The following is a 56,108-nucleotide window of genomic DNA, read 5'->3' on the forward strand; positions in this document are numbered from 1 at the left end:
GGCATCCGAATAGCACGATAGTATGCAGATACCCCCATTTTATACGCAACTTATGCGCCCTCTCACTCCGCCGCCACCCCGGCCTGCGAGAACATATCCCCCTCAGCCGCATCCTCGTTCGCCACCGGCCCGACCTTCACCTTCTGGCGCTTGTCGAACGAGTCCCACACGTCGTTCCATTGGCCGCGCGTCGCGCCCTTTGAATATTCGGTGGCGCGCGTCTCGAAGAAGTTGGCGTGCTCGACGCCGTTGAGCAGCGGGGCGAGCCACGGTAACGGGTGTTCGTCGATCATGTAGATCGGTTTCAGCTGAAGCTGGTTCAGCCGCCAGTCGGCGATGAAGCGGATGTACTTCTTGATCTCCTTGGGCGTCATGCCGGGGACCGGGCCCTGCTCGAACGCCAGGTCGATGAACGCATCCTCCAGCCGCACCGTCGTCTGGCACATGTCCATGATGTCGTCCTTCACCGCCTTGGTCAGGCAGTCGCGCTCCTTGGTGAAGGCGTGGAACAGGCGGATGATGCCTTCGCAATGCAAGCTTTCGTCGCGGACCGACCAGCTGACGATCTGGCCCATGCCCTTCATCTTGTTGAAGCGCGGGAAGTTCATCAGCATGGCGAAGGAGGCGAAGAGCTGAAGCCCTTCCGTAAACCCGCCGAACATCGCCAGCGTCTTGGCGATGTCCTGATCATTGTCGACGCCGAATTTCTGCAGATAGTCATGCTTGTCGCGCATCTCCTGATATTCCAGGAACATGCCATATTCGCTTTCGGGCATGCCGATCGTGTCGAGCAGATGGCTGTAGGCGGCGATATGGACCGTCTCCATGTTGGAGAAGGCGGCGAGCATCATCTTGATCTCGGTCGGCTTGAACACGCGGCCGTATTTCTCGTGGTAGCAATCCTGCACCTCGATATCCGCCTGGGTGAAGAAGCGGAAAATCTGGGTCAGCAGGTTGCGTTCGTGATCGGTGAGCTTTTGCGCCCAGTCACGGCAATCCTCACCCAGCGGCACTTCCTCCGGCATCCAGTGGATCTGCTGCTGCCGCTTCCAGAACTCATAGGCCCAGGGATATTCAAAGGGCTTGTAGGTCTTGCGGGCTTCGAGAAGGGACATGCGAACTTCCTTGGTTTAACCGAATAGAATCCAGAGGGTGCCGAGCATGCCGATGATACCGGCGATGCTGAGAGCGGAAAGATTGCGGGCGCGGTTGGCGTCGAACCGGGCGCGTGCGGTGCGATACCCCGCCGGATCGCCGTGATGCTGCTTCGCGAGCATGCGGTCTGCCTCCCCTTCCGGGTCGATGGCGGTCAGCAAGTCGCGAACGAAATCCCACGCGGTCCAAACCAACGCAGCTGCGGCAAGCGCCAAAAGCAGAATGAAGAGCGGCGCGCTCATACCCCACCCGCCATCTGCGCCACCAGTGCGAAGCCGGTGAGGAACAGGCCGAGCGCGAGCAGCATCATGCCGGCGATGCGCAGCGGGTAAGCCGCCTCCACGCTGCGCGGACGGCGCAGCAGCAGGGCGAGGCCGCCTGCGCCGCTGACGATGCCGAGACCGGCCTGGATGGCGAGCGCCCTGTTCATGACATAAGGCTCGTCATTCGCGGACCTTCACGACCTTCTCGCGCACGATCACCTTCTTGCCGCGCCACGATCCGACGCCGAACACGACGATGCCGAGGAAGAAGCCGAAGTCGTACCAGCCGCCATTATTGGGCACGGCATAGACCGCGACCTCCGGCATGAAGAGCGAGAACACCCAGGCGACCGGGAAGATGAAGCCGTGCCACAGGCCGAACAGGAAGCCGGGTGCGGCGGGGGTGACGGCAGTGCCGACTTGCGTGGCGCAGGCGGCGAGGGTGGCGAGTGCAAGGATGGCAAGGGTTGAACGCAGCTTCATCGGGCGACTCCTGCATCGAAAAGGTGGGGCGAACGTTGTGCCACCGAAACCTGCCAAGGAGAATGACGATGGCCGATACCAGTAACATCCGCGAGCATATGGAAGTCATCGGCGCCGACGGCGTGCATGTCGGCACCGTCGACGGGATCGAGGGCGACCGCATCAAGCTGACCAAGGCCGATTCGGGCCAGGGCAGCCATGAAGGGCATCACCATTATATCTCGACCGGCCTGATCGCTGGCGTCGAGGGCGACCAAGTCCGACTGAGCGCCAATGCCGACGTCGCGGTGACGTTCGAAGAGGAAGAATCCGAGGGTTGAGGCCCTACCCCCTCTTCCGATGGAAGAGGGGGTAAGCCCGCCGGCGGTCACCGCATCGAGGCGAGCTAGCCCCGCCACCTCACTGACACGCCAGACATTCGTCATAATCCGTGCTCTCGCCCAGATCGAATTTCGGCGCGTCGATCGTGTTGTCCGCCTCGACCCCGCCCGCGAAGCCGGCGCGCTGGACCGACTTCGAGCGCAGGTAATAGAGCGACTTGATGCCCAGTTCCCATGCGCGGAAATGGAGCATCAGCAAGTCCCATTTCTCGACATCGGCCGGGATGAACAGGTTCAGCGACTGCGCCTGGTCGATATAGGGCGCGCGGTCGCCGGCGAGTTCGAGCAGCCAGCGCTGGTCGATCTCGAAGCTGGTCTTGTAGCAATCCTTTTCCTCAGCCGAGAGGAAGTCGAGATGCTGGACGCTGCCGCCCATTTCCAGGATCGAGTTCCACACATTGTCGCTGTTCTTCGACTTTTCGATCAGCAGCTTTTCCAGATACGGATTGCGGATCGAGAAGCTGCCCGACAGCGTCTTGTGCGTGTAGATATTGGCCGGGATCGGCTCGATGCACGCGCTGGTGCCGCCACAAATGATGCTGATCGACGCGGTCGGCGCGATCGCCATCTTGCAGCTGAACCGCTCCATCACGCCCATGTCGGCGGCGTCGGGGCATGCGCCACGCTCGTTGGCGAGGTGCATCGACGCTTCGTCGACCTGCGCCTTGATGTGCTTGAACATCCGCAGGTTCCAGGTCTTGGCCATCGCCCCCTCGAACGGCAGGCCGCGCGCCTGCAGGAACGAGTGGAAGCCCATTACGCCCAGGCCGACGCTGCGCTCGCGCATCGCCGAATAGGCGGCCTTTTCCATGCCCGGCTCGGCACGCTCGATAAAGTCCTGAAGGACATTGTCGAGGAAGCGCATGATATCCTCGATGAACCCCTTCTCATCCTTCCACTCGTCCCAGGTTTCCAGGTTGAGCGAGGACAGGCAGCAGACGGCGGTGCGTTCGTTGCCCAGGTGATCCTTGCCGGTCGGCAGCGTGATCTCGCTGCACAGGTTCGAGGTCGAGACCTTCAGGCCCAGATCGCGGTGATGCTTGGGCATGGTCGAGTTCACGTGATCGCTGAACACGATATAGGGCTCACCGGTGGCGAGGCGGGTTTCGACCAGCTTCTGGAACAGACTGCGGGCATCGACGCGCGCACGCTCCGACCCGTCCTTGGGCGAGAGCAGCGGCCATTCGGCGCCGTCGCGCACGGCCTCCATGAACGCATCAGGGATCAGCACGCCGTGGTGGAGGTTCAGCGCCTTGCGGTTGAAGTCGCCCGAGGGTTTGCGGATTTCGAGGAATTCCTCGATCTCCGGGTGCGAGATATCGAGATAGCAGGCCGCCGAACCACGGCGCAGCGAACCCTGCGAGATCGCCAGCGTCAGCGAATCCATCACGCGGACGAACGGGATGATGCCGCTGGTCTTGCCGTTCAGGCCGACCGGCTCGCCGATGCCGCGGACGTTGCCCCAATAGGTGCCGATGCCGCCGCCGCGCGAGGCGAGCCAGACATTCTCGTTCCAAGTGTCGACGATTCCGTTGAGGCTATCCGGCACCGAATTGAGGAAGCACGAAATCGGCAGGCCGCGACCGGTGCCGCCGTTGGAGAGCACGGGCGTGGCAGGCATGAACCACAGCCGCGAGATATAATCGTAGATGCGCTGGGCGTGCGCGGCGTCATCGGCATAGGCACTGGCGACGCGGACGAAGAGATCCTGGAAATTTTCGCCGGGGAGCAGATAGCGGTCCTTCAGCGTGTCCTTGCCGAATTCGGTCAGCAAAGCGTCGCGCGAGTGATCGACCTCGACCGCATATAAATGCGGATTCACCGTCTTCGTATCCAGCTTGCCTTTCTTCGCCTTTGCGGGCGCTGGCTTGGGTTCGGCGATTGCTTCGGCGGTATCGGTCACGGTTTCACTCACACTCGGTTCCTGCTGTTCCCTGAAGTCCATCGTCGCTCGCCCCTAACTCGTCCACATCACGACTCGGAGGCGCAACACGATCGTAGCATCGCGCGCAGCCGGGCGTGAGAACAAAAAGTGTCCATTCGCCCTGTCCAAGCACAAGCGGAGCCACTCCGCGATATAAGACCGCGGCGGGCGTTCCACCAGTGCTTGGGTTTGTCCCCCTGTGTGACCACTAGAGATTGTGTCAGATCGCTTGCGGGCGCAAGACGGTAAATGAAAGTTTGATGACTCGGTTCGTCGCTATTTTGAGTCGGTTCATGGCACGATCCGAACGGCTTATCGCACGCGACGCGTGGACCTTCCTGTGCTTTTTGAAACGCAAGGGAACGGATGCGAAACATATGAAAAATCTTCGTCCACCGATCCATCCACAGGAAATCGACGAATGGAGCGGCGGCAGGCGTGGCGCATCGGCATTGCCGGATCGGCCTGCCCCTTCCGCGCCACGATTCGCCCCGCGCCATGGTCTGTGGGCATATGCGATACCGCTGCCCGACGGCACCATGCCGTCGTGCCAGCCGTTATGTTGTCGATAACGTCCCCGACCCGTGCGGTCAGGGAGGGCGGGAGCGGCTCTGCGTGGACAGCATTCGCGGAAAGCCGCTTCCGCCCTTTTTTCAACACCAGCCGATACGACGACCGCCTTCGTAACGGCGGGCCAGACCCTCGGCGACCAGCGTGTCGCCGACGCCGCGACCATTGACCGAGACCCGGCGCAGCAGTCGCCCGTAACGGTCGGTATCGCGGTCGATCGGGTGCAGCGTCACCCCGCCCGAATTGAGCAAGGCATGGAGGCGCGCGGTTGCCGCCTCGCCCAGCGCCGCTTCCCGGGCACAGCGCGCGGGATGGGTTTCGGGGGTGTCGATATCGGCGATGCGGATCTTTGCACCACCCATGCGGAAGGTGTCGCCATCGACCACGCAGTTGCTACCGCCGCCGCTTTCGCAGCGAGCGAATGTCCGAACGACTGGGGCGGACACCGCCGCAGGCACGGACGCCGACGGCGTCGCAGCATCGCCATCTGCGGGCAGCAACGTCCAGGCAAGGCCGGCGGTAATCCCCGCCAGCAACATCGCGCTCAGCTCGTTGCGACCGAACCGCCAGCGCGAATGGCTGCGGCGGCGAAAGGCGGTGCGCCGCCCGTCCCACTCGCGCCACAGCCGCCGGCTGCGGTGCAGGTCCATCGGATGCTTCATCGCCTCGCCTCCATCGAGGCGGATGCTATCGGGAGAAGGTCACCAAATCCTTGTCAGGCGCGCCCGCTTCGGCGGTGAGTCCCGCCATTTCGGAGCGACCGGCGATGCCTCCGTTTTGGATCGAACTGCGCGCCAAAGCGGCGCGACCTGTGGCTAACATGCGCGGTGAGCGAGCGGGAAAGCAATCAGGGTCCGGTCGTCTATGTCTGCGAAAGCTGCGTGACGCCGGGCGTCACGCGTGAGGCATGGGCGGCGTGGGACGCGGCGACGCAGGCATGGGTGCTGAGCGAGTTGTTCGACTACGCCTTTTGCCATCGCTGCCACCGGCGCACGCGACTGGAGACACGCGCGTCTGGCGAGTAGCAGCGGATCGAGCGGGACCGGCCCGAGCGATCAGCCCTGCGGGGGCGATGCGGCCTGTGCGCCCGTCCCGCCGCCCGCAATCGCAGCGCGGGCGAGTTTGACCATCGCCTCGCCGATATACGCACGAAGTCCGTCGCGATTGAGCCGGAAAACCTGGCCCTTGGGCAGGCAGATTGCGAGTGTGCCCTTCAGACGATCAACAGCGAGATTCTCGCTCTTGCTGTATGGTTTGGCCATGAGCAGCGCATGCGCCTCTTGTGGCGCGCGGCGTGCAACGCAATCGCCGAGGAAGCGGCGCGGGCGATAGTCGGCAGGCAGGGTGGCGGTATCACGGTCGAATTCGGTGGTCAGCGACAACGGCTCCAGTGCGGCGATCGCGGCGGGCGGACCGCCCTTGCCGAATTCGCGCCGATACAGCGCGGGATAGAGCGCGCCGCGAAGCGAAGCCCAACTGATGCTCAACGACATCGTGCCGACAAAGCGACGACCGATGCAATCTTGCCCGAACACCGCTATGCCCGCTTGCGACTTCGCGCCATCGTCGGGGAACTCGCGCAGGAACCGCGTGACGGCGGCGGCGTTCGATCTGTCCGCAACGATGCAATCGGCATATTCGGCGAGTTCGGTCGTCGCTGCGCGGCTCGACACTTTCTGCATGTCCCGCTCGCGTTCGCCGAACGCACCGACTTGTGCGGACGCTAGCAGCATGACGATCGTGAAACTCACCCAAAGCCCCTTCCCTGTTCCGTGGACGATATCCAATCGTCATGGAAAGGTCATGACCTTTTATGAGCCTAACCCGCGTTGGTCACGCCCAGCTGCCACAGCACGAACGCATTCTCCTCCGCCGCTTCCTTCAGGCTTTCCCAGCGGCCCGATTTGCCGCCATGCCCGGCACCCATGTTGGTCTTTAGCACCAGCACATGATCGTCAGTCTTGGTTGCGCGCAGTTTCGCGGCCCATTTGGCGGGCTCCCAATAGGTGACGCGAGGGTCGTTGAGGCCGCCGGAGATGAACATTGGCGGATAGTTCTGTGCGGTGACATTGTCGTAAGGCGAATAGCCGCGGATCAGGTCGAACGCGGCCTTGTCCTCGATCGGGTTGCCCCATTCGGGCCACTCGCCGGGGGTGAGCGGCAGGCTGTCGTCGAGCATCGTGTTGAGGACGTCGACAAACGGCACGTCGGCGACGACCACGCCCCACAGATCGGGGTCGGAGTTGATGACCGCGCCCATCAGCTCGCCGCCTGCGCTGCGTCCGGCGATGGCGATTCCGCCCTTGTGCGTGAAGCCACGATCGATCAGCCCCTTCGCCACATCGACGAAATCGTTGAAGGTGTTGGCGCGCTTTTCCAGCTTGCCGTCATGATACCATTGCTGGCCCAGATCGTCGCCGCCGCGAATATGCGCGATGGCGAAGGCGACGCCGCGATCGAGGAACGACATGCGCGCGGTCGAGAAGCCGGGCGGGATCGCATAGCCATAAGCGCCATAGGCATAGAGATAGAGCTTGCCGGTGCCGTCGCGCGGAAAGTCCTTGGGATAGACGATCGAGCACGGGATTTCGGTGCCATCGCGCGCGGCGATCTTCAGGCGTTCGGTGGCGTATTTGTCAGGCTCATAGCCCGAGGGGATCGTCTGGACCTTGCGTACCTCAAGCTCGCCCGATGCGACGTGATAGTCATAGACGGTGCCCGGGGTGACCATCGATTCATAGCCGATGCGCAGCACGTCCATCGCATATTCGGGATTGTCACCGAGGCTGGCGACATAGCTGGCTTCGGGGAAGGCGATGCGCTTGCCGAGACCGCCGACATATTGATGCAGCTCGATCTGGTCGAGGCCGTCCTCGCGGCCCTCCACAATGAAGAAATCGGCGAAGGTGGTGACGCCGGTCATGTAGAAATGATCGGACGGGGCGATACGCTCGACCCATTCACCGGGGTTGTCGATGCTGGCGGTGACCAGCCGCCAGTTGGTGTGGGTGTCGTTGGTGTGGATGTAGAGCGTGCCGTCATGCTCCTCGACATCGTACTCGCGCCCGGTTTGCCGCGGGGCGATCAGGATCGGTTCGGCGAGCGGGTTGTCGGTGGGGAGCAGGCGGATTTCGCTGGTGACGTGGTCGCCGGTCGAGATGATCAGCCATTTGCGCGAATGGGTCTCGCCGACGCCGACGCGATAGCCCTCGTCATCCTCGTGGAACAGCTCCACGTCGGATTCGACCGGCTCGCCAAGCTTGTGCCAGCGGGCGTTGTCGGTGCGCCATTGCTCGTTGGCGACGCCGTAAAGAAAGCCTTTCGAGTCCGAGGTCCAGACGAGGTCGGACAGGACGCCCGGGATGATGTCGGGCAGAAGCTCGCCAGTGGTGAGGTCCTTGATGCGGACTTCGAACCGTTCGGAGCCATTGTCGTCGATGGCATAGGCGAGCAGGCGGTCGTCGGGGCTGATCGAAAGGCCCCCAAGGACGAAATATTCCTTTCCCTCGGCCAGCTTGGGTTCGTCGAGGATCAGTTCGTCGGCACCGCCAGCGACCGGCTTGCGCCACCAGCGGCGATATTCGCCGCCGGTCTCGTGATCGGTCCAGTAAAGATACGCGCCATCCTTTTGCGGCACGGTGGCGTCGTCTTCCTTGATCCGCCCGCGCATCTCCGCGAACAACGTGTCGGCAAGCGGCCTCAGCGGGGCCATCACGCCTTCATAATATTCATTTTCCTCAGCCAGATAGGCGAGGACGTCCGGGTCGGTGACGCTCGGATAATTCGGGTCGCGCAGCCAGTTCCACGGATCGGTGATCGTGACGCCGTGGCGGTCATAGCTGTGGGGACGGGTGGCAGCGACGGGGGGCTTCTGGTCTGTCATGGATGCGCCTTACGGGCGGGCGGGCGCTACCGCAACGATGCCGGAGCCGCTATGGGCATCGCCATGACCACCGATCCATTCGCCCTGTTCGACAGCTGGTACGCCGAAGCGCGCGTCAGCGAGCTCACTGATTCCAATGCGATGGCGCTGGCGACGGTGGATGCGTCGGGGCAACCGTCGGTGCGGATGGTGTTGCTGAAAGGGCATGGGCCGGACGGGTTCGTATTCTACACCAACCGTGAGGGGCGCAAAGCGGGCGAGCTGGCGGCGGTGCCCAAGGCGGCGTTGCTGTTCCACTGGAAATCATTGCGCCGGCAGATCCGGATCGAGGGTGCGGTGACTTACGCCAGCGATGCCGAGTCCGATGCCTATTTCGCCAGCCGCAGCCGCGATTCGCAGCTGGGGGCATGGGCCAGCGATCAGTCGCGGCCGCTGGACAGCCGCGCAACCTTCGAGGCGCGCTATGAGGCGATGCGCGCCCGGTTCGAGGGCGGCGACGTGCCGCGCCCGCCGCACTGGGGCGGCTATCGCGTGACGCCGCAGACAATCGAATTCTGGCAGGACCGCGCGCACCGGCTGCATGAGCGGCGGGTGTTCACGCGGGCCTCCGACGGCGGCTGGGACGAAGGGATGCTGTACCCGTGAACGCAGCGACCGCCCGGCTGACGCGCAACGCGGCGCTGGCCAGCGTGTCGGCGGCACTGCTGCTGGGCGGGCTGAAGGGCTATGCCGCCTGGGCGACGGGATCGGTGGCGATGCTGGGGTCGCTGGCGGACAGCGCGCTCGACCTGATCGCGTCGCTGGTGACGCTGGCCGGCGTTCATATCGCGGCGCAACCGGCGGACGAGAAACACCGGTTCGGTCATGGCAAGGCCGAGTCGCTGGCGGCCTTGTTTCAGGTGGCACTGATTACCGTGTCCGCGCTGGTCATTCTGATCCGCGCGATCCAGCGGATGGGCGAAGGGGCGGAAACCGCCAATGCCGAATATGGCATCGCCGTATCGGTCATTGCGATTGCCGTAACGCTCGCGCTGACGGCCTATCAGGCGCATGTCGTGCGCCTGACGCGGTCGGTGGCGATCGGGGCGGATCGGGTGCATTATATGTCCGACCTGCTGCTCAATTTGGCGGTGATCGCGGCGCTGGTGCTCGACCAGTGGCTGGGGCTGTCGGGGGCCGATCCGGTATTCGGCATCGCCATCGCGGCGTGGCTGTTGTTCGGGGCGTTCCGCGCCTCGTCGCACGCGATCGACCAGCTGATGGACAAGGAATGGCCGCAGGAGAAGCGCCGCCGCTTCGTGCAGGTGGCGAGCGCGCATCCCCAACTGAAGAACCTTCATGATCTGCGCACGCGCACCAGCGGCAATCGCGATTTCGTGCAATTCCATATGTGGATGGACCCGAAGCTGACCGTGCTGGAGGCGCATGACATCGTCGAATCGATCGAGCATGCGCTGGCCGCCGAATTCCCCGACACCGAAATCCTGATCCATATCGACCCCGAGGGGCGGGTGGATGATCCCGGCAACGATCTGGTGGAAGCTGACGAGATCGCACGTTTGAAGGAACACTGATGGACCTGCCGTTCGCCCAGATCGACGCATTCGCCGACCGGCCGTTCACCGGCAACCAGGCGGCGGTAATCCCGCTCGACGCGTGGCTGGACGATGCGGTGCTGCAAGCGATTGCGGAAGAGAACAACGTCGCCGAGACGGCGTTTATCGTGCCGGATGCGGGTGGCGAGGCAGATTACGAGCTGCGCTGGTTCACGCCGGCGGTGGAGGTCGCTTTGTGCGGGCACGCGACGCTGGCGAGCGGGCATTTCGTGCTGGGCCGCGATTCGTCGCTGGAGCGGGTGCGGTTTCGCACGCGCAAAGCCGGGGTGCTTGAGGTCGCGCGAGAGGGTGACGGCTATGCGATGGCCCTGCCCGCTTATCCGCCGTCGCCCGCCGACGTGCCGGGGTTGCTGGCGGCGCTGGGCGTCGCACGCGGCGAGGTGCTTCGGCACGCCAATGGCTATGACCTGGTCGTGCTCGACACCGCAGCGGACGTGCTGGCGCTGAAGCCCGATTTCCGGGCGCTGGCGGCGCTCGGCGATACGCTCAATATTGTCAGCGCACCGGGCCAGGATACCGACGTGGTCAGCCGCGTATTCGCGCCCGCCGCCGGGATCGACGAGGACCCGGTGACCGGATCGGCGCACTCCGTACTCACGCCGTACTGGGCCGCACGGCTGGGTCGCGACCGTTTCTCGGCGTTTCAAGCGAGCAAACGCGGCGGGCATGTCGATTGCCAGGCCGCAGGCGACCGCGTGATCCTGCGCGGCCAGTGCGTCACGGTGATCGAAGGCGTGTTCACCCTGTGAACCACCCGCTCGACCGGCCGATCTGGAATGCGCTGAACAGGCGGCAGGCGGGGTTCGCGGTCGGCGATGCGCGCGCGATGCGGTTCCGGCCCGACGTCAATATCCTCGCCGCCGCAGCCGACGGCACTCCGGAAAACCTTGCTGCGCTTACCGCACTTGTGCCGCCCGGCGGCGCGATCGCCACGATCGATCGCGATCCGTTGCCGATCCCGCCCGGCCTGTCGGTCCGCCGCCAGACGATTATCCTGCAAATGGTCGCCGCCGCGCCAGTCGAGTCCCCGCGTCACCCGGAGATCATCCCGCTGAACGATGACGACGCCCCTGAAATGCTCGCCCTTGCGACGTTGACCGAGCCCGGTCCGTTCCTGAGCGCCACGCATCGCCTGGGCGGGTTCGTCGGTATCCGCCGCGACGGTCGCCTGATCGCGATGGCCGGGGAGCGCAACAAGCTTCCGGGGTTGACCGAGGTCAGCGCCGTCTGCACGCATCCCGATTACCGGGGCCAGGGGCTCGCCGCCATCGCCATGCGCGCGGTGATCGACGGGATCGTGGCGCGTGGCGAGACCCCGTTTCTGCACAGCTATCCCGACAATCACAGCGCCATAGCGGTTTACCGGAAACTGGGGTTCGAGGTCCGCGCGGCGATGACCGTGACGTTCCTCGAGCGTCAGGCGTAAGCGATTTCCGCCCGCTCGGTCTCGCGGATCCAGCCGCCGCCCAGCACCCGTTCGCCCGCATAGAAGACCGCCGCCTGACCCGGTGCGACGCCATATTCGGGCGTGTCGAACACCACGCGGCCGTCCTCAAGCCGCGCGGGAACCGGCTTGGCCATCGAGCGGACTTTTGCGGTGACGGGGCCTGAATAGCTGCCGCCGAGCCAGTTCAGCCCGTCGATCGTCGCGGCGCGCACCGCCAGTGCCGTCTTTGGGCCGACCACCACCGCGCGCGTCGCCGGGTCGAGGCGGATGACATAGAGGGGCTCCGGGCTGCCGCCGATCTCCAGCCCGCGCCGCTGCCCCACGGTGAAGTGGATCAGGCCGCGATGCTCGCCCAGCTTGCGACCGCTTTCATCGACGATGTCGCCTGCCGTATCCGCCTCGGGCCGCAGCTTTTTGACCAGCCCGGCATAATCACGGTCGGGGACGAAGCAGATGTCCTGGCTGTCGGGCTTCATCGCCACGCCCAGCCCGATCTCCGCCGCAATCTCGCGCACGCGGGCCTTGGGCAGACCGCCCAAGGGGAAGCGGAGGTAATCGAGCTGGGCGGCCGTCGTAGCGAACAGGAAATAGCTCTGGTCGCGCGCCGGATCGGCCCCGCGATGCAGTTCCGGCCCCTCCGGCCCTTCCACGCGCTGCACATAATGGCCAGTGGCAAGGCAATCGGCCCCCAGATCGCGGGCCAGCGCGAACAGATCGGTGAATTTTGGCCCCATATTGCACTTCACGCACGGAATCGGGGTGCGGCCCGCCAGATATTCGTCGGCGAAATCGTCGATCACGGTCGTTTTGAAGCTGCTCGCGTGATCGAACACATAATGCGCGATGCCGAGGCGATCGCAGACGGCGCGCGCGTCGCGGATGTCGCGGCCCGCGCAACAGCTGCCTGCGCGACCCACTGCTTCGCCATGATCGTAGAGCTGAAGCGTGACGCCGATCGTCTCCGCCCCGGTCTGCGCGGCGAGCGCGGCCACGACCGACGAATCGACGCCACCCGACATGGCGACGACGATGCGCCGCGCGTTGAGCGGTCCGCTCAGCTGAAAATCACTTCCGGTCATCGTGCCCGCACATAGGGAGGGCCGGACCACGATGCAAAAGCCAGAGGCATTTACCGACCCTTCAGCCTTCTTCGCTACCCATAACGGATGAATTCGACTCAAGGTGAGTGGCGTAAGTGGACCTGAGCTTCAAATTCGACCGCGATCTTCTGGAAAGGGATTGGGCGGTCACCGCAATACCGACCGAGCTGGCGGTGCTGATGGTCGGCGTCGCCGCGCGTCAGGCGGCGAGCTTCACTGCACAACTGCAATCCGACCTGTCGCGTGTGGAAGCGGTCGGCGGGTTGCTGTCGCCCACGCACGGTGCGTTCAACAATGCCGTGGAAGCGGCGCTAACCCGCTGGCAACAGCTATGAAGGCGCTGTTTACCGTGCCGCTTAGCCTAAGCTCAAGTCGCGCTGATTATGGTCGTTACAGAACAATGACGGGGGCCCCCCGCCCTGATCGAGGTAGGCATGATTGAAAACCAGAAGATCCGACCAGCCAAAGTTATCGGGCCGCTCGGCGAACCGCTGACGATTGACTCGCTGCCGCCCCCCGAAACGACGCGTTGGGTCGTGCGGCGCAAGGCGGAAGTGGTTGCAGCCGTCAATGGCGGGCTGCTGTCGGTCGACGAAGTCTGCGACCGCTATAATTTGACGGTCGAGGAATTCGCCGGGTGGCAGCGCGCGATCGACCGGTCGGGCATGCCGGGTCTGCGCGTGACGCGCATCCAGCATTATCGCTCGCTCTACGAGCGCCAGCATAAATATTGAGGGACGCTACTAGCTAGGCATTCGGCCACGGCGGTCAGCCGACAAACAGACTCCGCCCCTCGAAACGCGGGCGGAACCATTTTCGGCCTTCACGAGTATTCGCCACACAAGGCCCGACATTCGGGCGAACAGGCGGAGACTAAAAATGCTGGGAATCATCATCTGGCTCGTGATCGGTGGCGTTGTCGGCTGGCTTGCCAGCCTGGTGATGCGGACCGACGGACAGCAGGGCATTCTGCTCAACATCGTCGTCGGCATCGTCGGCGCGTTCATCGGCAGCCTGATCTTCAGCCGCGGGTCGATCAACGACGGCGTGACCGTCACCAGCTTCGTCGTGTCGCTGCTGGGCGCGATCATCCTGCTGGCGATCGTCAACCTCGTGCGTCGCGGTTCGGTGCGTTAATCCGCACGCCCGACGACTGAAAACAGACGGGCCGCCCCCATTGGGAGCGGCCCGTTTTGTTTATTTGAGCAAGAAGCGCACGCGCAGATTGACGCTGATCTGCTGTTCGCCGGGGACGACCTGCGTCGAATCCTTGGCTTCGGCGCGGGCCATCATCTGTGGCATCGGCCCCGGCGCGCCGCCGTCGATCGATTCGCTGATCGACACCATCTGACCGACCTGCATGCCCACAGCCTTTGCATAAAGCTCGGCCCGTGCGCGGGCGCGCTTGACCGCGTCGAGTCGCGCTTCGTCCTGCGCCGCTTCCATCTTGTCGATCGACAGGTTCGGCCCGTCGATTTGATTCGCCCCCTGCTTCACCAGTGCGTCGAGGATCGTGCCGCTCTTCGCAATGTCGCGGAAGCGTATCGAGATGCTGTTCGACGCCTGATAGCCGGTGATGACCGGCGGCTGATTCTCGGCATAGCGATATTGCGGGCTGAGCGAGATTGTCGCGGTCTGCATGTCGCGCGGGGCGATGCCCGCCGCCTTTACCGCTGCCAGCACGCGCGCCATCTGCGTGGCATTGGCGGCCAGCGCGCCGGCGGCGGTTGGCGCCGACGTTACGACACCGGCGCGAATCATGGCGATGTCGGGAACGCGATTGGCCTGCCCCTCCGCAATCACGTCGAGCAGGGTTCCCTCGACCGCCACCGGGGCAGCGACCTGCGCCGCAGCTGCCATCGGGAGCGCAGCGGCGATCGCCGCGATGCTGAGAAGTCGAATCATGCGGAAGTCCCTTTCAAACGAAATGTCCCGCCGCACCTGGGGCACGGCGGGACAACCGGGGCTGAACGGCCCGAAAAAACTCAGCTTGCGCGGCGCGACATCACCACGCGATACAGCGCCAGCAGCACGATTGCGCCGACGGTGGCGGCGATATAGCTGCTGAGCGTGGTCGAGAGATTGACGCCGAGCGACGGCGCGATGAAACCGGCGAGCAATGCGCCCGCAATCCCGATCAAGATGGTGACGATGATGCCGCCCGGATCCTTGCCGGGCATGATGAGCTTGCCAAGGACGCCTGCGACAAGGCCGATAAGGATCCAACCGAGAATACCTTCGGGCATGCTTTCCCTCCTGATTACGGCCCCCCGTTGCAGGAACCGGGCGGCAGACTGCATCAGGATTAACGTTTTGCGAACCCCGAAACGACTCTGCGCCGCAGCTGGTCTTTAGGGGGAGCGGGCCGGTGCCGCTTCCACGCCTTGCAAAGGACGCTTTCGCTTGCGGAACAAGACGAAAACAGGCATTGCGCGGCGCGGTTTAATTAGGCCTCTTGAGGCCGGTGACTTATTCATCTAATACAGCGTTACGGGGATGGCCCGCGACGGTTCTTTCGGAACCGCAGTGAAGGGGTCGCGCATGAATTATGAGGCAGGGATGTTGGGCAGGGACGAGCAGCTGGCACTGACCGGCGAAGACGAAGTTCGGTCGAAGCGGCGCTGGTGGATCGTCGGCGGCGTGCTCGCCGCAGTGCTGATCGCCGTTGCGGCATGGTTCGCCTTTGCATCGGGCAAGGATGACGGTGCCAAGACCGCCGCTGCGGGCAAGGGCGCGGAGGCCGGCGGTCGTCAGCTGCCGACCGTGACCGTCGCCGTCCCCGGTCGCCAGACGATCGAACGCGTCATCACCGGCACCGGTTCGCTGGCTGCACGCCGAGAAATGCCGGTCGGCGTCGCCGGCGAAGGCGGCATGGTCACCCGCGTGCTGGTCGAACCCGGCAGCTGGGTCGGCGCGGGCCAAGTGCTCGCCACGGTCGATCGCTCGGTCCAGTCGCAGACCGCCCAGTCGCTGTCGGCACAGGTTCGTGTGGCACAGGCCGATCTGGGCATCGCCCAGTCCGAGCTCGATCGTGCGCAGCAGCTCGTCGCGCGCGGCTTCATTTCAAAGGCCGATATCGACCGCAAGACCGCGACCCGCGATTCCGCCGCCGCCCGCGTCCGCGTGGCGCAGGCCCAGCTGGGCGAGACCAGCGCGCGCAACCGCCGCCTCGACATTCGCTCGCCCGCGGCCGGCCTCGTGCTGACCCGCGCGGTCGAGCCGGGGCAGATCGTCAGCTCCGGCTCGGGCACGCTCTTCCGCGTGGCGCAGGGCGGGCAGATGGAGCTGCGCACGCAGCTGAGCGAAGCCGATCTTCAGCGGCTTGCAGCCGGTGCCCGTGCACAGGTGACGCCGGTCGGCACCACCGAAGTGTTCACCGGCGAGGTGTGGCAGGTCTCGCCCGTCATCGACCCGCAATCGCGCCAGGGCATCGCGCGCGTCGCGCTCGCCTATAACAAGGCGCTGCGGCCCGGCGGTTTCGCCAGCGCGCGCATCGTCGCGGGCGGACAGGTCGCGCCGCAATTGCCGCAATCGGCGATCCAGAGCGACGCAAAGGGCAATTTCGTCTATATCCTGAATGCCAAGGACGAGGCGGAGCGCCGCGCGATCACAACCGGCGACGTTTCCGACTCAGGTGTGGCGATCATCAGCGGCCTGAACGGCACCGAACGTGTTGTGCTGACGGCTGGTGCGTTCCTGAATCCGGGCCAGAAGGTCGTTCCGAACCTGACGACCCTGAAGCGGTAAGATCGAGGACTTAAGTCATGGGTTTCCGCAATATCTCGGCCTGGTCGATCCGAAATCCGGTTCCGCCCATCGTGCTGTTCATCGCGCTGACGATCGCTGGCATTTTCAGCTTCGTGCAGATGGACGTGAACAACGATCCGGACATCGATTTCCCGATCGCGATCGTCGTCATCAATCAGCCGGGTGCGGCCCCGACCGAGCTGGAGACGCAGATCACCCAGCGCGTCGAATCCGCCGTGCGCGCGTTGCAGGGCATCGACCAGATCGAATCGAGCGTGACCGAGGGCAGTTCGCAGACCGTCATTCAGCTGGCGATCGGCACCCCGATCGACCGCGCGGTGCAGGATGTGCGCGAAGCGGTGAACCAGATACGCGGCGACCTGCCCGACGGCATTCTGGAACCGCAGGTCTTTCGCGCCAACACCACCGACAACGACATTGCCAGCTTCACCGCCATCGCCACCGACATGACGGTCGAAGAGCTGAGCTGGTATGTCGACAACGCCGTCGCCAAGGAATTGCTGTCGGTTCCCGGCCTGACCGCGGTCGATCGCATCGGTGGCGTCAACCGCGAAATCCGCGTGATTCTTGATCCGGCAAAGGTCCAGTCCTATGGCCTGACCGCGAGCCAGGTAAACCAGCAGCTGCGTCAGGTGAATTTGAACGCCGCCGGTGGCCGCGCCGAAATTTCCGGGACCGAACAGTCGGTGCGCGTGCTGGGCAATGCCACCAACGCCTATGCGCTGAGCCAGACGCAGATTTCGATCGGCAGCGGGCGTACCGTGCGACTCGGCGATATCGCACAGGTCAAGGATCTCTATGCCGAACAGCGCAGCTCCGCCGAATGGAACGGCGCGCAGGTACTTGCCTTCGACATCAAGCGCGGCAAGGGCGCATCGGACGTCGCCGTGTTCGAAGAGGCCGAGCAGAAGCTGAAAACGCTCAACGAACGCAACCCGAAGGTGCGGTTCGAGGTTCTGTTCAACAACACCCAATACGCCAAAGCGCAATATCATTCGGCGATCGAGGCGCTGCTTGAGGGCGCTGCACTCGCGGTGGTCGTGGTGTTCCTGTTCCTGCGCGACTGGCGCGCGACGCTGATCTCGGCGCTCGCTATCCCGCTATCGGCGATCCCGACCTTCTTCTTCATGGAATTGCTGGGCTTCAACCTCAACCAGATGACGCTGCTCGCGCTCAGCCTGGTGGCGGGCGTGCTTGTCGACGATGCGATCGTGGAGATCGAGAATATCGTCCGGCACATGCGCATGGGCAAGACCGCCTATCAGGCATCAATCGACGCCGCGGACGAGATCGGCGTCGCGGTGGTCGCCACCACCATGTCGATCGTCGCGGTGTTCCTGCCAGTCGGCATGATGCCCGGCATTTCCGGACAGTTCTTCAAGAATTTCGGCCTGACCGTCGTCGCCGCCGTGCTGATGAGCCTGGCCGTCGCGCGACTGCTGACACCGATGCTCGCCGCCTATTTCCTAAAGGCAAAGGGCCACGCCACCCATGGTGAGGGGTGGATGATGGATCAGTATATGAAGATCCTGAAATGGACGCTGCGCCATCGCTGGTCGGCGATCGTCGGCGGGGCCGTGGCGCTGGGCATGACTGTGTGGTGCTTCACCGTACTGCCAATGACGTTCCAGCCCAATCAGGATCAGGATGCCGTCACCGCTTCTATCGAGATGGTGCCCGGCACCACGCTGGAGCAAACGAAAGTCGTCGTCGATCGCGTCCGCGACCTGCTCGCAAAGCAGGACGGCGTCGATAATGTCTATTCGCGCGCCTTTGTCGGCAATGGCCGCGTCACCGCGATGCTCGCCGAGGAGCGCAGCTTCAAGAGCGACGAGTTCGAACGCCGCCTGACGCCGACACTGGCGAAGATTCCCGACGCCCGCGTGTCGTTCCGCAACCAGCAGGGTTGGGGCGGCACCGGTCGCGCGCTGACGATCACGCTGGGCGGCGAAGACCCCGTGCTGTTGCAGCAAACGGCACAGAAGATCGTCGAGGAGATGGAGGGGCTGAAAACCGTGGTCGCACCGCGCGTATCCGGCGATCTTCAGCGGCCCGAAATCGTCATCCGGCCGCGCATGGACCTCGCTGCCAATCTGGGCGTCACGACTCAGGCGCTGTCGAGCGCGATTCGTATCGCCACCCTCGGCGACATCGATCAGAACAGCGCGCGCTTCTCGCTGTCCGATCGTCAGATCCCGATCCGCGTCGCGCTGGACGAGGATGCCCGTGCGAAGCTGTCGACGATCCAGAATTTGCCGGTGACGACGTCGGCAGGCGGATCGGTGCCGCTGAGCCTGGTTGCCGAAATCGGCTTTGGCGCAGGGCCAACCCGCATCGACCGCATCAACAAACAACGCCGAATCATGATCGGTGCCGATTTGTCGCCCGGTATCGTCAGCGGCGACGCGATGAAGCAGATCAAGGCGTTGCCGACGATGAAGAACCTGCCGCTGGGCGTCGGCGAACTCGTCGTCGGACAGGCCAAGTGGCAGGGCGAGATGATCACCAACTTCATCATCGCGGTGATCGCCGGCATCTTCCTGGTGTTCGCGGTGCTGGTGCTGCTCTATCGCCGGTTCGTGTCGCCGCTGGTCAACATGGGATCGCTGCTGCTCGCGCCGCTGGGCGGACTGCTGGCGCTGATGATCGCCGGGCAACCGATCTCGATGCCGGTGTTCATCGGGCTGCTGATGCTGCTCGGCATCGTCGCCAAGAACTCGATCCTGCTGATCGACTTTGCCATCGAGGAGATGGAAAAGGGCGTCGACAAGTTCACCGCGATCATGGACGCAGGGCACAAGCGCGCGCAGCCGATCGTGATGACCACGGTGGCGATGGTCGCGGGCATGGTGCCGACCGCATTGTCGCTGTCGGGCGACAGCTCGTGGCGTGCGCCGATGGGCATCACCGTGATCGGCGGCCTGATCCTGTCGACGATCCTGACGCTGTTGATCGTCCCCGCCAGCTTCAGTCTGGCGATCGGGGTGGAGAAGTGGATGGGGCCGCGCCTGCGCCGCCGTCTGCTGACCTACACCCCCGGTGACGAGGATCGGCCGCTGGCCCCTGCGATCGATCATCAGCCGGGCGGCCGTATCGGCCACCAGCGGCGTGACGACGACGGCACGCAGCCGGCGGAATGAACCGCACAGAATGAACCAAGTCGGGACATGCGGATTGTTACGGATATGAATCCGTCAATCCGTATGCGTCCCGGCCGAATCGCCGGCTTTCGTGAACCCGTCCCGCCCGGCCTGCGCCGGATGCGCTTCATCGCCACCGGATTGCTGGTGGCAATGGCGTTCGTCTATTTCGCCGCGCGCAATTACGAACCGGCCTACCCGGCGGTCGGCTTTATCCGTGCCTTTGCCGAGGCCGCGATGATCGGCGGGCTGGCCGACTGGTTCGCGGTCACCGCGCTGTTCCGTCACCCGCTGGGCCTTCCCATCCCCCACACCGCGATCATCCCGCGCAACAAGGATCGCATCGCCACCGCACTCGCCAGTTTCCTGCGCGACAATTTCCTGATCCCGCGCGTCGTCGCACAACGCATGCGCGGGGTGGATGTCGCGGGTGCTGCGGGCAAATGGCTGGCACAACCGCCCGAATCGTCGGGCCGCCTGCGTCGCGGGGCCTCGCGCATGGCCGCATCGTTGCTCGAATCGCTCGATCAGGAGCAATTGGGCGGCATGATAAAGGGGGCGGTCGCCAATCGCCTGCGCCAAACCGATATCGCACCGCTGATCGGACAAGCGCTGGGCGCTGCGATCGCCGAGGGTCGCCACGCGCCGCTGCTCGACGGGATGCTACGCTGGACCGCGAAGGTGATCGACCAGAACGAGCATCTGATCCGCAAGATGGTGCATGAGCGGGCGGGCAGCATCATGCGCTGGACCGGGTTGGACGAGACGCTGGCCAATTCGATCATCGACGGGCTGTACAAGCTGGTCGCCGACGTCGCCGAAGACCCCGCCCATCCGCTGCGCGGCAAGGTCGAGGAAGGGCTGGAGAAGCTCGCCTTCGACTTGCAATTCGACATCCCGACACGGTTGAAGGTCGAGGCGTTCAAGGCCGACATGCTCGACAACCCTGCGCTCGCCCGCTGGATCGAGGGGATGTGGGAATCGGGCCGCGCCGCGCTGCTGCGTGTCGCGCGCGATCCGGATGCGGCATTGACGGGCAAGCTGGGCGAGGCGCTGCGCCAATTGGGCGAGACGCTGCAGAATGATCCGCGCCTGAGCCACATGATAAACCGCTTCGTCCGCCGCGCCGCCGTCGGCACCGCCGCCGATTATGGCGACGGCATCGTGCGACTGGTGTCGGACACGGTGCGCGGCTGGGACGCACGCACGATCACCAGCCGCCTCGAAAATGCGGTGGGGCAGGATCTGCAATATATCCGTATTAACGGCACGCTGGTCGGTGGCCTCGCCGGGCTGACGATCCACACGCTGCATGTGGTGTTATAGCGATCTGCTCACGCAGCCTGGCCTAGCGGTCCGCGCGGTTGATCCCGTCATAAAGTTCGATCAACCGATCGACTTTCGCGACCACCTCGCGTTGCTCGGTCAGCCAGCGTTCCGTGGCATCGTGCGTCGCCACGCCGTCGCGACCGTCATGAAATGTCGCGCCCTTTTCGATCAGCCAGATCATGTCGCGGGCACGGGTGCGCTGAAGGCGCAGGTGCGTCATCCATTGTTCAACGATGTCAGACGGTATCGGGCGTTCCACGCAGCCTCCTGTTCTGAGAGGCTATATAGGAAGCCCTGGTGCGCCGCGCATCGGGTGCGGCTGCATCACCCGTTCGGGTGTGACATCGTCGATCCTAGTCTGTTGGAGGCCGACCCGTTCGCGCCGTGACGGCCGTGGCGACCAAGTCATAAGTGACGTTGGCAACGGTTCTGAGCATGTCGGGGATTACATCCACGGCAACCAGGATCGGAAGCAATTCGATCGGGGCGCCAAACGCAACGATGGTCGGCGCCGTTCCGGCATAGACGCTGATCGGACCCGGCAGGCTAAGGATCATCAAACTCGCCAGGACGGCTAGGGGTATCGCGAGCATGACTTGGGCCGGCGAGACACTGACGCCACCCATCCATGCCAACGTCAATGCCATAAACAGCGTGTTGCTGGGCGCGGTAATCTTGAAAACAGCGACCGCGATCGGGAGCGCGACTGAGGCATCGCGTTCCGCAATGCCCATCGCTCTTGCGCTCAGAAGCATCGCGGGCAGGCTGGCCAGCGACGACTGCGTGCCGGCGGCGACCGCCTGCGCCGGGGCGGCGGCGCGCGCAAAGCGCCAGATTGGAACCCCGCCGGCAACGCGAACGAGGATGTAGCCGATCACGATCAGGATGACCGAAAGCGTCAGCGAAGCCGCGAGATATTGGGCGAGCATCGCGATCACGGTCACTCCCGCCGTTGCGCCGACGTTGAAGGCCAGCGCGCCGATGCCGATCGCAGCGACACTCAGCACCAATTGCACGACCACGACCATGGCATCGGACAAGGCGCGAAGGGGCTGAAGCAGCGCGTGTGCCCGCCCATCCTCGACGCGGCCAAGGGCAAGCCCCAGCACGAGTGCGAAGACGACCAACGGCACGATCGCGCCCGCAGCGGCGGAGGCCACTACGTTCGTCGGAACCATCGCGCGAATGGCCTCCACCGTGTCCGGAACGACCGGGGATGCCGCCGAAGGAAACATCGTCCGCAATGCCGCGATGCTGTCTTGTGGGATGGTAAACAACCCGACGAGGAAAGGTGCGACGACGGCTGCGATCACTGCCGACATAACCAGCAACGAGATCAACACGATCGGGAGCCGCTGTCCCAGATGGGTCGCTTCGCCGCCCGACCCGGAACGCAGGTCGGCCACGCTGGTGACGATCAGCGCGAAGATAAGTGGCACGATCGTCATTCTCAGCGCATCGAGCCAAAGCCCGCCGATCAGCTCGGCTGTGATCAAGGCGGCGGGGACGGGCGGTAACAGCGTGCCACTCGCAAACCCGGCGATCACGGCCAGGATCATCCATCCCGGCGCGGGCATTCGTGTTAAAGCCGCACGTCCACGTTTTATCATTTGGCCCCCCAACCCGATATCCTGATACGGGGTGAGTGAGCTGGCAATCCCAAAACCACCGCGAGCCCGCCCTTCCCTACCCATCCCAGTCCAGCACCGTCCACCCGCGCACCGCCGCCAGCTTCCGCAGCGGTCCATGCGCGTTCACCGCATAGGCCTCGTCCGCCCATTCCAGCACCGGCGCGTCGGAGACATGGTCGCTGTAAAAGCGCACCTGCACATCGCCCCGCGCGATCCCTTCACGTGCCATCCACGCCTCGATCAGCCGCAATTTCGCCGGGCCATAGCAATTTTCGCCCTCCAGCCCGGCTAGGACATTGCCCGCCTCGTCCCGTCGCGCTTCGGTCGCAATGACGTGGCCGATGTGGAACCGCGCGGCGATGGCAGCCGCGTAATAGCCATGGCTCGCGGTCGCCAGCACCGGCTCCCACCCCGCCGCACGATCCGCCTCGATCCGCGCCACCGCATCGGCGAAGATATTGTCCGCCGCCACGCTGTCGGCGAATGCCGCCGCCACCTTCTCCAGATCGGCGGGCGGGATCGAGCGGCCGAGCATCAGCCGGTGCGTAATCTCCTTCAGCCGCGACCGGTCGATCGCCTTCGCCAGATACGCCACGCCCGCCAGTCCCGCGAGGGGAAGCAACGCCAGCCGCCACGGCGCGCGCGCTATCGCGGCATGGACCAGGAACGGCGTCCATGTCGCTTTGCGCGTGATCGTCTTGTCCATGTCGTAAATTGCCAGGCGGCGCATCGGAACCTTCTGCATGTGTCCGGGATTGGGTTGGATACAGAGCATCTGTAGCCACGGGCGCTTGCCGATCCACCCCGAATGAACGATGGATGGCCCCGATGAGCGCTCCAGCCGATTTTCAGCATGATTCCGCAGGCAACGGCACGTTGCGCTTCAGCGGCAATTTGTCGCTGCGCTCGATCGGCGATTTGCCGGAGCGGTTGGCGAAAGTCACTTCCCCGGTCGCGGCCGTCGATCTCAGCGGGATCGAGCGGATCGACACGGTCGGCGCGTGGCTGGTTCATCGGTTTGCGCGGGAAACGGGCGCGACCATCAGCGGCCTGAATGGCGATTCGGCGCAATTGTTCGAGCGCGTGGTCGAGGCCGATCATCCGGTCGAGAAGCCGCCCCGCCCGCCCGGCACCTTCACCCGCCTGCTCGGAGAAATCGGCGAAGCGGTGATCCAGACGTTCAGCACCCTCTATGGCCTGCTCGGCTTCATGGGCGCGACTGCGATGGCGTTCGGCGCCGTGATCGTGAATCCGCGCCGCTTCCGCTTCAACGCCACCGTCCACCGCTTCGAAGTCGTCGGCATCCAGTCGCTCGGCATCATCGGCCTCATGAGCTTCCTGATCGGCATCGTGATCGCGCAACAGGGTGCGGTGCAGCTGCGTCAGTTCGGTGCGGAGGTGTTCACGATCAACCTGGTCGGGCGCATCACGCTGCGTGAGCTTGGCGTGCTGATGACCGCGATCATGGTCGCGGGGCGCTCCGGCTCCGCCTTTGCCGCGCAGATCGGCACGATGAAGCTGACCGAGGAAATCGACGCGATGCGCACGATCGGCGTGTCGCCGATGGAGGCGCTGGTGCTGCCGCGCGTGCTGGCGGCGGTGCTGATGATGCCGTTGCTCGCATTCTACGCCTCGCTGGTTGCGATCATCGGCGGCGGGTTGTTGTGCTGGATCAGCCTCGACATCCCACCGATCACCTTCGTCCAGCGCATCCGCGAAGTGGTGCCGATCACCGATCTGTGGGTGGCGCTGGTCAAGGCACCGGTGTTCGGCGCGATCATCGCCATTGCCGGCTGTTTTCAGGGCATGCAGGTCGAGGCCGATGCGGAACAGGTCGGCATTCGCACCACCGCCGCCGTGGTTCAGGCAATCTTTTTGGTCATCGTGCTCGACGCCTTCTTCGCCGTCTTTTTCACCAATATCGGGTGGAATTGATGACCGCGCCCACCTTCGACGGCGATGCCGTGATCCGCGTGCGGGGGCTGCGCAACAGCTTTGGCGAGCAGACGGTGCACGAGGATCTCGACCTCGACGTGCGACCCGGCGAGATTCTGGGCGTGGTCGGCGGGTCCGGCACGGGCAAATCGGTGCTGATGCGCTCGATCATCGGGTTGCAGGTGCCGGACGAGGGTTCGGTCCATGTGTTCGGCGAGCCGATGCTGGGCGGCAGCGACGAAGAGCAGTTCGAGATTCGGCGGCGCTGGGGCGTGTTGTTTCAGGGCGGCGCGCTGTTCTCAACGCTGACCGTGGCCGAAAACGTACAGGTGCCGCTCAAGGAATTCTACCCGGGGCTCGACGCGACGCTGCTCGACGAAATTTCGGCGTACAAGGTCGTGATGACCGGGTTGCCATCCGAGGCGGGTCCGAAATACCCGTCGGAGCTGTCGGGCGGCATGAAGAAGCGCGCTGGCCTGGCGCGCAGCTTGGCGCTCGATCCGGAATTACTGTTCCTTGACGAGCCGACGGCGGGGCTCGATCCAATCGGCGCTGCGGCTTTCGACGAACTGACGCGTTCGTTGCAGCGAACGCTGGGCTTGACCGTGTTCCTGATTACGCACGATCTCGACTCGCTTTACGCGATCTGTGACCGTGTCGCGGTGCTGGCGGACAAGCGCGTGATCGCGGTCGGCACGATCGACGAACTTCTCGCACTGGATCATCCGTGGATTCAGGAATATTTCAATGGCCCGCGGGGCCGTGCCGCGATCGACAGCGCGGAACGGGCGGAAGTCAAAGGTGACAGGGACATGAGGCGCTAATGGAAACCCGGTCAAACCATGTGCTGGTCGGCGCGGTCGTGATGATCCTGCTGGCTGTCCTCGCTTTGTTTGTCGTCTGGCTCGCGCGGCTGAACACGACTTCGGAGAAGGAATATGACATTTTCTTCAAGCAAGCGGTGGACGGCATCAACAAGGGCTCGTCCGTCGCCTTTTCCGGCGTCCCCGCCGGGCAGGTGAAGGAAATCTCGCTGTTCAAACCTGACCCCAGCTTGGTGCGGGTGCGGATCGCGGTGAACAGCGATGTGCCGATCCTGCAAGGCACGACCGCGACGGTGCAGGGTGTCGGCTTTACCGGCGTCAGCCAGATCGCGCTGGACGGCGCGGTCAAGGGTGCCCCGCCGATCGTCTGCCCTGAAGTCAATCCGCGCAGTGTGTGCCCGCTGGGTGTGCCAGTGATCCCGACCAAACAGGGTGGCCTTGGCGCGTTGCTCAACTCCGCACCGCGCCTGCTCGAACGCCTGTCGACGCTGACCGAGCGCCTGACCGAATTGCTGTCGGACAAGAATCAGGCGTCGATCACGGGGATCCTTCAGAATACCGACCGGCTCACCGGCGAGCTGGCCAAGGGCGCGCCTGACCTGCGCGCCGCGATCGGCGAGCTGCGCAACACCGTAAAACAGGCGGGCTATGCCGCCGAGCAGATCGGCAATCTGGCCGGTTCGACCGACAAGGTCGTCAGCAATGAAGTCGCCCCGGCAATGCAGGATCTGCGCAAGGCAGTCGCCTCCGCCGATCGCAGCATGAAGGCGCTGGAGCGGACATTGGGCAAGGCCGATGTCGGGATCGACGAATTCTCGACCAAGACGATGCCCGAAGTCAGCCAGCTGATCCAGGACCTGCGCGAGATGGCACAGGCGCTGCAATCGGTCGCCGAAAAGGTTGATCGCGGCGGTGCCGGTGCACTGGTCGGCGGATCCAAGCTTCCCGATTACGACCCCAAGAAGAAGTGAGCCTCCACATGAAAAAGCTCGCCCTCCTCCCGCTCCTGTTTGCCGGCGCAATGCCGCTTGGCGGCTGCATCAGCTTTGGCGCGGAACCCCCGCCCTCGCTGCTGACGCTGACCGCCGACGCCGCGGTGCCGACCGGAGAAACGACAAATTCCGCGACAGCGCGCTCGATCACCATCGCGGTTCCGGTGGTGCCACAGGAACTGGCGGCGGCCCGCGTTCCCGTCCGTTCGAGCGGGACGACCATCGCGTATCTCAAGGATGCCGTATGGGTCGAGGCCCCCAATCGACTGTTTGCGCGGTTGCTGTCCGACACCATCTCCACCCGCACCGGACGCGTGGTGTTGAGCCTGCGCCAGTCGCTCTCCGATCCGGGTGCGCGGCTGGGGGGCGAACTGCGCCATTTCGGTATCGATGCGACGACGAACGAGGTTGTGGTAACCTATGACGCGACGCTGATACGGGACCGCGCTTCCTCATCGACCGCGCCGCGCGCTGCCGCGACCTTCGAGAAGCGCCGCTTCGAGGCTCGCGTTTCGATCGCCGAGGTGACTCCGACCGCGACCGGTATCGCACTAAACGCGGCAGCCAACCAAGTGGCGGGTCAGGTCGCGGACTGGGTCGGGCGTTAACGCTTCAGGGCGCTCGGCGCACAGGCGGCATGACGTTGCAGATATCCGCGCCGCCCGCGGGCAGATTGAAGAAGGGCGGCTCGCGGTTCTCGCGCGCCTTCACCCAGGCGGCAAAGCGGGCATTGTCGGCGGCGCGATACTGAAAACGCGGTCGCACGTTCGCTGGTAGCTCGCTCGCCAGCCGCACGCTGACGATCGGGACCAGCATGGTGCGATCCTTGTACAGCCCCAGCCCGCCTTCGGTCCCGCGCGGCAATGACGAGAGATGCTCGATTCCCTCCAGCACGCGGCCGACAATGGCGATATTGCGGTCGAGGTGGCGCGGGCCGTGCCCGATCACCGCATAGAGATCGCCGCCACTGCCCGTGCTGGGCGCGAGATCGCGCGCGACGCCGACCATGCCATAGCAATGCGGAATCCACGCGACCTTGCCATTGGTCGCCAGCGGCCAGCCATCGGCGCTGTGTCCGCTGCGCATCGAATAGGGATCGGTACGCGTCAGCCGCGTCACTGCATCGTAGCGCGGCCAGTCATATTCGGCGGGCGGTTGCGCGACGACGTTTGTGGGCAGCGCCTTCTTCTCGGTCGCATCGCCCCATTGCACGACATAATTGTCATGCACGCGATAGATCGTCTCGCCATCCCACCAGCGCGCGGTCGCCAGCTTGCGGATATTGGCGGCATGCACCGGTGCGTAGCGCGCGGCGAGCCGAATGAAGACGCGCCGATCGTCCGCCAACGTCATCACCAGCAGCTCGTCGTCGGGCACCGGTCGCCAGTCGCCCGGCAGCGGATCGGACGGTTTGGGCGATGGCGCCGCGGCGGGGGTTACGGCCTGAAGCGCGAGCGAAAGGAGTGTGGTCAGCATCCCCACAGGCTGACACGCATCGCCCCCACGCGCAACGCTTGCGAAGCCGCCCACAAGCCTCTAGGCAGCGCCATCCAGCGATAGCGGAGCGGTGGCCGAGTGGTCGAAGGCGCTCGCCTGGAAAGTGAGTATACGTCAAAAGCGTATCGTGGGTTCGAATCCCACCCGCTCCGCCACCTAGTCTGCAGATACGGGAACGCTTCAGTTTTCTGTGCGAAACAGGCCCGATTCTGCGGGATTCCGGACTGCTTCGGTACTGCAGAGAGCACTGTGCGAACTTGAAATGCCGATTTTCGCTGCATTTTCTCCGCACCGTTTCCAACTAGTACCGAATTGGTCGAATGTGCTTCATACGACGGTTTGGGATCCCTTTCCGGCATGAGGCACGTATTCGCACATGGTGCTCGATGCCTTCGCCGGATCTGGCACCACGCTTTGCGCGGCCGAAGCAACTGGCCGGCGCGGCCGGGCCATCGAACTCGATCCCAAATACGCTGATGTAACCTTGCGCCGCATTCAAGAGGCGACTGGCACAGAGGCGACGCTCGACGGAGTCCCTTTCCACGAAATCGCGCGGGACCGTTTGACCGGGAACACGGAGAGCCGCGATGTCTGACAACGACGAAAAGCGTCAAAAAAAGAAGTACGCGCCCGGCAACACGGGGGCGGATGGTGACTACATCGTGGGAAAGGGCAAACCACCTCAGCATGGCAAATTCAAGAAAGGCGACGAACGCAAGCGTGGCCGACGCCGTAAGGGTACTCAAAACCTCGCCACCGATTTTCGCGAGGAGATGCGAGATTCTGTAACGGTATCGGTGGGCGGCAAAACGCGCCGAGTTAGCAAGCAGCGTTCGCTCGTCATGCGGCTACTAGACAATGCCAGCCGTGGCCAAGTGGGCTCTCTCAAGCTCGCTCTGGAATATGGGGATCGGTTTGGCTCGGCCCAAGAAATGTCCGGTGAACTTCCGGCAGATGCCACCGCGCAACTTCCCAACCTCGACGATCTGAGCCGGACCGAGATGGAGACGCTTGGTAAGTTGCTCGGCAAAGCTGCTGGCGTTCCGTACAACCCGCCGCCGTCGCATCCCTTGAATTATATCAATAATCCGGATGACAATCGGAATTACTACTCCACTCTGACGTTAGACGGCCTGCACTACACGGTCTGCACTATTGCTCACGTTGAGGACAAGCTGACCAAAATCGACAACCGGGCATATTGGAGCGCGGCGTTGCCGCGCAAGCCCGGCTACAATCAACGCCAGGTATAGGGACCGTCATGAAAATCGATGGCATGAGCGCTATTGTAACGGGAGGTGCTTCGGGGCTTGGCGCCGCCACAGCGAGCATGTTGCGTGAGCAGGGAGCAAAGGTCGCCATTATCGACCAAGATGTCGAACGCGGGGAAGTCTTCGCCAGATCGATCGGCGCGCTGTTTCTCCAGGCGGATGTCAGCGACGAAGTGGAGACGAACCGGGCGTTCGATAAAATCGCCCGCGAAATTGGCATCGCACGCATCCTTGTCTGCTGCGCCGGCATTGCTCCCAACGTCGCGACATTACGGGAAGAACGGCCCCATCCGCTTGACGCATTCCGCCGCACCGTTGAGGTCAACCTGACGGGCACATTTATGTGCGCGTCGCGGTTCGCTCATCGGCTGCGCAAGTTGGCAGTGAGCGACGAGGACAAAGGTGTAATCATCCCGATCGCGTCGATCGCGGCGTTTGACGGTCAGCCTGGCCAAGTGGCTTATGCCGCTTCGAAGAGTGCTCTCGTCGGCATGACGCTTCCGTTAGCGCGCGATCTGGCCGTGGAGCACATACGGGTTGTGACAATCGCCCCAGGCATATTTGACACACCCATGCTCAGCACTGTGCCGACACTGTCGCGGGACCTGCTCGGTGACCAAGTTCCGCACCCCCACCGCCTCGGCAAACCTGAGGAGTTTGCGCATATGGTCGGGGCGGTAATCCGCAATCCTATGATAAACGGCGAAACCATCCGTCTGGACGGAGCACTTCGCCTTGGACCGCACTAGTTCCGGTTCAGCCCGAACTCGCGAGTGTGGAGGCGCTCCTTCCAGCTGGACTCGAGCGCCACCACCGCCTGCAGCTCGAGATCAGGCGAAGTGCGCTGCAGGATGCTGAATCTGAGATTCTCAGGCGCGGAGTTGCGCAACTCGCGGTTTCCGCCATGGCCAGTCTTCGCGTAATTGCGCCAGCGGCCGAGGATGTTGTCGCCGCCACAGGCGGAGCCGACATAGCCAACGGCACGTGCGGTATCATAAATAAAGTATATGCCACGCCACTGCGCGAGCACTGTGTGCGAAGCTGGCGGCAGCGCCTGCAGCTCGCTCCAACTGAGGACCAGATCCTGCCAGTCGGGCATTTCGCGCACGAACAGGCTGTGCGGGGCGATCGCATCAACCGCGAAGGTGCCCCGCCCTGCCCAGCGCCACCACAACTGATGGGGCTTAGGCCACGTCACCACCAGTCGACCGATCCAGCCAGAATAATGGTCAAGTCGCTCCAGTTCGAACGCCAGACAATCGGGCATATCTTCCGATCTGCCTGTCATGCCTAGTGCCATTAGCTCTGCGTTGCCGGGGAGATTCCGGTAACCCTTGAGGTTGCAATTATCCCATCCGTTGATGCGGTAAATGCCAGCGAATGTTCCCGCTGCCGGTGAATTGCCGACAAACGAAGCGATGTAGCGCGCCCGGGTCATCGCCTTTTCCAGCGGCTGCCATTGTACGCGCTGGTATGCGAGAAACAGGTCAGGCCGTTCGATCACGAGCCAGGGCAGCACCTTTCTCAGTTCCTTCTCAACCGGTGCGTGACGGACGACCAGAACTTCGTTGGGGTCGAGGCCGGCCAGCTCCAGCAGGGTCCGCAGGTCCAGCATGCGGCTTACAGATTAGCCTCGACCAACGACTTGAGCTTGTCCTTGGACAGGTATGGGCACTTCGCCATGTCTCGTTCGATCAGTTGGTTGGCGATCGCAGCCAACCCGTCACTGCCCGGCATCAGCAAGCTGGAGATATCCACGCGTCCATCCGCGTATAACACTGCCGCATATGGCTGTAGGCCGGCATATCCGCCTATGCCGTTGCGAGCGTTAAGCGAAAACATATAGGTCCAACGGACGGGCTTTCCGTCCTTCCATTTAATCTTCCGCGGCTCCGGGCACAGTGCGAAATCGCTGATCGTGCCGGGGTCTTTAAGATGTCGGCGCAGGCCCTGGAAGATCCGCGGCAGCGACGCGTCATGACCCACCTCAAGATGTTGGGTTAGGTCAGTAGATGACTCTTTGGCGTTTGCCGCCGACGCGCCACACACTATCAACACAGCAGCGAGCAGCTGAATTATCGAAGTCAGGCCGTTTAACACCGCACACCCTTTGCCCAGCGGTGCACGGATCTGCCTTGACTTCCTCGTCGCACCTATGTCCTCTCGGGGCGACGGCCTGAAGCCGGATGTTGGAAACCTGATCAACGAACAGGCGCATGCGCCTTTACCGTTGCCGGCTGGACATGCGCGCATGCCACCCGGCCTTCAGCTTGAGCTGTTGACCGAGCGTCGTTGATGGGGTTTCCACGCCCCGCCTCCGGGCTTTCACCGAAGGCAGGGGCAATTTGCTCGCTACGCGTCGCGACGCAAGTCTATTCGATTATGAACTGCGTTATGCCGGGGTTAGTCCGGAACCTGCGTTTTGGGCTTAGGTCAGCTTTGCGCCCTCCTTCCGGTCGTTCACCAAGCGCTGAGGATTTTCCGAAAGCTGCCCATCAAGTAGCATTCACTCTGTGGTGAAACGATCCGCACGGTTGCCGCGATTGACGGGATCGTTACGGCACCGACTAATCGAGATTACTCAAATACATAGCGAAGCTAGTACGGTACAGTTTAATTCGCTGGTATCCTTTTCCCGCTAGCTCGGCGGGATGGGCGGCAGTGACCAGAAGACGGGGATCGATTGGGCAAGCGTCGTTACGGCGGTCGCCGTGGCGGCCGCCGCGCTAGTCCTGGTCCGTTTGGGGCAGGCAGTAGTCATGACGGTCCTTGCAGCCGCGCTTATCCTCTCGTTGCTTTGGGTCGCACGACTGCGACGACTGATCCACTATCGCATTCCATCGGCTTTCGAGCCGGTGGCTGCTGAAGCCGACGGACGTAGCCGACGCACCTATGCAGCAGACGAACTTGCTACCAACACAACGCGCCCCCGGGTTGAGGTGCACCCCGTCAGCGGTCTGCCAGTGCGAGAGTCGCTGGTTGATCGCATCAGGTCTGACCGGCAAGGGCTGCTCGGCGTTCTGGCCTTTGACGATTTCGATCGACTTTCGGCCTTCGACCCGATGCTCGCCGATCGCGTCTTTGCCGCATGCAGTTCGCGGTTGCGTTCGATGACGCCGGCCGGACTTTTTCTATCGCATGTCGATCGAGGCTATATCGCCGCGTGGTTTGGCCCCGACATCGAGGATGCCGAGGCATGGGCGCAGCTTGATGCCGTCGCATATGCGCTGGGCGAAGCGATCATCGACGGCGAAACTCAGGTCGTGCCGCAAGTCGCATTTCGGCTGGCGGCCTTTGATACAGACCAGGCGTTGTCACCGTCGGCATTCATCACGCGGACCGTGGCGTCGTTTGCGGTACTGAGCGGACCGGCGGTCAAAGCAGCAACACCGATTGTCGATCAGGCCGAGATGGCACGCGACAGGTTCGAACTGGAACAAGACCTTCGCTTGGCAGTCGATCGCCGTGAGTTCCGTTTGGATTACCAGCCCTTGGTAGACGCATCGCAGGGATGTGTAAGCGGTGCCGAGGCGCTAATCCGCTGGGAGCACCCGACGCGAGGCCTGATCTCGCCATCGCGTTTTGTGCCGATGATCGAGGCGATGGGTCTCGCGCAGGAGATGGGAATGTGGGCGCTCAATACGGCCCTGCGTGATGTCTGTGGATGGTCATCGGCCGGGCTTGGCCGTTTGCGCGTCGCGGTCAACGTATCGAGCCTTCAACTGGCCAATGACGACTTGCCGCAGTTGATCCTTCGGACACTGCAAAGTCACGGCGTGAGCGCCAGCCAGCTTGAGATTGAGCTGACCGAGAGTGTCGCGACCAGTGACACGGCGCACTGTTTAGCCATTTTCCAGGTGTTGCGCGCCATGGGCATCAAACTGGCGGTCGATGATTTCGGGACTGGTTATTCCGGTTTCAGCGTGCTGCGCTCGCTGGCGTTCGACAAGATCAAGATCGACCGCGAATTCGTGACGGATGTCGACAGCCGCAGCGATAGCCAGGCAATCTGTCAAAGCATCATTGCGTTAGGCCGCGGACTAGGCATTCGGATTCTGGCCGAAGGGGTAGAGCGGTTCGCAGAATATGAATGGCTGCGTCGCCATGGGTGTCACCATTTCCAAGGCTATTATTTCGGTCGACCGATGCCGAACCAAGAATTTCTCGATTTTGCGCGCGACCGCAATGCGCTGACCGAGCGCCTGTCCACGCGCATCGACGCAACCAAGATCCTAGAGAGACTGACCGCATGAAAGCGAACCTGAAATTTTTCGGTATTGCCGCGCTGGCGCTGTCCGTGGCCGCCTGCTCGGGCGGTTCCTCGCGCATCGCGTCTGCACCGCCACCGCCACCGGCAACGCCGGTAGCGGAAATCGATCAGATCAACGAATTGCTTCTGCAGGGTAACGACGGTGCGGCACGAAAGCGTCTGAAAGCAGTGTTGAAGCGCGACCCGATGAACGCTGGCGCCTTGCTCCTGCGGGATTCGATCGAGCGCAATCCAACCGAACTGCTTGGCCCGCAGCATTACCCCTATAGCGTTCGGTCTGGTGATACGATCACCAGTCTTGCCCAGCGCGTCCTGGGCAATCGGCACAAAGCGATCCAGCTGGCACGCTATAATGATCTAAAGCCGCCTTACGCACTTGGGCCGGGGCAGATTCTGCGGATGCCGGGCTTAGCGCCGCGAGTTGAGCCGGTTCGTCGACCGATCACCGTCCCTGCGCGTTCGACGCCTGCAGCACCCACCGCCGATCCCAAACCGGCAGCCGCCAAGCCGACGGCGCGAACCAATCCTGCTGCCGCGCGGCAATTCCGCACGGCCGGTCTGGCCGCACTGAACCAGGGCAACGTCACGCGTGCGGTTGGCATGCTCCGCCGCGCCGCCGCGGCCGATCCGGCCAACCCGGCAATCGCACGCGACCTGGCCCGGGCGGAGCGCATTGCCGCAACCGTCCGTGCGAAAAAGTAAATCCTTGCGGCACAATCGGTTAACTCGTCTGAAGTATAGGGAAAGCGCGGCATGCGTGGTGTGAGGGTGCAGAGATGACGATGCTGGGGCGATATCGAATCGATTCGATGTTGGGCGAAGGCGCCATGGCCGAAGTCTATCGCGCCCATGATCCTGATATTGACCGCACCGTGGCGATCAAGGTCCTGAAATCCGAATTCGCCCGGGATGCCGAGATCAACGGCCGGTTCCTGCGCGAGGCGCGTGCCGCGGGGGCGCTGAACCACCCCCATATCGCGACGATTTACGACGTCGGCGAAACGGATGGCATCGCCTATATCGCGATGGAATTGATCGACGGCCAGCCGTTGGACGAGCTTCTGCAAACCGAAGGTCGTCTATCTTATGAACGGGTATTGGCGATCGGCCGACAGCTCGCCGGCGCGCTCGGTTACGCCCATAGCGCGGGCGTTGTGCATCGCGACGTGAAACCATCGAATATTCTCCTGTCCGCAGACGGCAAAACTGCGAAGCTTCTCGACTTTGGGGTAGCGCGGATTGGCGAGGTCGACGCCGCGACCGCGAATCAGCAAATGGCGCGCACCCAGGTTGGCCAATTGATTGGCACGCCCCGCTATATGAGCCCCGAACAGGCGCTCGGCCTGCCGGTCGATCATCGTTCCGACCTGTTTTCGCTGGGCGTCATCCTTTACGAAATGGTCACCGGCAAAGTCGCCTTTCCAGGCACGGCACTGGCGACGCTGGCGATCCAGATCGCGCAGGAAAAGGTTGAACCCATCGACCGGTCGGCGGCAGATTGCCCGCCAGGCTTTCGCTTCATCGTCGACAAGTTGCTAGCGAAGAAGCCCGAACAGCGCTTCGCCAGCGGCGCCGCGCTCGAGGCGGCGTTCGATCGCGAAATATCGGCGCGAAATGACGCACCCGCCGGTCGCCGGGGAGTTCCGCTGCGCATCAAGCTATCGGCGACACTCGCGATTGTGACCGCAATCAGCCTTTTCATCTGCGTCACGGTCGGTCTATCGCGTGAACGCTCGGCGTTGGAGCGCATGGCAATGATGTCCGGCAATTCAACGGCGACATTCATCACCAGCAACGCAGCCGTGCTGGCCGCCGACAATGCCGGTCTGCCCGTCGATCAGCAGGACTGGTCGGCGTTGCAGGCGTTCGCTGTAAGCGCCGGCCGCGATTCCGGGATTCGTGATCTGGTGATTGCAGATGCCGACGGGGTCATCCGCGCTGCGTCCGACCGCACACTCGTCGGTGCGCGCTACCGCCCGCCTACCGATGAAACGGTCATGCAAAGCGGGGCGATGCGCGCAAGTAGCATGCCGGACATGGGCCGGGGAGCGGGCATCCGCTTTGTCCAGCCTATTTCCTATGCCGGCGCGAACTTCGGCAAGGTCGATCTTGTGATGCGCCGCACCGCCCTGGATGGAGCGCTCAATGCCGCGCGCAATTCCATGCTGATTTTGTCAGCAGTCGTCATGCTGGTGGTGCTCCTGATCGGCTATCTCAGCGGTGCGATGGTTGCGCGCCCGCTCGCACGGCTGCGGCGTGCATTGGACGATGCCGCGGCCTCGGGCTTTCAACTGCGCATCTCGCATAATCGCCGCGACGAGATTGGCGCTGTGTTCGACGCATTCAATCGGGCCGCGGTTACGTTGGAAAATCGTCTGGCTGGACCGCATGACGATGCAAAAGCAATGTTAGCAACACGGATCGCGCGTTCGACGAAAATCGCAGCTTAGGAGCGGGAAATGTACATGCTTCAGCTCTTTGATCGCGCCAACGAAGTTCAGCCAATTGACGCGCGCCTGTTGCGTGAGGGGGTGCTGCGGATTGGGCGGGACAGTGCGGCGGACTGGTCAATCGTCGATCCGGACTTCGAAATCTCCAGGACTCATTGCGAACTCATCGTTGTTGGCGACGGCGTGAATGTGCGTGCCTTGGGCACGAACGGCGTATTTAACGAGGAAGGCGGAACGCGCTTTCCCGATGCCATCGACGTACCGGTGCCGCTCCCGGCAATTTTGAGGTTCGGACGATACCGGCTGCGGGTCAGCCACGCACCCCATGGAGACGTGCCATCAGACATGGCGCGCACGATGGTGCTCACGCCACCGCTCGGCACGTCGACAGAAGTGCCTGACAACTGGATCGATGCGAAACTTACCCAGCCGATGGGCGGCGGTTCGTTGCTTGAGGCGTTCTGCGATGGTGCCGGGCTCGATGCCTCGTTGCTGTCCAGCGAAGACCCGGCCGAAGTGCTCAGGCGCGCTGGCGCGGTGTATCGCCAGATGGTGCTTGGCATTGGCGATTTGATGGCCGAGCGTGATCGCGCGCGGGAGCGTTACAAACTCACTCGCACGACGATTGGCGGCGCGAACAACAACCCGTTCAAATGGGCGCCCACCCAGCGGCTCGCCGTCGACCTTCTGCTTGCCGGATCCGGCCGCTTCCTGTCGGGGCCTGCAGCATTGCAATCGTCGTTCCGCGACATCAAGCGCCACCTGATTGCAACCTTTGCAGGCTTGCACGGCAGCTTACGCGCTGCAGTAAACACGTTCGATCCCAAGTCGCTGGACGAAGCGGTGGGTTCACGCGCAACGCTGTTGAAGAGCCGTGCCGCAGTTCAGGCTGAAGATGTCGCCAAGCGCCATGCCCACCTCATCGAGCAACTGGATCACGGCGAGGGCGGGTCCTTGGATCACGCCTTTGTCACGGCTTATGATCGCGCTGAAATGACAATCGGCCGGGATGAGGTCCGTTGAGACTCCAATCGCGCCGAGACGTTTCGCTGAGGGACGCGGTGCGCGCGTATTCGGTTGCGCGCAGCCACGTTGGACTGGTTCGCAAAATCAATGAAGATCGGGTCTTTGATTGGCCTGATGGTGAGGTCTGGGCGGTTGTCGATGGAATGGGCGGGCACCGTGGTGGGGATCTCGCCGCGCAGTCGGCGGTTGATAGGTTGCGCAAGCTGACGGTATCGATCGAGCCAATCACACCAGCGGCAGTGACGACCGCTCTGGATCAGGCCAACATCGAAATTGCAGACCGCAACGCATCTTTGGGCGAGGAAGCCGGGGCGACGGCAGTCGTTCTGAGCCGTCACGGCGCCACTGCCACGATCGCCTGGGTAGGCGACAGTCGCTGCTACCGGATCCGAAACGGGGATATCGAATTGCTAACGCGTGATCACAGCGTTGTGCAAGAGCTAATCGACGCCGGATTGCTCACCAGTGAATCAGCCAGTCATCATCCACATTCGAACGTCATCACGCGCGCGCTTGGAGTTGAGCGACACTGTACGATCGATGTTCGGGAGGTCGAGCTGATCGATGGCGACATTTTCTTGCTATGCTCCGACGGACTCTCCCGGTCGCTGCGCGATACAGATTTGATCGAGGACGATCTTGAGGCATCGGCAGACAGGCTTCTCAAGAATGCGCTTTACCGAGATGGTGGCGATAACATCTCACTTATAGTGGTAAGGTTCTGCAATTGATCGCGTGATCAAGGGCGGTTGAAGAAATCGTACTAGGCTGTTGGATCAGCACTCTATTATAGCAGGACCTGAGTGTACGGCAGGTTTTTCAAGCTACGTACCACAACCCGCCTGTCGGCAAACGGCCCAGTTCCTGCCATCCGCCTTCGATGGCTAGGAATGACTGATTTTGGGCCGAATGCAGTCAGGCAGGTTCTAGACAATATGCTGCGGATAGCCGCCATTGCGTCCCATACGCGGGCCTGAGCCGGATACCGCCCAGAGTTGAGTTTGCGCAGTAGCTCTCCCCCGTTGATCAGACGAAGAGAAACAGTCTGAATGTCCAAACGCAGCGTGTGTTGATGTCAGCGTCGCTACCGCCATCGGGTCGCTGGGCCGGAGGAAGCAGCAAACAGCCGATGCTGTGCGGTGGAAGGCTGCGGTCGCGGCGGCTTGGCGTGGCCGGCAAGCGGCGACCAAAATCGCTGGGCAACGCATGTCGCCGATAATCGGCATGCCAGCCAATGCGATAGTGTCGCGGAACCACTCTCCACCGCCCGTCAGCGCGGAACAGCTCTCCTCCGCAACGCGCGCAATTGCTGAAATAATATCCCTCGTTCCAGATGATCCGAGTACCGGGACGATGACGCACAAGGCAGCGCGCGAACATACCCTTGCCCTTTAGCTCTGCAGCTTCATTGCGGCGTGCGCGAGTGCAACCAGGTTGACATCACTGGACTTCAGCGCCTCTTCCAAAGCCCAGATCTCGAACGTTTCGCCCGTGCCGACGAACAATGCGCGTTTGTCGATCATGGCGATGGCCCGAGCCCAGGATGGCAGTTTTACCGCTCCAAGCGGGCGATAAAATTCTTCGCAAAAGCCGAACAGGCGGCGCACCGGCAGCGGTGCAGCTGGCTTTATCCCGTCGGAAGGATTGAACCGGTGCGGATCGACCGACAAGGTAAGCTGCTGCCACCATGATGTACTCGATCCGATCAAACAGTTGCTGGTCGCATGCATGCCGAGAAACAGGCTCGTATCCTGCGAAGAGAAATTTCGTCGAACGAACCAGGGCAGTTTGACCAGGCCGCCTGACTTGACTGTTTCCAGTGCGTGACCGGCAAAGGGGACGGGGCCACCAAGCGGTTTCTCCCTGAGTATTCTCGATCCTGTGAAGCTGCCGTCGGTTGAGGCTAGGGGGTCTTCATCAAGGGCCAGGCGGCGCATCGGCAGGCCGGTGCCCGATTGGGTTTCGTTGGACGGGCGTGTGAGCGTTGCAAGCATTTTTGGATTTCCCATTCGATTCGGCAAACGAACAGGATTTCCCAAGAATCGTGGTTAATGCCCATATTGGAATACTACGATAGGGTAAGGCCCGGAGTATGGTATGCGGCGCTTGCAATGTGATTGCGTGCCTGGGTTGGCCGTGCGCTTCACATCGAGCACGGCAATAAGTCGGGCATTCAGAGGCCATCGACATGGGCGTGCTGAGGAAATCGGAAGTGCTCCCATTTTGTCCTGAAACGTCGCTCGGTCGATGTTGAAGGGCTGATCCTGCGGCCGCATCTTTGCATCCGGAGGATGTAACATGCGAATTGATCGATCCGAGCCTGAAGCCATCGTCGTTACTCGTGTTCCCTGCGCGTTAGCGACCCCGGCAAAGTTTCCTGAGGGATTCGCCGCGACAAATCCGATCCCAAATCAGGATACCGCCTCGGTGCGGTCAGACCGGCAGGCAGCGCCCGTAAATCTGGCGGACCAATGCCGATCGAGGATCGAAGGCCTCTCCCCGCGGCAACGCGACGTGCTTACGGGGTTGGTCGCTGGCCACAGCAATAAGCAGATCGCGCGAACGCTCGGGATCAGCCCCCGGACGATCGAAGTCTATCGCGCTGGCCTTATGGATCGGCTCAAAGCGCGCACTTTGGCACAGGTGCTGCAGACCGCCTTCCTGGCAGGAATAACGCTGGACACGGTTTCGCTCGGATTTGGCTGAACGCGCAGCGACCGCATTTCACGGTATCGGGTCCGCCTTCGTGGTTCTGGAACGGCAGACGCGCGGTGCGGTCGTCGAGCTGCCTCCGTCATCGCTCTAGGGAATTGGATGGAAACGGCGTATCGCAGTGACAATCGGACGCGTCAGCCGCCGCCGAGTTGAGGACTGGCCGTGCTCATCACGATCTTCGCCCCCGGCAATGTGCATCTGCTTGAAATCGCCGGGGTGCAGGACGCGCTGTTTGAGGCGAACTGCAAGGCGCAATCCGGGCGCCCCTATCAGGTTCAGTTGGTGACCGAGCATGGCACGCCCGTCCAAAGCGCCTCCGGCGTTACGTTCATTCCCGATGCGAGCGTCGCCGAAGCGACCGAGCCGTGCGATACCCTGATCGTCGTGGGGCCCTATGGCGAGCCCAAGCCTCCAAGCGAGCCGGTGACCCGGTGGCTTCAGGCCCAGGCCGGCCAGGCGCGGCGGTACGGATCGATCTGCACCGGCGCGTTCCTGCTGGCCCATGCGGGGCTGCTGTCGGGGCGCCGCGTGACCACGCACTGGCAATATGCCGATCACCTCGCCGCCACCTATCCCGATATCCAGGTCGAGCTGGACCGCATTTTCGTGCGCGACGGACCGGTATTCAGCTCGGCGGGCGTGGCGGCGGCGATCGACCTCGCCTTTTCGCTGATCGAGGAGGATCATGGGCGCGCCTTGGCTTTGTGGGTCGCGCGCCGACTGGTCGTCTTCCTGAAACGGCCCGGCGGCCAGTCGCAGTTCAGCGCTGCATTGACCGCGCAAACGGCGACCACCGGCCCGATCGACCGCATACGCCTGCACATTCTCGAAAACCCTCGCATCGCGCTTGGACTTGCTTCGCTTGCCAGCGTGGTCGGCGTCAGCCCGCGCCACCTGTCGCGCGTATTCCATGACGAACAGGCGAAAAGCCCAGCGGCCTATGTCGAACTGACCCGCATCGATATCGCGCGGCGACTGCTTGAGGACAGCGCCGCGCCGATCAAGGTGATCGCCTATACCGCAGGCTTCGGGTCGACCACGACCCTGAGGCGGGCGTTTGTGCGCAGGCTTAGCGTCACGCCACAGGAATATCGTGCGCGGTTTCAAACGACCGGCGCCCCGGATGCCCGTGACGACGAAAGTGACGCTGGATTGTCCTGAACCGCCGCAGCACCTCAGTTGAAGCCAGCTTCTCCGTGCCGCATCTGCGTGTCGGAGGTCAATTTCATGCCATCATCACCCGTCGCGAGCGCAACCGGCGCAATGTCGATGCATGCGGAAACTGACCTGATCGGTCCAGAACGCGGCGCCGGGCTCAACCGCATATGGCAGATGCTTGGGCGCCGCCAGTCGCGCCAGCCGGCAATACCTTCGCTCGCAGCATCGTTCGCGCTGAAGCATGGCAGCGATGGCATCCTCATCGCCGACATGCGCAGACGAGGAGCGCCCATCATATACGTGAACCGAGCGTTCGAGGCGATCACCGGCTATGCGGCGGCAGAAGCGGTAGGGAAGAATTGCCGCTATCTCCAGGGAAGCGACCGGCTTCAGCCCGAAATAGGCGAGATCCGAACCGCCTTGGCGGAAGGTCGCGATTGTTCGGTGACGCTGCGCAACTATCGCCGCGATGGCACCATGTTCCACAACGCGCTGCGCCTCTTCCCGCTGTGTGACGATCACGGCGACGTCACCCATTTCCTTGGGATGATGCGCGATGTGAGCCATGCGACCGGGATTGATCGCCTGACAGGGCTGCTCGACCGTTACGGTCTTCTCGACCGGCTTGCGGCGGTGGATGCCCCTGCGGGCACTGCGGTGCTGTTTCTCAAGCTCGACATCGTCCGTTTCCACGACGTCAACAACGGGTTCGGCTATGATGCGGGCGACGCGCTGCTTCGCGCGGCAGCGGCGCGTCTGGCGACGCTGCCGGCAATTGCCGTTTCGCGGGTTGGGACGAACAGCTTTGCGCTGGCGTTCGAACTCGATGATCCCGATCGTGCCGCCAGCATTGTCGATGATGTTCTGGAACTGCTTAAGCCACGTTTCATCCTGCCCGGGGCGTCCGTGGCGGTGCAGTTCGCCGCCGGCTTTGCACTGGGGTCGCCCCATGATGACCCGCTTCAACTCGCGCGGCAGGCGGGTGCGGCGCTCCAGCGATCAAAGAGGAAATCCGCACATGCGCCACAGGCCTTCGCGGCCTCAGACGAGCGCGATGCCCGCGACCGCATCCGGCTGGCGAGTGAACTTCAGATGGCTGTCACCAATCAGGAACTGTTGTTCCACTATCAGCCGCAAATAGACCTGGACACCGGTGATCTCGTCGGCGCGGAAGCGCTGTTGCGCTGGAATCACGGGGCGTTCGGGTTACAACCGCCGGACCGGTTCATCGGCATCGCTGAGGAAACCGGCGCGCTTCTGGAAATCGGCGCTTGGGGCCTGCGAACGATCACGGCGCAGGCTGCGCGGGTCAATCAAGCGCGTCGCAATCCAGTTCCCTTTTCGCTGAACGTATCGGTTCTGGAGTTTATGCAGCGCGACATGGTGGGGCTCGTTCGCCAAACGCTCGACGAAACGAACTGTCGGCCCGAGTGGCTGACTCTGGAGCTGACCGAGAACCTGATGGTTCCGGACCCGGATAATATCCGGCGCGCGTTCGAGGATCTGCGCCGTCTGGGGGTCGGCATCTCGATCGATGACTTTGGTACGGGCTATTCCAACCTTCGCTATCTGGAACGCTTCCCGCTCAGCGAGATCAAGGTCGATCGAAGTTTCGTGCATGACGTTGCCCACAGCGTGGCCAAACGCGTCATCGTGGAGAGCGTCATCAAACTCGGCGGCGCCCTCGATATCCGGGTCGTCGCCGAAGGAATCGAAACAGAGGCGGAGCGCGCGATCATGCGCGCGCTGGGCTGTTCAGTGGGCCAAGGCTATCTCTTCGCTCCGCCGCTCGACGAGTCCCAATTCGACAGGTTGCTCGACGAAGGGCTTATTCTGCGAGAGGCGTGGGATGCCCGTCGGCTGCTGACGATGCTCGATGGTGGACAGGTATAGGCGTTGCGCCGCGCCTGACGCGGAGGATACCATTGCAGTCAACGGTCGGTTTTGAACGCTATTCGCTGACCGAGACCAGCCTTGGCGCGCGCCGTGGCCACCGCCCGCCGCGCCGTCATCAGTTCCTTGACGAGGCGCTCGCGATCCTCGTCGGCGAGCGCGGGATTGCTGGTGCGCCACAGTCGTCCCCGCACCACGAAATAGCGGCCATCGGATGTCATGGGATACTTGCGATCATGATTGGCTCACGCCCGCCGTCCCCTGTCCGACAGACTGCGGAAGGTGACCGACCAGCGCGGCACGCTCATCGCCGCAACGCTATGCTCCCAATGATGCCGGGCTTCGCCAGAAAGATGGTAGATCGATCGCGGCGCCAGTTCGGTCTTGGCCCGTTCGAAGCCGGTCGCGGTGCGGCGACGCAGTCGAAGCGTGGCAGCATTGCCGAGCGAAATACCGACGACATGCTCGAACACCGGCCGATCCTTGTGCCATCCGATCCCGGCGCCCGGGTCGTAGCGGATGAGCAGCGCCTGGACGAGATCGTCGGGCCGAAGACCTGCGACCTGCGCGGCGCGCGCCTTCACGGTCAGCAGCCAGTCCGGGATCGGCTCGGCCGGTGCAAAGCTGCCGCTCTCGAAATCATAGCTCCAGCCGTAGCTGCGCGTGAGGCGCTTGCCGGTCCATTGCTGGAACTTGAAAGGGCTCAAGTTCTCCGCATTGATGTGCACGACGAGGTCCGCTTCGTCGGCGGCGGACAGGAAGTCGCCGCGAAGAGCAAGCCCTGGAACAATCGGGGCGTCGAACAGGTCGAGCATCGCTGTCATCACCGCATGCCTCGTCCGCCTTCCGTGCCACCGGTCCGGCGCAGCACGTTCCCGAGCGAGCGCCCCGCGAACGTACATGGCGCCAAGAGGCGATCGTAGCTGCGCCGACCGACCCGGCAGACGAGCACCTTTCCCATCGCCGCGCGCGCGAGTCTGCGCTTGGCATCTCGGCCACCGCGCTCGTGCAGTTCGGGCGCGTAAAAATCGATTAGGCGGATCTCGATCCAGCGATTTGGCCGGCCTGCCCGTGCTGCGCAAAGGCCATCGCCATCGTCAACATAGCGTACGACGCCGCTGAAGGTCGCACCCTTGCGCGGCAGCGCGCCTTCGCATCGATCTGGATTCGCGAGCGCTGGCGACGCCCAGGCGCAGGCGCGGAGAGTCGTCGCGATGGCGAAGGAAAATCGAAATGTCATTCGTGGTCTGTCAGCGCAACTGGCTGTCCTTGCTGCCGCGCCGGTTGATGCCGACAAAACTCGGTCGCTTGTCGCGAGCCGACTGACAAGCGACGCAGGTGCGAGCGCCCGGCAGCGCTGCGCGACGTGCCGGCGGAATAGGCTCGCCGCATTCCTCGCAGTCGTCGAGCCCCTCGCCCGAGGGCATGCGCGCCCGAGCGATGGCCAGCGCGTCTTTCACGCTGTCTTCGATCTGCTCCTGAACCGCGCCGTCGGGCGCCCAGCCATTGGCCATGCTCGTCTGTCACCGTCGATGCCGTTGCAATCATTAGGATATAGGGTCTTGGGATCGGCATTTCATCGGCGGGCGTGGTTGAACTCGCAGCCGCCACTGGTCCGGACCTGCCGAACGATACCGGTAACCACCGAAAAGCGGACTTCAGACCATTGACTGAATGAACGACAGGTTCCGGGATGGTCTGTTGATCGACCGAACGGCGGCTAGTGGGGCGCGTTGCCGACCGTCGGCTTTTCGGATTCTGCGATTGGCGCGAATGTCCGGAAGTGGGTGGTTAGCGGACTTTGTCGAGTTTGTTATTGCGACAGAGTAATTTGCCTCGGAGCTTCAAACCCGTTTGGATTTGATGAATCGTCAGCGAAGGGAACTGAGGCGGTTACGCGCCGTTAAGGCATCACTTCGAGCCACTACGGCTACGTGAAGATCAACGGTGAGATGCACTATCTCTGGCGGGCGGTTGGCCAGGAGGGCGAAGTGCTCGAGAGCTTCGTCACCAAAACCCGCGATAAGGCCGCTGCGCTGCGGTTCATGAAGAAGGCGCTCAAACGCCACGGGTCGCCTGAGACGATCACGACCGATGGTCTCGGCTCCTACCGTGCAGCGATGAAATTGCTGGGCAATGCCGAGAAGCAGGAGATCGGTCGTTGGGCAAACAACCGCGTCGAGAACAGCCATCTGCCCTTCCGACGACGTGAGCGAGCCATGCTGCGATTTCGACAAATGAAGTCGCTACAAAAGTTCGCTTCCGTTCACGCCAACGTCCACAATCACTTCAGCCTGGAGCGTCATCTCGTCGATCGCCAAACGTTCAAGGAACGCCGCTCAGCCGCGCTGGCTGAGTGGCAATCCCTCGCGAGGGCTCTGTCAGACCAACGTGGCACTAGCCGGGAGACGCTGCTAACCGTAGGTGATGAGCCGGAAGTCACGAGCGAAGCCGCCCTCCCCGTTCCGCTATTTCAACTCGTCGCCGGAGGTGATCCGCCTTGTGGTGATGATGTACGTGAGGTTTCCGCTGTCGCTGCGGAACGTCGAGGACCTGCTGTTCGAGCGCGGCATCGACATCTGTCACGAGACAGTACGGATGTGGTGGAACAGGTTCGGACCGATGTTCGGTGGCGACATCCGTCGGCAGCGTGTGTCCCGCATGCGAGGCTTCCGACACTGGCGATGGCACCTCGATGAGATGTACGTGAAGGCTCAACGGCGAGATGGTCTATCTCTGGCGCGCGGTCGATCAGGAAGGTGAGATTCTCGAGAGCTACATTACCAAGACGCGGGACAAGGGTGCGGCGATGCGCTTCATGAGGAAGACGCTGAAGCGCCATGGGTCGCCTGAGAAGATAACGACCGATGGCCTCCGCTCATACCTCGCAGCGATGAACGAGCTGGGCAACGGTGAGAAGCAGGAGGTCGGACGCTGGGCCAACAACCGGGTGGAGAACAGCCACCTGTCGTTCCGAAGACGCGAGCGAGCCATGCTCAGATTCCGGCGGATGAAGACGCTGCAGAAGTTCGCCAGCGTGCATGCCAATGTTCACAACCACTTCAACCTGGAGCGCCATCTCGTCGACCGACAGACCTACAAGGAACGCCGCTCAGCCGCCCTGGCTGAGTGGCAGTCGCTGGCGAATTAGCCCCCTGCCCTCATAGACCGAACTGCATCGTGTGGAGACCGGTTCGCATTTGACTGACAGCACCGCCACTCCCAGGTCCGATAGAATCCGGACAGATCCGAACACCTGAGCATTTCTGCCATATTCCGCTCGACCCTGTCCAATGACGTCTATTGATGTCTCGTCAAATCCGGGTTTGAATGTGGGAATGAATGAGGGAAAAGCGAAACGGGAGAACTCTCCGCGCTGAGGGTTGCGAAGGAATCGCGGAAAGGCCCGCGAATTGAGCATTGTCGCTTCTCGCGAAGCAACACCCGCAACGAAGTCCGGACGATGCAGCACCGCCTACTTCAACGATCGAGCGCTGCTTCACACCGGAAGCTGCTCGCCGAAAGCGTCGATCCGGTCCCGCGGTACACCGCCCGCTGCGGATAAGGGCAGAGCGGTCGCTGCATGTCGATCTTGCCCGCATCCTCGCTGCCGAATTTGGTCGCCACGATGCGATCGGGCACCTCGCCCTTGTCGGCCCACGCGATCAACGCGGAGAACAGGTCGTGCTGCGCGTCGTCGGAAGGCGGGCGTGGCGGAATGCCCAGCGTGGCGTTGAATGCATCCGGCCCTGTTCCGCCGCCACAATGCATCATCCCCGGGGCAAGGAACAGGCGCGCGCTGTCGGCAAGTTTGCCCGCGCCGCCCATCTGCGCGGCGTGACGGTCGAAAAAGGCTACCGACTGGCCAGGCGCGACGAGGGTGTCGGCCAGGCCGTGATAGACGATCAGCTTGCCGCCACGCGCGGCGAACGCCGCCAGACTACCGCGCGTCGCATCGTTGACGATGGGGTCCAGCCGCGCGTTGACCGTCGGCATGTCGCGGTCGAAGTCGAAGTTCTTCCAGTCCCAATTGGGGCCGAACACCCATTTGAACAGCGCACCGAAGGGCGGCTGGTCATTGATCGGCTTTTGCAGGAAGGACCAGCCGAATGTGTCAGGCATTTCGCTGCCTGGCAGCCAGCCATAATAGGTCGGCTTCCCGTCCCGGTCGGTGGGTCCGGAATAGAAGGCGCGCGCGGTCGAGACCTCACCCTCGGTCAAGCAAGCGTCCGATGCCGCGCCCTTGCATTGCAGGACCCGGGGGTCGAACTTGCAGCTCATGGGGTCCGAGATGAACCGGTCGCCCGCCAGCCCGTGCCCCTGCCGCCAGCAGCCGGCGATGGCGGCCTTGTTGAGCAGCTTCAGCTTCGCTTCCGAAAGGAGGCGACCGGGGGTGCTATTCGCGGACGCATAGTTCCACAGCACTGCGGCATGGCCCCAGGTCCGGTCGATTACCGGCGCGCCCACCAGAATGCCGTCATAGTCGCCCGGGTAATGGAGCGCTTCGATCAAGCCCATCTGGCCGCCGGTCGAACAGCCGGTGTAATAGGATCGCCGGGCGTCCTGCCCGTAAAACGCCGTGGTGATCGCCTTGCCCGTCATCGTCATGACATGAGTCGACAGCCGTCCCCAATCGCGCCACTTTCGCGGCTGTCCGATCAGCGCGTCGCCCTCAAGCGGCGTGGCGGGGGCGGTTCCTGCATCGGTCGTCACGGTCGCAAATCCGCGCCGCAGCCCTTCGACCATGCCCGAATAGCCAAGCGCGAACGTGCCTGCAAAACCGCCGCTGCCATTGCCGTGAAAAACGCCGGTCCAGCCCTGTGCCGGCAACCACAGCTCAACGCCGATGTCTGAACCGGGTTCGGATCGCACCCGGGCGACGACGCGGCAGAAGCTGCGATAGCCGGGGACATCGCCCGCGATCGTCGTCTCAGGCGACTTGGCGGGCACCAGCGCCGCGCTGGCGATCGTCGTGTCGCGCAGCTTTAGCCCCGCAAGCGCCGTGCAGCGTGCGGCGGCGTCGGCGGTGGGTTTGCGGGCCTGCGCCAGCGCCGCGCCCGGGACCGTCCAGATCGCGGTCGCCGCGAGCAGGGCGAGGCAGTGGTAGCGCTTCATGATCTTCTCCATCCTCATGTCAGCCACGCTCATGCCGCGCCAGTCGCCGAGGATCGCTTGATCAGCCGGGCGAGCCACAGAAACAGCAGAGCGGCGACGAGATACATCGGCGCCAGCGCGTAAAAGGCCATCTGCAGCGAATGACCGCCATAATCTGGGCGGAAGAAATCGCTGGCGACACCCACGAACGTCGGGCCGAGGCCGAGGCCGACAAGGTTCATGACCAGCAGCAGCAACGCGCCGGAAATCACCCGCGCGCCCGGAGCGACCTCGCCCTGCACGAACGTCACCGTCGCGGGGAGGAAGAAGGAATTGAGGAACAGTGGCACGAACAGGAGCGCAAGCGCGACCTCCCATCGGTCGGCTGCCGCAAAGCCGAGAAAAAAGGGCAGTGCCAGCACCAGCGACAGCGCCGGAATCGTCGCATAGGCCGCCTTGTTCCGGACGGCATAGCGATCGATCAGCTTGCCCGAGACAAAGATGCCCGTGCCCATGCCGAGTCCGACCGCCAAAGCATACCAGATCGCAACCTCGTCCAGCGTCATGCCCTTTTCGCGCATCAGGAACAGGGTCGCAAAGTTGGCCAACCCATAAGTGATGAAATTGGCGGCACCGCTGGCGAGCGCGGCGACCGCCAGCAACTTGTTACTGAAAAATCCGCTGATCGATTGGCCGAAGCTCGGTTCCGGACGGGTGCTGACGGCGGCTGGTGCGGGATCATAGCGGCCGCGGACCGGCTCGGGCACGAGGAAATAGACGAGGATCGCCGTGACGATACCGATCGCGCCCACGACATAGAACGGCACCCGCCAGTCATAGGCTGCCGCCAGCGATGCGCCAAAGGCCACGCCCAAAGCAGAACCGATCGGCGGGCCGAGGTTGAAGATGCCCATCGCGGTGCCCCGCCGTTCGCGCGGGAAGGTGTCGGAGATGATCGCGTAAGAAGGCGGCACCCCGCCCGCCTCGCCGATGCCGACTGCCATGCGGGCGGCGGCGAGCTGGCCGTAATTGCCCGCCATGCCGCAAGCGATGGTCGCACCGCTCCACAGGCCGCAGGCAAGCGACAGAATTTTGGTCCGGTTCGAGCGGTCCGCCAGCCAGCCGACCGGAATCGCAATGAAGCAATAAAACAATGCGAAGTAAAAGCCGGTGACATAGCCGAGCTGGCTGTCCGTGATCTGCAACCCGTCCTGAATCGGTTTCGCCAGAATGGAGACCAGCTGGCGATCAAGGAAGTTTAGCACATAGACAAAGCACAGCATGCCCAGCACGAAGCCGGAATGGCCGTGTCGGACGGTATCTGCACCCGCCTGGTGATGCGGCATGTGGTCGGTCGCCATCGGCTTCAATCCCTTCCTATCCGTTCCGTTTCGTTTCGATCCAGCCGGCGCGGCCCCTGCCACCGCCCAGCCCGGCGGCGACGCGCTGCTTCAGCAGCGCGGGCGGGCGGAACCGCTCGCCATAGGCATCGTGCAGGATATCCTGCACCTGCAGGCACAGATCGGATGTGACGATATCCATCATTGCGAACGGGCCAACCGGGTGGCCCAGGCCGAGGCGACACGCGGCATCGAGATCGGCCGGCGTCGCAACGCCCTCCTCGACCAGCTTGACCGCTTCGATCAGCAGGGCGTGCAGCATCCGGTTGACCGCGAAACCCGCCACGTCCTTGATCCTGACCGGCTGCTTGCCGATCGCGCTCAGTACGCTCGTCACTTCGTCCACCACCGCATCGTCGGTGGCAAAGCCGGGGATCACCTCGACCAGCTTCATGCGCGAGACCGGCGAGAAATAATGGGTGCCGAGGAAACGCGCGCGGCGATCGGGCGTCACAGCAGCGGCCAGCGTGGAAATGGGCAGGGTCGAGGTGTTCGACGCGATGATGCACATCGACTGGCACGCTTCGTCGAGCGCGCGCAGCACGGCGGTCTTTGCATCGAGCGATTCGTAGACCGCTTCGGTAACCAGCGCACAGTCGCTCATCGCGGCAATCGCGGAGACGGGTTGAATGCGGGTCAGCGCCGCCTCTGCTGCTTCGGTCGTGTAAAATTCCCGGGAGACACCCTTGTCAAGGATCCCGCGAAGCCGCTCGACCGCGCTGGCCAGCGCGTCCTCGCTGCGGTCGTGCAGCAAGACGTCATGACCGGCGAGCGCAAAGACCAGCGCGATCTCCGCCCCCATCAGCCCCGCGCCGACGACACCCGCCTTCACGACTCCTCCCCGGCGCGTCGAGCCGCTCGCGCCTCGGCCTCGCTCTGCCATTGCTGTGCCTGATCGATGTACCACGGCAATACTTCGGGCGTTGCGGTCGCATCCGCGCTGACCACCTTCGCAACGGGCCAACCGGCAAACAATCGCTTGATCGGCAATTCCTGTTTCTTTCCCGATAACGTTCGCGGAATATCGGGCGCGGCGATCAGCCGGTCAGGCACAAAACGCGGCGACAGGCTGGTGCGGATGGCCACTGCCACCGCTTTTTCCATCGCGGCATCAACGGACTGGCCCTCGGCCGGCACGACGAACATGATCAGTTGGCTGTCGCCGTTCCCGGTTTCGACGTCGATCATCATTGTGTCGGCAATCTGTGGCAGTTGTTCGACGGCGGCATAGATTTCGGCAGTCCCCATCCGCACGCCGTGGCGGTTGATCGTTGCGTCGCTGCGGCCGGAAATCGTGCAGCTGCCGTCCGCGCCAACAGTTAGCCAGTCGCCATGCCGCCAGACGCCCGCCCATTCGCCGAAATACGACTCTCGGTAACGGTTGCCATCGGCATCGCCCCAGAAATAAAGCGGCATGCTGGGAAAGGGCCGAGTACAAACCAGCTCGCCGACCTCGCCGATCACCGGGTTGCCCTGTTCGTCCCACGCTTCGATCGCGGCGCCCAGATGGCGACATTGCAGCCGTCCGGGCGTGTCGGGCAGCTCGGGGTTGCCGGCCAGGAAGGCGGCGGCGATCTCGGTCCCGCCGCTGACATTGCACCACCAGATGTCCGGTCGGCCGAGCGCGGCGAATTGCATCGTGCCCCAACGCTGGACGTCCGGCGGCAGCGGCGATCCCGTGCTGCCGAGCGCGCGGATACGCTCGACACCGGGAATGCGGGCGATCTCGATCCCTGCTTTGCGGCAGCTTGCGAAGAATGCCGCGCCGGCGCCGAACCACGTCACGCCGCTGCGCGCCGCAAAATCCCATAACCCGGTCCAGTCGGGGTCGGCCTTGGTGCCGCTGGGCGAGCCGTCGAACAGGCAGATCGTCGTGCCGCTGAGTAGCCCGCCAACCTGGATGTTCCACATCACCCAGCCGCTGGCGCTGTACCAATGAAAACGGTCGCCCAGATTGTTGGGCGAGTAGCTTGGCCCCAGATCGAAATGCAGACGACCCGCGGCGGTGGCCAGCATGACACCGCCATGGCCGTGGACGATAGCCTTGGGCAGGCCGGTGGTGCCGCTGGAATAGAGGATCCACAGCGGATGATCGAACGGCAGCCATTCCGGCTCGAACGCGGCGACCGTATCGTCATCACGACCGGTGGCCGCATCGAAAGCGATGGCATCTGGCATCTCGCTCTCGCCATGGCCGCTGGCGACAAGGAAGAGCGCCTCGATGCAGGGCAGTTGCCGCCGGATCTCGGCAATCACGGCGCTCCGGTCCATCGCCTTGCCAGCATGAAACACACCATCGACCGCGATCAGCGCCTTTGGCGTGGTTTGCCGCCAGCGGTCGAGCACCGCGTTCATCCCCATGTCGGGCGAGCACAGGGTCCAAATCGCCCCCAGGCTGGCACAGGCGAGCAGGCCAACGACCGCCGCCGGAATATTGGGCAGGTACGCGGCGACGCGATCGCCCCGCCCGATCCCGCAAGCTCGGAGTTCGAGCGCGAGCGAGGCCGCCTGACGCCGAAGCTCCGTCCAGTTCAGCATGACGCTACCGCCGCGCTCATCCATGGCAATGATCGCGGGTTGACCCGCTTCGTCCGCAGCCACCACGTGGCGAAATACAAGTTGCGCATAATTGACCTGCGCGCCTTCAAACCAGCGCGCGCCCGGCATCGCATCTTCACTGAGGACGGTCGTGAACGGCGTCGGCGATTCGATTCCGTCGAATTCCCAGATGCTGCGCCAAAAGCCATCCAGATCATCCACCGACCAGCGGCGCAGATCTTCATAGGTTGCAAATTCCCGCTGGCGCGTCGCTTTCAACCAATCGCAATACAGACGGATCTGTGGAAGGGGGGCCGAGGGTTCCACGCTGTTAATGGCACCGGTCATCGAGTGGCGAACCTTGGCTTATTTTCATCTAATCGTGGTCGGCGCTGCCCGAAAGCAGTGCCGACAGCGGGATAGGCGGGCGGCCCGGTCACCGCGCCGCCCACATGGTTCAGAATGATGTCCGCAGACTTACCGCCGCGTAGCGACCGATCGGATTATAAGCACCGCCGATGCCGTCGGTGCCCGGGAAATAGGGCGGCGTCGCGTCAAACAGATCGTTGATCTGCATTCCAAACTCCGTTCCCTTGACGAACCATGTGTCCGGCAACCGCACCGACAGACGCAGGTCGACGGTCGTATAGCCTTTCGCCTCGTAAAGGCTCGATCCCGTCGGGGTAGCGAAAGACGCGGTCACGCCGCTGCGATGATTGACGAAATTCACGAAGGTGACCGGCCCTGCGGTGATCCCCAGCGTGGTGCGCAGCGTCGCGCGCGGAATGCCCGCCTCCAGTGAGTCACTCTCCGCCGACGTGGGCGACAGCTGATTGCTATAGTTCAGGATATAGTTGCCCGCGATCCCGCCAAAGATTGTCCCGATCCCCACCGGCTGTCGATAGCGCACGTCGAAGTCGATCCCGTTGGTCTTGCGCACGCCGAAATTGCCCTGGCGCAGGTCGAGGATGTTGCCGATCGTGGGCACGGCGGCGAAGGTGTAGAAGAACGGCACGGTGTTGGTGATCGCCGAACTCAGCTGCCCTGCCGTCGGGTTACGGATGACCCGTGAGGCAAAGGTCGGATCGCTGAACAACAGCGCGCCCAGCCCGGACGGCGTGCCGATCACATTGTCGTATTTGATGTCGTAGAAGGTCACGCTCGCGGTCAGGTTCGGCGCAAATTTCGGACGAAGATCCACGCCCGCCGACCATGTGCGTGCGGTTTCGGGCGTCAGCGCCTGATTGCCGCCATAGAGCAGGATCGTGTTGACCTGCGCCGCACCGCGCGATGGATCGCGCGCGCCAAAGGCGTCGACGAGCGCGGCGGCGGAGTAATAGGAGCCCACGGTCGAACCCAGATCGCGAAGGCCGGGCGCGCGGAACGACCGCCCGAAGCTGCCACGGAGATTGACGCCCTCGACCGGTTCCCAGGTCAAGCCGATCTTAGGATTGCTGGTGGAGCCGAAGTCGCTGTAATGATCGTAACGGCCCGATAGCGACAGCGCGAGGCTGTGGGCCATTGGCGCGGCATTGCCCTCGCCGAAGATCGGCACGAACAATTCGCCATAGATCGACTGGACATTGCGCTCCAGGTCTTCGGGGAAGCCGACCCCACCGCTCTGGCCGCGCTGCATATAGGTTTCGCGGCGATATTCCGCGCCAACGGCGATCTTGAGTTCACCGCCCGGCAGGTTGGCCAATGGCCCATCCACCTTCACGGCGCCGATGCGCGTGCGCTGGCGATTGACGAAGTCGGTGGGGTTGTTGAGGATCGCCGCGACCACTGCGGGACTCGTCCCATAGCCGAACGGGTCGAGCGCAGTCGCCGTCGTTGTCCCAGCCGCAGCGGCGGTCAATGCCGTGGTGTTGATGCCCGGCTGGAAGGTGTCGTTGCGCGACCAGTTGTACGAGCCGTAGATCGTGGCCTTGAAATCGCTCGGCAGGCCGATATCGACCCCCGCCGTGGCATTGCCGGTGCGCACGCGGAATGTCTGATCGAAATGATCCGCGCCCGCCAGCCGGTCGGGGCGGAAGTCGAAATAGCCGAAGACCGACCCCGTTCCCGGCGGCGCACGGAAGAACGGGTTGGCGGCGGTAATCAGGACAAAGGTCTGGCCCGGCAGCGCAGCCTGCACCACATCCTTGCGATCCGAATAGAGCACATCCGCCCATAAGGTTACTGCGCCGAATTCCTGCCGCGCCGAGACGAGCGCGCTGTGCGTGCGGTTCTGCGGCAACAGATCGACGGGGCCGCGCGGGTCGCAGGTATTCAGGCCCGGTGCCAGGCTGGGCGCTGCGTAGATCGTTCCGGCAAACAGGTTCACGTTCGCATCGGGGCAGACGGCGGAGCGGGTATCGATGCCACCGGCCCCCCGGAAGTCCAGCGTGCGATAGCTGCGGTCGGCCCCCGTGATATTGCTGTTGTCCTGATATTGATACGCCGCAACGAACGACCCGCTGCCCCAGTCATGGCCAAAGATGGCGCCCACATTGAACGCGTTATAATCGTCCGCCATGCCAAACCGGACATTCGCCTCAAGTCCGGATACGCGCTTGCGGGTGATGAAGTTGACCACGCCGGCAACGGCTTCCGACCCATAGATCGCCGACGCACCGTCGGCGACGATCTCGACCCGCTCGATCGCCAGTTCGGGAATGAACGGATAGTCGGGATTGGTTTGCTGGGTGCTGCCGGAAATCAGGCGATGCCCGTTCATCAGGGGCAGCGTGGCGGCGGTCGGCAGACCGCGCAGGCCCGGCGCGAACGATCCGAGCCCACCGTTGCTGACACGCGGGGCGGTGTTGAAGCTGTTGAGCTGCGGCACCGTCGCCAGCAGTTCGGCCGTGCTCGCCGCGCCAATCAGCTTGGCGTCTTCGCGCGATACGCTGATCAGTCCCGATCCGGTCGGTGGAATGCCGCGGATGCTGGTGCCGGTCACGACGATCTCGGGATCGGCATCGGCGCTGCCGTCATCGACCTGCGCGCTGGCGTCGGCGCTCTGGGCATAGGCGGCGGCCGGCAAACCCAGCATCGTCAGCACGATTGCGGAGCGGCACAGCAGGTGCGCGCGATGGCTCGTGAATATGGCTCGGATCGACATGATGTTTCTCTCCCCTCCTCTGATCCACCCATGTTGTGGGTGTTGTCGTTGCCGCACTGTGGCGACTTGCTGCTTTTCTTATGGTCTGACACACAGGGTTGTAAGCGCATTGGCGGACAACGCTGTGTCTTGAACGGACAGGCGGGAGAGGATCGGTAACGATGGTTGAGGTCATAAAAGATGAAGGCGGATCCGCAGCGCGCACTGGCCGGGTCGGTTTTCCATCGCTCAACCAGCGCATCTTTGCGCCGTTCAAGCTGGCGACGGTGATCGACGCGGTTGCGAACCGCGGCATCACGCCCGAAGCAGTGCTGGATCGAACCGGGCTGACGCTCGCAGAAGTGCGCGATCCGCACACGCTGACATCGATTGGGCAGTATCTGATCGCGTGCGAGAATATCGTGGCGGACGGTGCCGTGTTCGCCGACGCCTTCGCCATCGGATCGCGCCTGCACCTGTCCGCTTATGGCATGTACGGTTATGCGCTGATGTGCTCCCCCACCATGCGCGATTTTTTCGATTTCGCCGTTCGATATCAACCACTCGCTACCCCCACAGTACGCCTGGAATGGCGGGCTGAGGGTGACGTCGCGATCTGGCAATTCCGGGAAATCTATCGCGACGTGATGAGCAGCGATGTGCGCACCTTCCTGGTGCGGCAGCAGATGAAGATGACCTACACGCATATCCGCGACACAGCGGGAACCGACAATCTGCCCGTCCGTGCCTTGTTCGCCTTGCTCGAAGATGCCCATGCGGCGGAGGACGAGCGGGAACTCTCCTGCCCAAGCCTCTACGCCCAGGCGGCGAACGAACTTCATTATCCCATTGGCATCCTCGACCAGACCCCGGAACTGGGCAATCGCCTGACCAGGACCATGCTCGAAGAGACTTGCGAGCGCCTGATTGGTCAGTCACGAATTTCCTCCGGCCTGTCGGGAGAGGTGTATCAACTCCTGCTTAACGCCCCCAGCCAGTTTCCATCGATGACGGCGGTCGCGGCGCAATTGGGCTTGCAGGAGCGGACGTTGCGCCGCCGTCTGGCTGCCGAGGATTCAAGCTACGGCGCGATCCTCGATGACGTCCGCCGCAAGCTGGCAATCGAATATTTGCAGACAACCCGCATGAGCGTGGACGACGTTGCCTGGAAGGTAGGTTTCAGCGACAGCGCCAATCTGCGCCGCGCGATCCGGCGCTGGACCGGACAGACAATTGGCGAAATTCGTTCGCGATGAGCGCCAGTCTTTCAGGAA

55 protein-coding genes, 1 tRNA gene and 2 pseudogenes are annotated in these 56,108 nt (G+C 63.2%); 31 read left to right on the forward strand and 27 right to left on the reverse strand.

Annotated elements, in window-relative coordinates; translation table 11 throughout:
* Positions 1-62: 62 nt before the first annotated feature.
* From U1702_RS11155 to U1702_RS11170, 4 genes are read right to left on the reverse strand one after another with little or no spacing between them, the layout of a single operon-like run.
* Positions 63-1,115 (reverse strand): ribonucleotide-diphosphate reductase subunit beta, encoded by a 1,053-nt coding sequence (locus tag U1702_RS11155; protein WP_332724394.1) that lies wholly within the window; start codon positions 1,113-1,115, stop codon positions 63-65.
* Between the two features lie 15 nt (positions 1,116-1,130).
* Positions 1,131-1,397: a hypothetical protein gene (locus U1702_RS11160; RefSeq protein ID WP_332724396.1), complete on the reverse strand. Its 267-nt coding sequence runs from the start codon at positions 1,395-1,397 to the stop codon at positions 1,131-1,133.
* Positions 1,394-1,585: a hypothetical protein gene (locus U1702_RS11165; RefSeq protein WP_332724397.1), complete on the reverse strand. Its 192-nt coding sequence runs from the start codon at positions 1,583-1,585 to the stop codon at positions 1,394-1,396. The genes U1702_RS11160 and U1702_RS11165 overlap by 4 nt, the downstream gene beginning before the upstream one ends.
* A gap of 13 nt (positions 1,586-1,598) precedes the next feature.
* On the reverse strand, positions 1,599-1,901 hold the full coding sequence (locus U1702_RS11170; protein WP_332724399.1) for a hypothetical protein: 303 nt from the start codon (positions 1,899-1,901) through the stop codon (positions 1,599-1,601).
* 68 nt (positions 1,902-1,969) lie between these two features.
* Here U1702_RS11170 and U1702_RS11175 point away from each other — a divergent pair, with 68 nt between their 5' ends.
* The gene (locus U1702_RS11175; RefSeq protein ID WP_332724401.1) at positions 1,970-2,221 is read left to right on the forward strand and encodes a DUF2171 domain-containing protein; all 252 of its coding nucleotides are present in this window, start codon (positions 1,970-1,972) and stop codon (positions 2,219-2,221) included.
* A 79-nt stretch (positions 2,222-2,300) separates the two neighbouring features.
* Here the strand turns inward: U1702_RS11175 and U1702_RS11180 are convergent, their stop codons facing one another.
* Both U1702_RS11180 and U1702_RS11185 read right to left on the reverse strand, forming a co-directional pair.
* A complete protein-coding gene (locus U1702_RS11180) occupies positions 2,301-4,226 on the reverse strand; it encodes a ribonucleoside-diphosphate reductase subunit alpha (protein ID WP_332724403.1) in 1,926 nt (641 codons plus the stop codon).
* 632 nt (positions 4,227-4,858) lie between these two features.
* Positions 4,859-5,437, reverse strand: coding sequence for a thermonuclease family protein (locus U1702_RS11185; protein WP_332724405.1), 579 nt, complete (start codon positions 5,435-5,437; stop codon positions 4,859-4,861).
* A 165-nt stretch (positions 5,438-5,602) separates the two neighbouring features.
* Between U1702_RS11185 and U1702_RS11190 the strand changes: the two genes are divergently transcribed.
* Positions 5,603-5,800: a hypothetical protein gene (locus U1702_RS11190; RefSeq protein ID WP_332724407.1), complete on the forward strand. Its 198-nt coding sequence runs from the start codon at positions 5,603-5,605 to the stop codon at positions 5,798-5,800.
* A gap of 30 nt (positions 5,801-5,830) precedes the next feature.
* Here U1702_RS11190 and U1702_RS11195 read toward each other — a convergent pair whose 3' ends face one another.
* Positions 5,831-6,526 carry a hypothetical protein gene (locus tag U1702_RS11195; protein WP_332724409.1) on the reverse strand — a complete coding sequence of 232 codons (696 nt, stop codon included), beginning with the start codon at positions 6,524-6,526 and terminating at the stop codon, positions 5,831-5,833.
* 68 nt (positions 6,527-6,594) lie between these two features.
* Positions 6,595-8,658, reverse strand: coding sequence for a S9 family peptidase (locus U1702_RS11200; RefSeq protein ID WP_332724411.1), 2,064 nt, complete (start codon positions 8,656-8,658; stop codon positions 6,595-6,597).
* A gap of 63 nt (positions 8,659-8,721) precedes the next feature.
* On the opposite strand from U1702_RS11200, the gene pdxH reads away from it, so the two are divergent.
* The 4 genes from pdxH to U1702_RS11220 are packed head-to-tail and all read left to right on the forward strand — an operon-like array spanning position 8,722 to position 11,700.
* Complete coding sequence (pdxH, locus tag U1702_RS11205) at positions 8,722-9,303, forward strand: pyridoxamine 5'-phosphate oxidase (protein ID WP_332724412.1); 582 nt, start codon at positions 8,722-8,724, stop codon at positions 9,301-9,303.
* The gene (locus U1702_RS11210; protein WP_332724414.1) at positions 9,300-10,232 is read left to right on the forward strand and encodes a cation diffusion facilitator family transporter; all 933 of its coding nucleotides are present in this window, start codon (positions 9,300-9,302) and stop codon (positions 10,230-10,232) included. Before pdxH ends, U1702_RS11210 begins: the two co-directional genes overlap by 4 nt.
* Positions 10,232-11,023 (forward strand): PhzF family phenazine biosynthesis protein, encoded by a 792-nt coding sequence (locus tag U1702_RS11215; protein ID WP_332724416.1) that lies wholly within the window; start codon positions 10,232-10,234, stop codon positions 11,021-11,023. The genes U1702_RS11210 and U1702_RS11215 overlap by 1 nt, the downstream gene beginning before the upstream one ends.
* Positions 11,020-11,700 carry a GNAT family N-acetyltransferase gene (locus tag U1702_RS11220; protein ID WP_332724418.1) on the forward strand — a complete coding sequence of 227 codons (681 nt, stop codon included), beginning with the start codon at positions 11,020-11,022 and terminating at the stop codon, positions 11,698-11,700. The genes U1702_RS11215 and U1702_RS11220 overlap by 4 nt, the downstream gene beginning before the upstream one ends.
* On the opposite strand, the gene mnmA is transcribed toward U1702_RS11220, so the two are convergent.
* Positions 11,691-12,800 carry a tRNA 2-thiouridine(34) synthase MnmA gene (mnmA, locus tag U1702_RS11225; RefSeq protein ID WP_332724419.1) on the reverse strand — a complete coding sequence of 370 codons (1,110 nt, stop codon included), beginning with the start codon at positions 12,798-12,800 and terminating at the stop codon, positions 11,691-11,693. The two genes, U1702_RS11220 and mnmA, sit on opposite strands and share 10 nt — an antisense overlap.
* 116 nt (positions 12,801-12,916) lie before the next feature.
* Here mnmA and U1702_RS11230 point away from each other — a divergent pair, with 116 nt between their 5' ends.
* The 3 genes from U1702_RS11230 to U1702_RS11240 all read left to right on the forward strand — a co-directional run bounded on the left by U1702_RS11230 (position 12,917) and on the right by U1702_RS11240 (position 13,958).
* Positions 12,917-13,156, forward strand: coding sequence for a hypothetical protein (locus U1702_RS11230; protein ID WP_332724421.1), 240 nt, complete (start codon positions 12,917-12,919; stop codon positions 13,154-13,156).
* A 99-nt stretch (positions 13,157-13,255) separates the two neighbouring features.
* Positions 13,256-13,555, forward strand: a complete 300-nt coding sequence (gene sciP / locus U1702_RS11235) for a CtrA inhibitor SciP (RefSeq protein ID WP_332724423.1) — start codon at positions 13,256-13,258, stop codon at positions 13,553-13,555.
* Between the two features lie 148 nt (positions 13,556-13,703).
* Positions 13,704-13,958 carry a GlsB/YeaQ/YmgE family stress response membrane protein gene (locus U1702_RS11240; RefSeq protein ID WP_332724695.1) on the forward strand — a complete coding sequence of 85 codons (255 nt, stop codon included), beginning with the start codon at positions 13,704-13,706 and terminating at the stop codon, positions 13,956-13,958.
* A 60-nt stretch (positions 13,959-14,018) separates the two neighbouring features.
* Here the strand turns inward: U1702_RS11240 and U1702_RS11245 are convergent, their stop codons facing one another.
* Positions 14,019-14,726 (reverse strand): SIMPL domain-containing protein, encoded by a 708-nt coding sequence (locus U1702_RS11245; RefSeq protein ID WP_332724425.1) that lies wholly within the window; start codon positions 14,724-14,726, stop codon positions 14,019-14,021.
* 80 nt (positions 14,727-14,806) lie between these two features.
* Entirely contained in the window at positions 14,807-15,067 is a 261-nt protein-coding gene (locus tag U1702_RS11250; protein ID WP_332724427.1) for a GlsB/YeaQ/YmgE family stress response membrane protein, read from the reverse strand.
* A gap of 295 nt (positions 15,068-15,362) precedes the next feature.
* On the opposite strand from U1702_RS11250, the gene U1702_RS11255 reads away from it, so the two are divergent.
* From U1702_RS11255 to U1702_RS11265, 3 genes are all read left to right on the forward strand, one after another.
* Positions 15,363-16,568 (forward strand): efflux RND transporter periplasmic adaptor subunit, encoded by a 1,206-nt coding sequence (locus U1702_RS11255; RefSeq protein WP_332724429.1) that lies wholly within the window; start codon positions 15,363-15,365, stop codon positions 16,566-16,568.
* Between the two features lie 17 nt (positions 16,569-16,585).
* Entirely contained in the window at positions 16,586-19,729 is a 3,144-nt protein-coding gene (locus tag U1702_RS11260) for an efflux RND transporter permease subunit (protein ID WP_332724431.1), read from the forward strand.
* 120 nt (positions 19,730-19,849) lie between these two features.
* Positions 19,850-21,055, forward strand: coding sequence for a DUF445 domain-containing protein (locus U1702_RS11265; RefSeq protein ID WP_443026835.1), 1,206 nt, complete (start codon positions 19,850-19,852; stop codon positions 21,053-21,055).
* Between the two features lie 22 nt (positions 21,056-21,077).
* Here the strand turns inward: U1702_RS11265 and U1702_RS11270 are convergent, their stop codons facing one another.
* The 3 genes from U1702_RS11270 to U1702_RS11280 form a co-directional block, all read right to left on the reverse strand.
* Positions 21,078-21,278 carry a hypothetical protein gene (locus tag U1702_RS11270; protein ID WP_332724435.1) on the reverse strand — a complete coding sequence of 67 codons (201 nt, stop codon included), beginning with the start codon at positions 21,276-21,278 and terminating at the stop codon, positions 21,078-21,080.
* A 133-nt stretch (positions 21,279-21,411) separates the two neighbouring features.
* Positions 21,412-22,617, reverse strand: coding sequence for a dicarboxylate/amino acid:cation symporter (locus U1702_RS11275; RefSeq protein WP_332724437.1), 1,206 nt, complete (start codon positions 22,615-22,617; stop codon positions 21,412-21,414).
* A 127-nt stretch (positions 22,618-22,744) separates the two neighbouring features.
* Entirely contained in the window at positions 22,745-23,419 is a 675-nt protein-coding gene (locus tag U1702_RS11280; protein WP_332724440.1) for an HAD family hydrolase, read from the reverse strand.
* Positions 23,420-23,517: 98 nt separating this feature from the next.
* Between U1702_RS11280 and U1702_RS11285 the strand changes: the two genes are divergently transcribed.
* The 4 genes from U1702_RS11285 to U1702_RS11300 are packed head-to-tail and all read left to right on the forward strand — an operon-like array spanning position 23,518 to position 27,048.
* Complete coding sequence (locus U1702_RS11285; protein WP_332724442.1) at positions 23,518-24,624, forward strand: ABC transporter permease; 1,107 nt, start codon at positions 23,518-23,520, stop codon at positions 24,622-24,624.
* Positions 24,624-25,448, forward strand: coding sequence for an ABC transporter ATP-binding protein (locus tag U1702_RS11290; protein WP_332724444.1), 825 nt, complete (start codon positions 24,624-24,626; stop codon positions 25,446-25,448). The genes U1702_RS11285 and U1702_RS11290 overlap by 1 nt, the downstream gene beginning before the upstream one ends.
* The gene (locus tag U1702_RS11295) at positions 25,448-26,419 is read left to right on the forward strand and encodes an MlaD family protein (RefSeq protein WP_332724446.1); all 972 of its coding nucleotides are present in this window, start codon (positions 25,448-25,450) and stop codon (positions 26,417-26,419) included. The genes U1702_RS11290 and U1702_RS11295 overlap by 1 nt, the downstream gene beginning before the upstream one ends.
* 8 nt (positions 26,420-26,427) lie before the next feature.
* Positions 26,428-27,048 (forward strand): ABC-type transport auxiliary lipoprotein family protein, encoded by a 621-nt coding sequence (locus U1702_RS11300; protein ID WP_332724448.1) that lies wholly within the window; start codon positions 26,428-26,430, stop codon positions 27,046-27,048.
* A gap of 4 nt (positions 27,049-27,052) precedes the next feature.
* Here U1702_RS11300 and U1702_RS11305 read toward each other — a convergent pair whose 3' ends face one another.
* A complete protein-coding gene (locus tag U1702_RS11305; RefSeq protein WP_332724450.1) occupies positions 27,053-27,916 on the reverse strand; it encodes a peptidylprolyl isomerase in 864 nt (287 codons plus the stop codon).
* 85 nt (positions 27,917-28,001) lie between these two features.
* On the opposite strand from U1702_RS11305, the gene U1702_RS11310 reads away from it, so the two are divergent.
* The 4 genes from U1702_RS11310 to U1702_RS11325 all read left to right on the forward strand — a co-directional run bounded on the left by U1702_RS11310 (position 28,002) and on the right by U1702_RS11325 (position 29,957).
* Positions 28,002-28,092: transfer RNA gene (locus tag U1702_RS11310), tRNA-Ser, on the forward strand.
* Between the two features lie 221 nt (positions 28,093-28,313).
* On the forward strand, positions 28,314-28,532 hold the full coding sequence (locus tag U1702_RS11315; protein ID WP_332724452.1) for a DNA methyltransferase: 219 nt from the start codon (positions 28,314-28,316) through the stop codon (positions 28,530-28,532).
* Positions 28,525-29,190: a DUF5681 domain-containing protein gene (locus U1702_RS11320; RefSeq protein WP_332724454.1), complete on the forward strand. Its 666-nt coding sequence runs from the start codon at positions 28,525-28,527 to the stop codon at positions 29,188-29,190. Before U1702_RS11315 ends, U1702_RS11320 begins: the two co-directional genes overlap by 8 nt.
* Before the next feature lie 8 nt (positions 29,191-29,198).
* Complete coding sequence (locus U1702_RS11325; RefSeq protein ID WP_332724456.1) at positions 29,199-29,957, forward strand: SDR family NAD(P)-dependent oxidoreductase; 759 nt, start codon at positions 29,199-29,201, stop codon at positions 29,955-29,957.
* Here the strand turns inward: U1702_RS11325 and U1702_RS11330 are convergent.
* A complete protein-coding gene (locus U1702_RS11330) occupies positions 29,954-30,823 on the reverse strand; it encodes a GIY-YIG nuclease family protein (protein WP_332724458.1) in 870 nt (289 codons plus the stop codon). The two genes, U1702_RS11325 and U1702_RS11330, sit on opposite strands and share 4 nt — an antisense overlap.
* A gap of 5 nt (positions 30,824-30,828) precedes the next feature.
* Complete coding sequence (locus tag U1702_RS11335) at positions 30,829-31,308, reverse strand: hypothetical protein (protein ID WP_332724460.1); 480 nt, start codon at positions 31,306-31,308, stop codon at positions 30,829-30,831.
* 551 nt (positions 31,309-31,859) lie between these two features.
* On the opposite strand from U1702_RS11335, the gene U1702_RS11340 reads away from it, so the two are divergent.
* The 5 genes from U1702_RS11340 to U1702_RS11360 all read left to right on the forward strand — a co-directional run bounded on the left by U1702_RS11340 (position 31,860) and on the right by U1702_RS11360 (position 37,685).
* Positions 31,860-33,461 carry a putative bifunctional diguanylate cyclase/phosphodiesterase gene (locus U1702_RS11340; protein WP_332724461.1) on the forward strand — a complete coding sequence of 534 codons (1,602 nt, stop codon included), beginning with the start codon at positions 31,860-31,862 and terminating at the stop codon, positions 33,459-33,461.
* The gene (locus U1702_RS11345) at positions 33,458-34,180 is read left to right on the forward strand and encodes a LysM peptidoglycan-binding domain-containing protein (RefSeq protein WP_332724463.1); all 723 of its coding nucleotides are present in this window, start codon (positions 33,458-33,460) and stop codon (positions 34,178-34,180) included. The genes U1702_RS11340 and U1702_RS11345 overlap by 4 nt, the downstream gene beginning before the upstream one ends.
* Positions 34,181-34,254: 74 nt before the next feature.
* Complete coding sequence (locus tag U1702_RS11350) at positions 34,255-35,928, forward strand: serine/threonine-protein kinase (RefSeq protein ID WP_332724465.1); 1,674 nt, start codon at positions 34,255-34,257, stop codon at positions 35,926-35,928.
* Positions 35,929-35,937: 9 nt separating this feature from the next.
* Positions 35,938-36,951, forward strand: a complete 1,014-nt coding sequence (locus U1702_RS11355; protein ID WP_332724467.1) for a type VI secretion system-associated FHA domain protein — start codon at positions 35,938-35,940, stop codon at positions 36,949-36,951.
* 38 nt (positions 36,952-36,989) lie between these two features.
* Positions 36,990-37,685, forward strand: a complete 696-nt coding sequence (locus U1702_RS11360) for a PP2C family protein-serine/threonine phosphatase (RefSeq protein ID WP_332724468.1) — start codon at positions 36,990-36,992, stop codon at positions 37,683-37,685.
* A 660-nt stretch (positions 37,686-38,345) separates the two neighbouring features.
* Here the strand turns inward: U1702_RS11360 and U1702_RS11365 are convergent.
* Positions 38,346-38,948, reverse strand: coding sequence for a division/cell wall cluster transcriptional repressor MraZ (locus tag U1702_RS11365; protein WP_332724470.1), 603 nt, complete (start codon positions 38,946-38,948; stop codon positions 38,346-38,348).
* A gap of 304 nt (positions 38,949-39,252) precedes the next feature.
* Here U1702_RS11365 and U1702_RS11370 point away from each other — a divergent pair, with 304 nt between their 5' ends.
* The 3 genes from U1702_RS11370 to U1702_RS11380 all read left to right on the forward strand — a co-directional run bounded on the left by U1702_RS11370 (position 39,253) and on the right by U1702_RS11380 (position 42,720).
* Positions 39,253-39,660, forward strand: coding sequence for a LuxR C-terminal-related transcriptional regulator (locus tag U1702_RS11370; protein WP_332724472.1), 408 nt, complete (start codon positions 39,253-39,255; stop codon positions 39,658-39,660).
* Positions 39,661-39,831: 171 nt separating this feature from the next.
* Positions 39,832-40,830 (forward strand): GlxA family transcriptional regulator, encoded by a 999-nt coding sequence (locus U1702_RS11375; protein ID WP_332724475.1) that lies wholly within the window; start codon positions 39,832-39,834, stop codon positions 40,828-40,830.
* 102 nt (positions 40,831-40,932) lie between these two features.
* On the forward strand, positions 40,933-42,720 hold the full coding sequence (locus U1702_RS11380) for a putative bifunctional diguanylate cyclase/phosphodiesterase (RefSeq protein ID WP_332724476.1): 1,788 nt from the start codon (positions 40,933-40,935) through the stop codon (positions 42,718-42,720).
* 38 nt (positions 42,721-42,758) lie between these two features.
* Here U1702_RS11380 and U1702_RS11385 read toward each other — a convergent pair whose 3' ends face one another.
* The 4 genes from U1702_RS11385 to U1702_RS11400 are packed head-to-tail and all read right to left on the reverse strand — an operon-like array spanning position 42,759 to position 44,234.
* Positions 42,759-42,941: a hypothetical protein gene (locus U1702_RS11385; protein WP_332724478.1), complete on the reverse strand. Its 183-nt coding sequence runs from the start codon at positions 42,939-42,941 to the stop codon at positions 42,759-42,761.
* Positions 42,942-42,965: 24 nt separating this feature from the next.
* Positions 42,966-43,535: an alpha-ketoglutarate-dependent dioxygenase AlkB gene (locus U1702_RS11390; protein WP_332724480.1), complete on the reverse strand. Its 570-nt coding sequence runs from the start codon at positions 43,533-43,535 to the stop codon at positions 42,966-42,968.
* A gap of 8 nt (positions 43,536-43,543) precedes the next feature.
* Entirely contained in the window at positions 43,544-43,960 is a 417-nt protein-coding gene (locus U1702_RS11395; RefSeq protein ID WP_332724482.1) for a thermonuclease family protein, read from the reverse strand.
* A gap of 10 nt (positions 43,961-43,970) precedes the next feature.
* Complete coding sequence (locus U1702_RS11400) at positions 43,971-44,234, reverse strand: DksA/TraR family C4-type zinc finger protein (RefSeq protein WP_332724483.1); 264 nt, start codon at positions 44,232-44,234, stop codon at positions 43,971-43,973.
* Positions 44,235-44,651: 417 nt separating this feature from the next.
* On the opposite strand from U1702_RS11400, the pseudogene U1702_RS17110 reads away from it, so the two are divergent.
* Positions 44,652-45,089: pseudogene (locus U1702_RS17110) on the forward strand (IS6 family transposase); the annotation flags it as partial.
* A gap of 58 nt (positions 45,090-45,147) precedes the next feature.
* A pseudogene (locus tag U1702_RS17115) lies at positions 45,148-45,871 on the forward strand (IS6 family transposase).
* Positions 45,872-46,200: 329 nt separating this feature from the next.
* Here U1702_RS17115 and U1702_RS11415 read toward each other — a convergent pair.
* The 5 genes from U1702_RS11415 to U1702_RS11435 form a co-directional block, all read right to left on the reverse strand.
* Positions 46,201-47,835 (reverse strand): tannase/feruloyl esterase family alpha/beta hydrolase, encoded by a 1,635-nt coding sequence (locus U1702_RS11415; protein ID WP_332724490.1) that lies wholly within the window; start codon positions 47,833-47,835, stop codon positions 46,201-46,203.
* 29 nt (positions 47,836-47,864) lie between these two features.
* Positions 47,865-49,175 (reverse strand): spinster family MFS transporter, encoded by a 1,311-nt coding sequence (locus U1702_RS11420; protein ID WP_332724492.1) that lies wholly within the window; start codon positions 49,173-49,175, stop codon positions 47,865-47,867.
* A gap of 16 nt (positions 49,176-49,191) precedes the next feature.
* Positions 49,192-50,046, reverse strand: coding sequence for a 3-hydroxyacyl-CoA dehydrogenase family protein (locus U1702_RS11425; RefSeq protein ID WP_332724494.1), 855 nt, complete (start codon positions 50,044-50,046; stop codon positions 49,192-49,194).
* Positions 50,043-52,100, reverse strand: coding sequence for an acetoacetate--CoA ligase (locus U1702_RS11430; RefSeq protein ID WP_332724496.1), 2,058 nt, complete (start codon positions 52,098-52,100; stop codon positions 50,043-50,045). The genes U1702_RS11425 and U1702_RS11430 overlap by 4 nt, the downstream gene beginning before the upstream one ends.
* 109 nt (positions 52,101-52,209) lie before the next feature.
* Positions 52,210-54,855 carry a TonB-dependent receptor plug domain-containing protein gene (locus U1702_RS11435; RefSeq protein ID WP_332724498.1) on the reverse strand — a complete coding sequence of 882 codons (2,646 nt, stop codon included), beginning with the start codon at positions 54,853-54,855 and terminating at the stop codon, positions 52,210-52,212.
* A gap of 161 nt (positions 54,856-55,016) precedes the next feature.
* Between U1702_RS11435 and U1702_RS11440 the strand changes: the two genes are divergently transcribed.
* Positions 55,017-56,090 (forward strand): AraC family transcriptional regulator, encoded by a 1,074-nt coding sequence (locus U1702_RS11440; RefSeq protein ID WP_332724500.1) that lies wholly within the window; start codon positions 55,017-55,019, stop codon positions 56,088-56,090.
* Positions 56,091-56,108 lie beyond the last annotated feature (18 nt).

The organism is Sphingomonas sp. LT1P40 (assembly GCF_036663835.1).
Taxonomy (GTDB): Bacteria; Pseudomonadota; Alphaproteobacteria; order Sphingomonadales; family Sphingomonadaceae; genus Sphingomonas.

Excerpts from the sequence above, each read along its gene's own strand:
- U1702_RS11155 (WP_332724394.1), bottom strand. The coding sequence starts at position 1,115 with ATGTCCCTTCTCGAAGCCCGCAAGACCTACAAGCCCTTTGAATATCCC.
- U1702_RS11160 (WP_332724396.1), bottom strand. The coding sequence starts at position 1,397 with ATGAGCGCGCCGCTCTTCATTCTGCTTTTGGCGCTTGCCGCAGCTGCG.
- U1702_RS11165 (WP_332724397.1), bottom strand. The coding sequence starts at position 1,585 with ATGAACAGGGCGCTCGCCATCCAGGCCGGTCTCGGCATCGTCAGCGGC.
- U1702_RS11170 (WP_332724399.1), bottom strand. The coding sequence starts at position 1,901 with ATGAAGCTGCGTTCAACCCTTGCCATCCTTGCACTCGCCACCCTCGCC.
- U1702_RS11175 (WP_332724401.1), top strand. The coding sequence starts at position 1,970 with ATGGCCGATACCAGTAACATCCGCGAGCATATGGAAGTCATCGGCGCC.
- U1702_RS11180 (WP_332724403.1), bottom strand. The coding sequence starts at position 4,226 with ATGGACTTCAGGGAACAGCAGGAACCGAGTGTGAGTGAAACCGTGACC.
- U1702_RS11185 (WP_332724405.1), bottom strand. The coding sequence starts at position 5,437 with ATGAAGCATCCGATGGACCTGCACCGCAGCCGGCGGCTGTGGCGCGAG.
- U1702_RS11200 (WP_332724411.1), bottom strand. The coding sequence starts at position 8,658 with ATGACAGACCAGAAGCCCCCCGTCGCTGCCACCCGTCCCCACAGCTAT.
- pdxH (WP_332724412.1), top strand. The coding sequence starts at position 8,722 with ATGACCACCGATCCATTCGCCCTGTTCGACAGCTGGTACGCCGAAGCG.
- U1702_RS11215 (WP_332724416.1), top strand. The coding sequence starts at position 10,232 with ATGGACCTGCCGTTCGCCCAGATCGACGCATTCGCCGACCGGCCGTTC.
- mnmA (WP_332724419.1), bottom strand. The coding sequence starts at position 12,800 with ATGACCGGAAGTGATTTTCAGCTGAGCGGACCGCTCAACGCGCGGCGC.
- sciP (WP_332724423.1), top strand. The coding sequence starts at position 13,256 with ATGATTGAAAACCAGAAGATCCGACCAGCCAAAGTTATCGGGCCGCTC.
- U1702_RS11245 (WP_332724425.1), bottom strand. The coding sequence starts at position 14,726 with ATGATTCGACTTCTCAGCATCGCGGCGATCGCCGCTGCGCTCCCGATG.
- U1702_RS11250 (WP_332724427.1), bottom strand. The coding sequence starts at position 15,067 with ATGCCCGAAGGTATTCTCGGTTGGATCCTTATCGGCCTTGTCGCAGGC.
- U1702_RS11255 (WP_332724429.1), top strand. The coding sequence starts at position 15,363 with ATGAATTATGAGGCAGGGATGTTGGGCAGGGACGAGCAGCTGGCACTG.
- U1702_RS11260 (WP_332724431.1), top strand. The coding sequence starts at position 16,586 with ATGGGTTTCCGCAATATCTCGGCCTGGTCGATCCGAAATCCGGTTCCG.
- U1702_RS11265 (WP_443026835.1), top strand. The coding sequence starts at position 19,850 with ATGCGCTTCATCGCCACCGGATTGCTGGTGGCAATGGCGTTCGTCTAT.
- U1702_RS11270 (WP_332724435.1), bottom strand. The coding sequence starts at position 21,278 with ATGACGCACCTGCGCCTTCAGCGCACCCGTGCCCGCGACATGATCTGG.
- U1702_RS11275 (WP_332724437.1), bottom strand. The coding sequence starts at position 22,617 with ATGATCCTGGCCGTGATCGCCGGGTTTGCGAGTGGCACGCTGTTACCG.
- U1702_RS11280 (WP_332724440.1), bottom strand. The coding sequence starts at position 23,419 with ATGCGCCGCCTGGCAATTTACGACATGGACAAGACGATCACGCGCAAA.
- U1702_RS11285 (WP_332724442.1), top strand. The coding sequence starts at position 23,518 with ATGAGCGCTCCAGCCGATTTTCAGCATGATTCCGCAGGCAACGGCACG.
- U1702_RS11290 (WP_332724444.1), top strand. The coding sequence starts at position 24,624 with ATGACCGCGCCCACCTTCGACGGCGATGCCGTGATCCGCGTGCGGGGG.
- U1702_RS11295 (WP_332724446.1), top strand. The coding sequence starts at position 25,448 with ATGGAAACCCGGTCAAACCATGTGCTGGTCGGCGCGGTCGTGATGATC.
- U1702_RS11300 (WP_332724448.1), top strand. The coding sequence starts at position 26,428 with ATGAAAAAGCTCGCCCTCCTCCCGCTCCTGTTTGCCGGCGCAATGCCG.
- U1702_RS11305 (WP_332724450.1), bottom strand. The coding sequence starts at position 27,916 with ATGCTGACCACACTCCTTTCGCTCGCGCTTCAGGCCGTAACCCCCGCC.
- U1702_RS11315 (WP_332724452.1), top strand. The coding sequence starts at position 28,314 with ATGGTGCTCGATGCCTTCGCCGGATCTGGCACCACGCTTTGCGCGGCC.
- U1702_RS11320 (WP_332724454.1), top strand. The coding sequence starts at position 28,525 with ATGTCTGACAACGACGAAAAGCGTCAAAAAAAGAAGTACGCGCCCGGC.
- U1702_RS11325 (WP_332724456.1), top strand. The coding sequence starts at position 29,199 with ATGAAAATCGATGGCATGAGCGCTATTGTAACGGGAGGTGCTTCGGGG.
- U1702_RS11330 (WP_332724458.1), bottom strand. The coding sequence starts at position 30,823 with ATGCTGGACCTGCGGACCCTGCTGGAGCTGGCCGGCCTCGACCCCAAC.
- U1702_RS11340 (WP_332724461.1), top strand. The coding sequence starts at position 31,860 with ATGGGCGGCAGTGACCAGAAGACGGGGATCGATTGGGCAAGCGTCGTT.
- U1702_RS11345 (WP_332724463.1), top strand. The coding sequence starts at position 33,458 with ATGAAAGCGAACCTGAAATTTTTCGGTATTGCCGCGCTGGCGCTGTCC.
- U1702_RS11350 (WP_332724465.1), top strand. The coding sequence starts at position 34,255 with ATGACGATGCTGGGGCGATATCGAATCGATTCGATGTTGGGCGAAGGC.
- U1702_RS11355 (WP_332724467.1), top strand. The coding sequence starts at position 35,938 with ATGTACATGCTTCAGCTCTTTGATCGCGCCAACGAAGTTCAGCCAATT.
- U1702_RS11365 (WP_332724470.1), bottom strand. The coding sequence starts at position 38,948 with ATGCTTGCAACGCTCACACGCCCGTCCAACGAAACCCAATCGGGCACC.
- U1702_RS11370 (WP_332724472.1), top strand. The coding sequence starts at position 39,253 with ATGCGAATTGATCGATCCGAGCCTGAAGCCATCGTCGTTACTCGTGTT.
- U1702_RS11380 (WP_332724476.1), top strand. The coding sequence starts at position 40,933 with ATGTCGATGCATGCGGAAACTGACCTGATCGGTCCAGAACGCGGCGCC.
- U1702_RS11385 (WP_332724478.1), bottom strand. The coding sequence starts at position 42,941 with ATGACATCCGATGGCCGCTATTTCGTGGTGCGGGGACGACTGTGGCGC.
- U1702_RS11390 (WP_332724480.1), bottom strand. The coding sequence starts at position 43,535 with ATGCTCGACCTGTTCGACGCCCCGATTGTTCCAGGGCTTGCTCTTCGC.
- U1702_RS11395 (WP_332724482.1), bottom strand. The coding sequence starts at position 43,960 with ATGACATTTCGATTTTCCTTCGCCATCGCGACGACTCTCCGCGCCTGC.
- U1702_RS11400 (WP_332724483.1), bottom strand. The coding sequence starts at position 44,234 with ATGGCCAATGGCTGGGCGCCCGACGGCGCGGTTCAGGAGCAGATCGAA.
- U1702_RS11415 (WP_332724490.1), bottom strand. The coding sequence starts at position 47,835 with ATGAAGCGCTACCACTGCCTCGCCCTGCTCGCGGCGACCGCGATCTGG.
- U1702_RS11420 (WP_332724492.1), bottom strand. The coding sequence starts at position 49,175 with ATGGCGACCGACCACATGCCGCATCACCAGGCGGGTGCAGATACCGTC.
- U1702_RS11430 (WP_332724496.1), bottom strand. The coding sequence starts at position 52,100 with ATGACCGGTGCCATTAACAGCGTGGAACCCTCGGCCCCCCTTCCACAG.
- U1702_RS11435 (WP_332724498.1), bottom strand. The coding sequence starts at position 54,855 with ATGTCGATCCGAGCCATATTCACGAGCCATCGCGCGCACCTGCTGTGC.
- U1702_RS11440 (WP_332724500.1), top strand. The coding sequence starts at position 55,017 with ATGGTTGAGGTCATAAAAGATGAAGGCGGATCCGCAGCGCGCACTGGC.